This window comes from Candidatus Bathyarchaeota archaeon (assembly GCA_018396705.1).
GTDB lineage: Archaea > Thermoproteota > Bathyarchaeia > Bathyarchaeales > Bathycorpusculaceae > DRVP01.
In genome coordinates this window covers 1-57671 of record JAGTQZ010000002.1, presented here as the reverse complement: position 1 = coordinate 57671, position 57671 = coordinate 1, and the positions used below count along the sequence as shown (strand labels likewise).

Below are 57671 nucleotides of genomic sequence, written 5' to 3'. Positions count from 1 at the left end.
CTATAAGGCATGCATTAAATTTAAAGTTGACTATCAACTTTTCAATCGCAGTCTAATGTCTTATAAAGAAGAATTGGTTAAAACTAACATTCATAACATAAACCCTATAATGCATAGGTCTCAAAGTGGTGACGTTTGCGGGGAGAGTTCAGAAGTTTTGATTTAGCAGCCGCTGTCCGCGAATTAAAAGAATCCATTTTGAACTCTAGGGTAAACAATATTTACCAGCTAGATGAGGCGACGCTGCTTTTTAAACTGCGACGGGGCGAAAACGTTTTTAGACTTGTCTTTGAGGCTGGTAAACGCCTAAATTTAACATCTTATGCTATGGAGAAACCTCTCGTTCCACCAGCCTTCTGCATGGCATTAAGAAAGTATCTCCGAAACACTTTACTAAAAAATATTGAACAGTACAAGTTTGAACGCATAGCCATCCTATCTTTCACGGGCAAAACCGGCGAGTTTAGGCTTATCATCGAACTCTTCGGAGAAGGGAACATAATTCTAGTGAACAGCGAAAACAAGGTTGTGCAGGCTTTACGGTACAAGCGGATGCGAGACCGAAATATCCTTCGAGGCGAAAACTTTGTTTTCCCCCCTCCGAGCGGACAAAACCCCATGGAAATAACTCTGCAAACTTTCATAGAGGGCTTAAAGAATTTCGGAAAAACTGAGGTTGTTCGGGCTCTTGTCCGTTTTCTAGGCATAGGCGGCATATACGCCGAGGAGCTTCTCTTAAGACTTGGAATAGACAAAACCACGCCGTGCAGTAGCCTAAACGCTTCTCAAATGGAGGAAATCTACAATGGCCTTGTAGGGTTAATTCGTCAAGTTTTGGAGGGGAAGCTTGAACCATGCATAGTTTTCAACGAGGAAGGCGCATTTTGGGATGTGGTGCCTTTAAGGCTTAAACGCTACGAAGGGCTGAAACACCAGTTCTACAACAGCTTTAATGAAGCTCTAGACGAATTTTACACAAAAATTAAGACTCTAGAAAAAGTAGAACACAAAAAAGAAGATGAAGCGTTGAAACGAGAAATTGAACGCCTCGGAAGGGTTTTAGCCGAGCAGGAAAAAGCCTTACAGGATGCGGAGCAAAAAGCCGAAAGATACAGGCAAATCGGCGACTTGATATATACTTATTCCGGGGAACTCCAAACGTTGCTTAACAGACTTTGGGAAGAGAAAAAGTTTGGAGCAACCTGGGAAACTATAACCTCAAATATTCTAGCTGAGAAAAAAGCTGGCTTGAAATCGTCCAGGTTTTTCGAATCTCTTGACAAGCAACGACTTATTTTGAACGTCAGCATTGAAGGCATACCTTTCAGTTTAGACCTGCGGAGAGACTTGTTTGCCAACGCTGCTGAGTACTATGAAAGGGCTAAGACTGCAAAGCGTAAAGTAGAGGGTGCCAAGGCAGCCTTAGAAGAAACGAGAAGGAAATTTCTGGAGGCAGAGGCTAAACTTAAAGAGGCAGAGGAGGTGGCGCTGACGGCACCTTCCAAAGTTGAGAAAGAGCTTGCCAAACGCAAAATAAGACAGAAGCGCTGGTTTGAAAAGTTTAGGTGGTTCACGACATCTGACGGTTTTCTCGTGGTGGCAGGTAAAGATGCAGCAAGCAACGAAGCGCTAATAAAAAAGTACACTAATCCAGAAGACTTCGTTTTCCACGCAGATGTCGCTGGCGCCCCTTTTGTTGTTGTAAAGACTGAGGGGAAAACGCCGAGTGAACAGTGTCTCCGTGAAGCTGCAGAATTTGCAGCCGCCCACTCAAGGGGCTGGCGGGAAGGTTTCGCGTCCATAGACGTTTACTGGGTTAAACCAAGCCAGCTAAGCAAGACCGGCGCCTCTGGCGAATATGTGCCTCATGGAGCCTTCGTTGTTCTGGGAAGCAGAAACTGGATGCGAAACATTCCTACAAGAATAGCAGTAGGCGTTACATTCGACAAGGAAACAGGCGAGCCAACATTCATAGGCGGAGCCGTTGACGCCGTGAAAGCCAAAACGAACGTCTACACCATCATTATGCCAGGAGAAATAGAAGGAAAAATTCTGTTACATCAAGTTTTAAAAGCGTTAGCAGAGAAAACGCCGAAAGATAAGCGGGATAAATTGTTGAAGGCTAACTTAGAAGCTTTAAGGGAGCTTATTCCCTACGCTAAAGGCAGGATTCTTCAAGAATGAGGATGTAAAAGGTGGTCTAAGGGCTTGGCCATGTGGTCTCCGTCACCATTCTCCTCCAGCCGGCTTTTGGCCTCATGACATAGGAGGTGATCCGGCCGCAGGTTCCCCTACGGCCACCTTGTTACGACTTCTCCCCCCTCACGAAGCTTGGGTTCGACGCAGCCAACAGAGACCACGCCTCACCCAAGCCCCGCTCGGGTGGAGCGACGGGCGGTGTGTGCAAGGAGCAGGGACGTATTCACCGCGCGATGGTGACGCGCGATTACTAGGGATTCCATGTTCACGAGGGCGGGTTGCAGCCCTCGATCCCAACTACGGCAGGTTTTAGGGATTGCCTTCCCCTTTCGGGGTTGGAACCCATTGTACCTGCCATTGCAGCTCGCGTGTGGCCCGGGGGATTCGGGGCATACTGACCTGCCGTGGCCCGCTCCTTCCTCCGCCTTATCGGCGGCAGTCCCCCCAGTGTGCCCGGCGCAATGGCCGGTTGCAACAGGGGGCGCGGGTCTCGATCGTTGCCTGACTTAACAGGACACCTCACGGCACGAACTGGCGACGGCCATGCACCTCCTCTCAGCTTGTCTGGCAAGACCTTCAATCTGGCCTTCATCCTGCTGTCGCCCCCGGTAAGGTTCCCGGCGTTGACTCCAATTAAACCGCAAGCTTCACCCCTTGTGGTGCTCCCCCGCCAATTCCTTTAAGTTTCAGCCTTGCGGCCGTACTCCCCAGGCGGCGGGCTTAACGGCTTCCCTGCGGCACTGGCACGGCTCGTAGCCGTGCCAACACCTAGCCCGCATCGTTTACAGCTGGGACTACCCGGGTATCTAATCCGGTTCGCTCCCCCAGCTTTCATCCCTCACCGTCGGGCGCGTTCTAGCCGGCAGCCTTCGCCACTGGTGGTCCTCCCGGGATTATAAGATTTCACCCCTACCCCGGGAATACCGCCGGCCTCTCCCGCCCCCTAGCCGGACAGTATCCCCCGCAGTCCAGCGATTGAATCGCTGGATTTAACAGGGGACTTGTCCAGCCGGCTACGGATGCTTTAGGCCCAATAAGCGTCCCCACCACTCGGGGAGCGGGTATTACCGCGGCGGCTGACACCCGACTTGCCCTCCCCTTATTCCCCCAGCTGGCTACACTGGGGAAAAGCCGTCCTCAGCGGACGGCACTCGGGGTGACCCCGTCACGCTTTCGCGTATTGCGGAGGTTTCGCGACTGCTGCGCCCCGTAGGGCCTGGACCCTTGTCTCAGTGTCCATCTCCGGGCTCCCGCTCCCACGGCCCGTACCGGTTATAGGCTTGGTGAGCCGTTACCTCACCAACTACCTGATCGGCCGCGGCCCCATCCTTGGGCAGCGTCTAGAAGCATGGTCTAGACGCCCTTTCGGCGAGGACCCATTCCAGGCGTCCTCACCTATCGGGGATTAGCCCCAGTTTCCCGGGGTTATCCCCGTCCCAAGGGCAGGTTAGCCACGTGTTACTGAGCTGTGCGCCGCGCCTCCACCGTGGCTTGGAGGCGCACGACTAGCATGTCTTAGTCCCACCCCGATAGCAGTGGGGTCCGGCAGGATCAACCGGAGTTGTTCCGGCGACCAGCCGGATACGCTTATTGGCATACGGCCGCAAAGCCGACTGGATTTGGAGGGAGATCCACATAGCCAAAGCCCATTTCAGACCTAACATGGTTATTGTCAGGTCCACATTTTTGTGCCCGCAAGTGGAGGCCAACCATCCTCATCCCTTGGGCGCTTAACGCCTTTATGGTTGGGGTTGGGCCGCCGCCGGAAATGCGGGCAGCTTAATTTTCACCAAGATATTCTGGAAGACATGTCAGCAGATATAAACGTTTCCTTCGTCCCTAATATAAGTTGTTATTTGTCAACCAGTTTTTACGTTTCATGTTTTGCGCCAGCAGCCCCTATCACCCCTCAAGAATGCTATTAGGCTTCTAAGTCTTGCAAACACATTAATAATCCTTAATATTAAGTAAAGCGGAGTATAGACAAGAAGATGTTTATGGTTATATTGACCGTAGGAAAATTTTAGGGCGATGGCTTGATAGATTACCCCTACAAAAAAGGCGAAAAGGGTGTAAACTATTAAGTTTAGGAGAAAGAACATCTTATCCGGCGCAAACAATATAAAAATGGGCAGACTTAACATGGCTACGATTTCGATTAGGCTGCATCCATAACCCAATATTAAAGCGTCCCAAAGGAATAAACTTAGGAAACGTTTTTTGAAAAGCAAATCCTTGTGGATAGATAGAATATTGTGAATGCCGCCTGCGAACCATCGCAGCCGCTGATTCCAAAATGCCTTTAATGTTTTTGGCGCAACAGTCGCGCTTCTAGCACTACCGGTGTACCCTATGGGCAAATTTTTCTTTTGCATTTCTAAGGTTATTTCCATATCCTCAGCCACAGACTTCATGGTTTTTTCATTCAGTATTTCTATAAGCACATCTGCCCGATACAAGCCCATGGGACCTGGAATTACCAAAATGGAGTTTTTCAGTGCTTGGGCACTTCGATATACTCCCAATCCCTGACTGTATTCAAGCTGTTGAAGGGTTATGTATAGCCCTCTTTCGTCTTTTCCGTCGGTTGGATGAACATAACCGCTTATAGCATAGTAACCAGCTCCTTCTGCAGTTTTAACAAGTTCTTTTAAGGCGTTCGGTTCCCACCACGTGTCAGCATCCACGAGAGCTATGAATTCGCCTCGCGCCCTGTTAATTCCGGTTCTTATGGCTTCGGCTTTGCCGAGGTTTACGCAGTGCCTAACAACCTTGCATCTAACGTTAGGCCACTGTTTCTGACATTTTTGTATGGTTGCCCAGGCCATTTCATAGGTGTAATCGCTGCTTCCATCGTCTACAACTATGATCTCGCAGAAACCCGGATAGTTGGAGGCGTTAGCGAAGAGGCTTGTTATGCACCTCGTGATGTGTTTTTCCTCATTGTATGCTGGCACTACAAAGGTAACTGATGGGTATTGGGCACTATCGCCTGTATGTTTTTTCCTTTTGTGCATCCAAGCGGCAACGATTCTCATGCCGCCAAGGCCTATTGCCAGAAAAACGTAGAGAGTGAAAAAGGCATAGAGGGTTCCGTGCCAAAGCCAATGGGTTGGCTGAGTACTTGGAACATAGCCAAAAACATGAACCAAAAAAGCGTAAGCCACGACGGGAAAATACAACCAACATAAGACTGCTAAGAAAACCGGCAGGGCGAACAGTAAATAAAGTAATTTTGAACTTTTCTTTTTCGAAACTTTTTCAAGCATAAAAATCTGCCCTGCGCCTTCTCCTAAGCCATTTTCCAAAGATCATGCAAAATAAAACAGTATTCCCACAGGGAAATATTTCAAAAGCAAGCTAAAACCTAACAGACATTTATCAATACCTAAACCCTTCAGATTGCCTTTACTCTATTCTGTGTAGTATTGAGTCACGCTCTATGGGTCTGTTAGGGCTGGACTGCCAGAATGGCTAGTTAGCAATCTCCCCGATAACTGTTGGTAGTTCTTTTAGGCTTTTGATAATTTTGTCTGGTTTAACCCCCTTACTAGGCTGAGTTGGCCAATCAGTTGCAGATGTTCTTCTTATAATAAGTATGGCTTTCATTCCGACATTTTTAGCGCCTTCAATATCTACGCTGGGCGTGTCGCCAACAAAAACGGTTTTAGATGGTTCGGTTTTGATTGTTGTTAGGGCTTTTTTGAAAATTTCTGGGCTTGGCTTTCGTTTATTAATTTCACCGGAAATTACAATGGCTTCAAAGAATCTTTTCATTTTAAATTTCTCAAGCAGTTTTCTGGCACATTCTGGAAGGGCGAAGTTGGAAACTATACCCAGCTTGTATTTTCCGTATAGTTTTTCTAAAGCCGTTGGAGCTTCCTCGTCTATTTTAACATATTTGCTGAATTCTTCAGCGAATGCTTCCGTTGCTCCGGTTACGATAGAATCTGTGAGTGAGTAGTTGTAGCCAAGCTTCTGTAATGTTTGCCAGACTCGGACTTTAAAGTGTGGTTCCTCAAGACTATTAAGGGTTTCCATGTATAGACGGTCTCTTACCTCGAAATAGGCGTGTTTAAATTTTTCGAAAGATGCATTGACACCATTTTCAACTAGAAAACCATGAAGCCTCTTAAGGCAAGGTATGTAGAAGGTATTGCCGCCTTCTATCAGGAGTAAAGTATCAAACAAATCAAATAGTACAGCTTCGACTTTCAAGAGCGACCCTTAAACTATGTTTTAGACGCATTGCTGATTTGAAAAATTTTCTTGTTTTATGTAAAGAGTTTTCTTAGCGTTTCTGCTTTGCAGAGAACAGCCCTAGAATTAGATGTGGTCTTATTCTTTCTTTCAAAAGTTTCAACTATTTCCTTCAGCGCGTTTGGTTTCAAAATCGACTGAGAACCCACGATGAATATTAACGTTCCCAAAGCCTTGTTAACACCCGTTTTTATAGCTTGTTTTATGCCAAGTTTTGTTGAATGCCTTACTACCTTGCCACCAACATGAGGCCACCTCCTTCTGCATTTTTGTATGGTTGCCCAGGCCATTTCATAGGTGTAATCGCTGCTTCCATCGTCTACAACTATGATCTCGCAGAAACCCATGTAATGGACCGCGTTTTTGAATAAGCTTACTAGACATTGAGGAATCAGCCTTTCACAATTGTATGCCGGGACAATTATGGATACTGAAGGCTTGAAAATGCTTTTGGGATAAGCTTGCACCCTCATCCTTCCTCCACTAGAGACTGTTTCACTAAAGGCTGTTTCGACGCTAAAGATAAAGCAAGTATTCCCGTGGAAAAATATTTCATTAAGGGGAAGCTGCAGTGAATTTTGTGGCTGATATTGATTTTATGTTTAGAAGACTTAAATAGGCTTACAACAGTTTCTGAATTCTTAGGAAAGGCGGAGAAAACAGTCCATGGAAGATCTTTCACGATACTATGCCCTCCTCAAGGATCCGACTAGGCGCAGGATAATCGAGGTTTTGGGCAACCAAGAAAAGATTGGGTTTAAGGAACTTCGCGAAACACTGGGTGTAGGTGTAGGCACCGTTTATTATCATTTAGATATGCTTTCAGACTTTATTGAGCAGGATAAACAGCGCAAGTACCGGTTAAACGCAAAGGGACAAATGCTTTATAGAGTTTTAAAGGATGGAAGTGTTCCAGCCAGCCTCGAGATAAGTGAAACCCTAAGCCATCGGGCAGTTAAATGGCTTTTTCTGTCTCCAATATTCGCATTAACAGCTAAACCATACAAGTTTTTGCCGATCTCCGCTGCGGTACTGGTTCTGGGAGCTTTCGGCGCCTCTATTGCGAGACTTGAACCTGCACTACTCTTCTATTTTGAATATTCTACGCGTAGCCCTACAAGCATAGCCGTGCTTTTCATCTTCAATTGGATAGGCTTGTTCTTGTTCACGGAGGTTTTAGCCATAGCCATTTTTAAGCGGATTGGAAATGACTTGCAACTTTTCACGTGCGTCGGGCTGGCGGCGATTCCCTTAGCGGTTTACCCCTACATATATTTGAGTGCCCCTGCAGTTCTAGAGGCCCTAGCCATGTACAGTTGGCAATTCGCGAAAATCGTGAGGGACGTCGTACTAGTGATTTTGCAAGTTTGGAGCATACTGCTTGTTTCAGCTGCGGTCTGCCACGGAAAGGGCTTGAGACTAGATAAAGGCATAATCATAAGCCTGACAGCCACATACCTAAACATAGCCGTCCTATTCATACTTGGGAAATTTACCTAGCAACGACGCGGCATCAATTTTAATCATCACTCTAAAGAGGGGCTAGAGAAAATAAGCTTAGACGAGCGCCATTTTTGCTTTACGGGAAGGCAACCATGACGTGGCAGAAAGTTCTAGGTTTCTAGAACTTCTAATAGGCGAGGTTCGAGTTTTTTGGAAGCGGTTTTCTTAAAAGCCGGTTTAACATAGTCTTTTCCCGGTGAAAAACATGAAAAACACAAGAAAAACAATATTGGCTTTGAGCCTAGCCTTGCTTTTAGCCGCACCAGCGCTTGCCACTCTAAGCCCAGCAGCAAATGCAGATGACACCGTAGAGGACGCCCAAAGTCTACCGGTTACGGAAAGACTTTTTGGAAAAACATGGCGCGGGTTCGAGACTCCGTTGATAACGTTAATCTTCCCGGCAAAGGGCACAAAACCCATGTTCTTGTGGTGGTACACAAAAGACAACAGCACAATATATGTAGTCAAATTTAAGGGAGTCATCGAATACCTCGCCATCGACAAGCCATATTATAGGCATAGGTTCCACGCAGACAACGCTACTGTAAACGCGACATTATGGAAAGACCGCATCGAACCAGCTATACGGCAAAGGTATAAGTATGGCGAGAGGTACCGCCAAGCAATTGGCGAGTTCTACGAACTCTTGTTCAAATTGCACAGGGCTTACTTGCCCTTCAGCGCATGCAACTGGACACTATCCGGACCAATATTTGTGGAGGAGAAGGACTACTGGTCCTTCAACTTCACTTTAACAACAGTTTACGGCCATCCAAACTTGAAGTTCGCAGAAGGCAATATTGAAATTAGATGCCGATTCTACAACAACACAGTAACCGAAACACCGGACCCAGCTAATCCAAAATACAATTATACTGTTGCAGCTGGGCAGTTGAAATTCGACTTTGTTGTGAAGCATTGGGAATGGAACATAGACAAAATCAACGGCTTCCTTAGAAAATGGGGTCTAGAAATACCGGAAAGCAGAACAGGCTTAGCCTTATGGGTTAACATGGCGTCCATAAAGCTTGAAGACTTACAGTACGCCGAAAACGAAGTCCAAAATCAAGCAGAACACCGGGTTGAGACAAGGTCTCAAATGCGGGAAGCAATCGTTAATGGTGAACGCTACGCAGTTGACAAAAACGAAACAAGCCAAGACGAAAATCCGATACAAGCCACACTACAGCTCAGGGAAAGGTTTAGGGAACGGATAAGGCTGCACTTTGCCCGCGGCGAAAAGGATGTTCCAGTAGGCTTCTTAGAGTTTGTCCCGTGGGCTAGGCTGCTAAACCCAGACGGCACAACCTATAAATACGTAAATGTTACAGCGTCTTACATCGCTGCCGGCGGGCATCTAAGGCTGTTTATTTGCTATCCATACTTTGGAAACTACACGTTAGAGCATGACCCGACTATAGGCTTAACATCAGCCACAACAACAATCCCAGAGCTAATAACCACGAGGCTATTGTGGGTTCTTGTGGGCGCCACCGTCGTTATTGGCGTGGCTGTTACTGCGGTGAAGCTTCTTAAGAAGCCTGTTAACCTTTTAGTTGTAAAATAGCAGTTTCCACGACCCCCTTTTCTTTTTATTTTTGGCATATTCTGAATTGAAAGTAAAAGCTTATATCGTATATCACTACGTAATATTTTGGATACTCATGGATGCTGGAGTAGAAAACGACGAGATCCGCTGGCATGTGATAAAAGCCATGCTAGACGAATTCCCAACGTTAAGGGAGAAAGTTAAACGCTACCTGGAAAAACAGCAGAGAACAAAACATTCACAGCCATAAGTGGTTCCTAAACTTTTAAACATGATTTCTTTTTATTAGATGCGCTGGTGGAACCTTAACATGATTTCCGCCATTTTCAACTCCGGACTTAAGAAGATCAATCATCTCCTGGTAGCGTTGAAGAAACTCCAATCCCTTTGGCGTCGCCTTGTAAACTTCCCTATCGTTCTCAACAATTCTATCGATTAGGTTTATCTTCAACATAAACTTCAAATACTCATTGAGTTGCGTAAAGCTTAAGTTAGCCCGATACATAATCTGAGTTTTCAAAGCACCTTCTTGAGCTATTTCCAAAATTTCTGCAATTATATAGAGTTTATCCCGCCTTTTTTGCTGAGAATCAGGATCGTAAACATTCATTCCCAAGTTATTCCTCTCGACAACATCCGTAATTAAAGAGATGCCCATATTTTAAGCGGTGCTTCCACAAAAATACTATTACTATTCTCGTAATATCTTCTAGAAGAATCCTCTATCACCAAAACGGAATAGTATTCTCAAAAAGTAGAGCCCACCCCCTACTGGCGAACCAATACCGTGAAAACAAAATAACCCTAACTTATACAGTAATCGCCTCTCTTTAATCCATATGTTGTCCTAGTCTATCCAGAAAGTTTAGGAATAGCCTTATCTACAATTACAATAAATTTAGGACATAACCTAGAAGAGGTGAACATAAATGCTCGTGGGTTTGATGTCGGATACTCATGACTGCTTACCCATGGTGGAAAAAGCCATAAAAAGGCTCAATGAAGAAAATGTCGAACTCGTGCTCCACGCCGGAGACTACGTGGCACCATTTGTTATTCCAAGATTCAAGGAGTTAAAAGCAAAGCTGATAGGTGTTTTCGGCAACAACGATGGAGATCGCGAACTTTTGAAAAAGCGATTCAGCGAAAACGCCAAGTTTGAAATCCGCGGAAACTTCGCAGAAATAAACATTAACAACATCAAAATTGCATTGCTACATGGAAACGAAGAAGAGCTTTTGAAGGCTTTGATTGAAAGCGAAACATTCGACATTATAGCCTATGGTCACACTCATAAAGCGGAAGCCTACCGCAAAGGAGGAACCCTTATCGTGAATCCAGGCGAAGTTTGTGGTTATTTAACTGGAAAACCAACAATCGCCTTGTTAGACACAGAGAAACTTGAAGCAAAAATTGTCAGTTTAATCTAGGCAAGGCAATATGGTTGTCTACGCTTGTTAGCCAGCTTAAAAAGTTCGATCAACTCCTCGTCTGTTGCTCCATTACGCATCGGTGTTAAAACATCTACAGTGTTATCATTCCTCATGAGACATGGTTTAAGTTTTCCGTCACTTGTAACCCTCATGCGAGTGCAGTGCATACAGAAATCCGTGTTTTCAATCGGGTGAACAACCTCCACCTTTAAGTCTGGCAAATGGTAAACACGGCGATTCTGCATAGTTTTCCTATTCTCAATCTCCAAGGCTTTCTGCCTTAACATCTCCTCATACTCATCTAAAGGCTTATGGTAAGTCTCATAGTATTCACGGCTTATGTTAACAGGCTCAAGCTCAATAAGCTGCAGCACGGCGCCACTCTCCCTTGCAAAGTCAATCATCCCCTGCACATGCATGTCATTTACGCCTTTCAGAACTAGCATGTTAAACTTAACTGGGTTTAATCCCGCCTCTATAGCTGCCTTAACACCTCTTAAAACATTTTCCAGTTTTCCGCCGGTCAATTTACAATAGGTTTCACCGTCAATTGTTGGAAGGTTTATGTTTACACGTTTCAAACCATTCGCCTTCAACTCCTTAGCCAAGGGTTCAAGCAACGTCCCATTCGTCGTCATAGAAAGCTCCTCTAAACCAGTCAAGCTTGCTATGCCTCTAACTATTTGAGTTATGTCTTTACGCATCAAAGGCTCCCCGCCGGTTAGCTTGATTTTTGAAACGCCAAGGCTAACGGCTATCTTTGCTATTCGCACAATTTCCTCTGCAGTCATCTCACCAAGGTTTTCGGCATATTTATCTTCACCTTCAGCATGACAGAAACTGCAATGCAAATTGCATGGCCTAGTTAAGACCATCCGAAGGTTCAACAGTGGACGCCCATGGCTATCTACAAGCACCATCGTTATTCCCGCGCATGCCTAACGATGTGTGCAGCTTCCGGCAATATAAGCTTTTCAAAACAAAGCCTAACAGCATCGGGTGAGCCTGGAATACAGAAGAAAACTTTGCCTCTGGCTGTTCCGGCGAAGGCGCGAGACAAGACTGCGGCCGAGCCTATTTTTTCGTAACTCAAAAGTCTAAAAAGCTCCCCAAATCCAGGTAGAACTTTTTCCATGAAGGGCGAAACCGTCTCGATGGTTATATCTGTGGAAGTTATGCCCGTTCCACCGCAAAAAACGGCTACATCTACAGCATTTGATTCTAGGACATGTTTCACTCCTTTTTCAATTTCCGCTTTATCGTCTGGTATGAGTTTGCGGAAAATAACAGAGTAACCGTGATCTTTAACTAGTTTCTCCATTAGATCGCCGGATTCGTCCTCAACTGCTTCGCCTTTTTTTAATTGAGCATAACGGGATGTACTGCATACGAAAATGCCGAAGCCCAACTTTTTCGGAGCTTCAGCCTTATGCCTAAGCAGACTCCTGCTCATCTTGGATGTTCTTCCTTAACCTTTTTTACAACGCGAATACTCTCAATAACTGTTGATGGATACTGGCCTTCCGCGTCTTTCTCGTACTGTTTTACCATGTCCCAAATTGTTAGGAGGCTTATAGCCGTCGCCACTAGGGCTTCCATTTCAACACCTGTCTGTGCCTCAGTCTTAACCGTGGATGAGACTTTTATGGTAGTTTCGCCTAGCACTTCTACGTCAATTTTCACGTTTGTTAAGGGCAAGGGATGGCAGAGCGGGATTAGATTGCTTGTCTCCTTTGCAGCCAAGGTTCCTGCGATTTTCGCCGTGTAAACAGGGTCTCCCTTTTCAATTTTTCCCTTTTTTATCAGATTTATGGTTTCCGGCTTAAGCCTAATTATGCCGGTTGCCGTTGCCTCGCGGAAAACTTTCGGCTTCCCGGTTACATCCACCATTGTCATGTGAAATCCCACTTCAACCTTTATGCAAGCACATCTAAAGAGGGGGGTTGACTATTTAATGATTCCGTGAGGCATTAAAATTTTCAACAGTTTCCCAAGCTTCCATAAATTTTTTCAAGGCTCTGGCCCTTACAGAGCCTTCGTTAAGTCTATACAAGTGAATTCTCCCAAACTTCTTGTATTGGAGGAGGCCATTTTCTTTTAGAACCTCTAAATGTTCCTTGACTGTTTTATGGTTTGCACCGATTTTTCTAGCGATTTCAGAAACATTTAACTCTCCCATTTGGAATAGAACCTTCAAAATCTTTACACGCAGCCTGTTTCCAAGCACATCCTCTATGGCTATTTGCATGGGTGAATCTTGGCTTTCTAGGTATTTTAAGTTTGGTCTGGATACATGTTGTCTACGACTTTAATCCATCTTGTCGCCAAAATTTGATCGAAGTCTTCGCTTTTAGGGTCAAGGTCTGAAGCCACCAAGTGCCAATGGTTGTTTATGGATGCAAAAGTGCTATCTAAAATCACAAACTTTGGAGTATACTTGAATATCTCTCTACCTATTTGGGAAATAATTGTCAAGGCGCGTTCACAAGTCTCAAATGGTATTGTATGCTGGTGCTGCTTGTAGACGATCATGATGCGTTCTCTATGGCCTTTAAGCTTTTTTGTCCTTAAAACGATGAATGAATCATCTTGATAGAAGATTTTCTCCTTACTTAGATCCAACTTACAGAGTGGGCAATCCACCACTCCGCAGCCTCTCCAACATGCATTTTGATGGAAAAGACGCATATTTGCTTTATTAGTTTAAACGTTTTTGGCTATTTTTCTCCCTTTCAAGAAGATAGGCTAACTCCTTCTCCAGTTCGCAAGAAGATATTCCGGGAAGATAGATTAAAGTCGTCCTTCCCCGTTGACCAGCTGTTGAAACACTTTTTCTAATTATGCCCATTGTTGCCAACGTTTGAAGATATTTCCACAGCTGAGTATGAGTGTGAGGCTGAACATTAAACTCTTCACAGACAACAGCGTATGCTTGTTCAGCCTCAGTTAGGGTCACGTAGGCTCTGTCAATGTTTTCTTTAAAGAACCTTGCCATACCTAAAAGGAAGAGTTTCTCATGAAAATTTAAGGCGGCTAGATCGCTTTTCCTCGCAACAGCAAATATGCTTGAAACGGCTTTTCTGACGCACTCCGGTGTGACAATATCTAGACCTTCAGCATCCGCGTATTTTCCAGCTCTCCATAGAAGTTCAATGGCAAAACGAGCATTTCCGCCCTCAGATTCCGCAAGCTCAGCTATCAGGCCTATTGTATCCTCCAGCACTGCAGAGTGTTTGAAAGCCAGTTGAACTCGATCGTTTATTATATCTGCGAGCTGTTCCTTAGTATACCTTTCCAGCCTTATTATGTTAGATTGAAGTGTGCTTCGCGTGCTTGGATCTAAACTTTCAATAGCATTTAGACTTTTAAGGATACATATGAGTGAAAACCTCTGCGGTTTATCTATTCTTGTCTCTTGTAGGCGAGTAAGCTTGTAAACGGGTTCTGAGCCCTCCCTGTTAATTAGGCTTTCAAATTCATCTAGAGTCAAGAGTAGATAGACATTTTCTTCATCCAGAACTTGTATGAAAATGTTTAGGAGTTCTTCGGATGAAAACCCCCTTTTCGGAAAGTTGGGGTGAAAAGATGAAATGACATGGTGGAGTATAAGAAAAAGGCTTCCGCGGTACTGGCGGCAATTCACGTGAACGTAATGAACGTTTAAGCCCCGTTGTTTAGCCTGTTGGATTATGTCAGCGCCGAAACGCTGGGAGAGAGCTGTTTTGCCTGTGCCAACATCCCCCACTATTAGAACTCTTTGAGCCATCTTATCTGGGTGTGTTATTATGAAGCTGAAGAATTCATTAAGGAGGCGCATTTCTGTCTCTCTATGGAGAAGTGTCTTAGGCACATAGTTTAGGTCGAGTTTAGTTTCATCCTTGAAGACACTACGTCGCGCTGACACCCTCGAACCTCAAAAAAGTTATGTTTAAACTTCTGTTATGCTTTTCTCTCTAAGTTCTCAATGTAATTTCTAAACACAAAACTTTTAAGCTGGCCTTCATAATTTTGATGGCAAAATGATACCAAAATATTTCTTCCTAACAAAAGGTGTTGGAAAACACAAGGAACAGCTTCAATCCTTCGAGTTGGCCTTAAGAAACGCTGGCATACAACACTGCAATTTAGTGAACGTTTCAAGCATAATTCCGCCCGGATGTAAACTCATCCCTAAAGAGAAAGGCCTAAAAATGCTGAGGCCAGGCGAAATAACCTTCGTTGTATTGGCCAGAAACCAAACCAATGAGCCCCATAGGCTTATCGCCGCTTCAATAGGCGTGGCAATCCCCTCTGGTAAAAATAATTATGGCTATTTATCGGAACATCACTCTTTCGGTCAGACGGACGAGGTGGCTGGAGACTACGCTGAGGATTTAGCAGCGACGATGCTTGCAACAACCATGGGCATACCCTTTGACCCCCAAACTGCTTGGGATGAGCGTAAACAACAGTTCAGGGCAAGCGGACTTATAATCAAGACAACAAACATAACTCAATCGGCTACCGGTGACAAAAACGGTCTATGGACAACCGTCATCGCGGCGGCGGTCTTCGTTCCAGGTAGAAAAAAGGAATAGAAGCCGCCAAATCCCTTTCTTTATCCAAAAAAATATAGGTTACGTCAAAATTAGACATGCTAGGTGAAAACTTTGGCCTTAAAGTTACAGTTTCCTTTAATACTTGTAAACTTCAAAACTTATTTGGAGGCAACTGGTGAAAATGCTGTTAAGCTTGCAAAAATGGCGGAGAAAGTGAGTCGTGAAACACAAGTTTCTATATGTGTTGCTCCTCAATTCACAGATATTGCGGCGGTCGCCGAAGAAGTTGAAATTCCCGTTTTCGCCCAACATATAGATCCTATAGAACCCGGAAGCTACACTGGATATGTGCTTGCCAACGCCGTGAAAGAAGCTGGTGCCGTTGGAACCATAATTAATCATTCTGAAAGACAGCTTAGGCTTTCAGAAATAGATACCGCTATACGAATAGCCCGTAATAATGGGCTTGTTTCACTTGTCTGCGCCAGTAACCAAAGCATAAGCGCAGCTGTTGCAGCATTGAAGCCAGATATTGTAGCTGTTGAGCCTCCAGAACTTATAGGGACACGTGTATCGGTTTCGAAAGCCAAACCTGACGTTATAAAAGCCACCATACGCCTTGTCAGAGAGGTAAACCCTACAGTTGCAGTTTTATGCGGTGCAGGTGTGAGCAGTGGTGAAGATGTTGCGGCTGCTTTAAGACTTGGCACGCAAGGAGTTTTGGTGGCAAGTGCTGTTGTGAAGGCGAAAGATCAATATATGATTTTGCGGGATTTTGCTGAAAACGCAAAATCGAAAATTTAGGAGCGAAACACCTTTGAAAGTAGAAGCTGAGTGTGCAGCTTGTGTTATCGACAGGGCACTAGCTGAAGTGAAAATGGCAACAACGAACCCAGCCTTACGTTTTAGGGTTATGATGGAGCTTCTTCACATGCTAACCAAGGAGTTTAAGCCATCCGCTGTGCCCGCTGACTTGGGTACAAAGAGAGACCGATTGGTCAAAAGGGTAACCGGCAACAATGATCCATACAGATTAAGTAAGCGTTTATGTAATGAAAATGCTTTGAAGCTTTTGCCTTATGCGAGAAAACTTGTTGAGGAAGGTTACACGCAGTATGATAGATTTAAACGAGCTTGCTTGTGTGCCATGGTTGGTAACATTATGGAGTTTGACATTCCCGGCCACAACTTTACATTTAATACATTAAAGAAAAGTCTTAAAGATGCGGTAAAAGACCTTGTGGTTGACGATACCGGCAAAATCTATGAATTGGCAAAAAATTCAAGGGAAGTTCTGTATTTGACAGATAACGCTGGAGAAATTGTTTTCGACACGTTGCTTGTGGAGCAGCTTAAAAACATGGGATTAACTGTTATCGTAGCAGTTAAGGGTGGCCCGGTTCTTAACGATGCAACTTTAGAGGATGCGGAGACCTCCGGCATTAATAAAATCGCAGATAAAGTGATAACCACTGGCACGGATGCTGTTGGCTTAGTGCCAAAAGAGGCTTCAGCGGAATTTCTAAGCATTTATGAATCGGTGGATATGGTTTTTGCAAAGGGTATGGGCTACGCTGAAACTCTTACTGAATATAAGCTGAAAAAGCCCCACGCATTATTGTTTAGGACAAAATGTGAACCCGTCGCAAACTTTTTCGCAGTGCCTCGGAACAAGAATGTTGCGAAGTTGATGCCGTAAATGTTTAGGCTAACGCCGAAAATACGCATAGCTGGTGAAGAGCTCTCAAGGATCAACGACCTTCTCGGAAAAGAATGGCTTATACCTAACGGCTTAGGCGGGTACGCCTCTTCCACAGTGTTAGGTATAAACACGAGAAAGTATCATGGAATACTTGTAGCAGCCTTCCATCCGCCAAGAAAACGAATGGTCTGCATAACCAAACTTGACGAGGAACTAAGGCTTGAGAACACGTTTTATCCGCTTTTCACAAATGAGTTTCAAGGCGGAATTTATCCACAAGGATACCAGTTCATAGAAGAGTTCTCACTTTCACCCTTCCCGGAATATGTGTATAACTTGCAAAATGTAAAGATTTCAAAGACAATTTTTATGCCTTATGGAAAAAACGCAACAATAGCGTTATATGCCGTTGAGAACAAAAACTCCTCACCCGTTGAAGTTAACGTTTATCCAATTTTGGCCTGCAGACACTTCCACGCTGTTATAGACAGATGGTGGAGCCCTCCGAGATTTGCCCAAAAAATTCAAGGAAAAAGAGTAAAGGTAAACGTTGAGCCAGCCTCGACGACCGTGATCATCGAAGCGTCAAACGGTGCCTACCGCAAATCCGAAAAGTGGCTGGAGAAAATTTATTTTCGCGAGGAACATGCTCGGGGGGAAAGCTACTTCGACAACTGGTACCAGCCCGGATTATTTACGTTTGAAGTTAAAGGAAAAACTTGTGAAAAATTTGCATTGGTAGCTGTTGCAGGTCAGGAGGAAGCATACACTGAAAAAACTGCAGATGAAATGCCTGCAACTGTTTATGATGTTGAAGGCTTGTATGAGGGCGAAATCAAACGTTATGAAAAGCTTCTTCAAAAATTCTACACCAAACATCGCATGGAAACTAGGGATTGGCTCAGCTGGCTTTTATTGGCTGCAGACGCCTTCGTCGTTGAAGCTGCAACATCCAACAAAGACCATGCCGGGAGATCAATTATTGCCGGCTACCATTGGTTTGAAGACTGGGGCAGAGATGCTTTCATCGCTTTACCTGGACTCCTGCTTACAACTGGAAGATTTGAAGATGCAAAACAAATTCTCTTGACATTCGCCAAGAACTCTACTGAGGGTTTGATTCCAAACTTTATTTCAGACCTAGAAATGCGTCCAGACTATAAGTGTGTAGATGCCACTTTATGGTTCGTGAACGCTGTGCTTCAGTATTTAAAATACACTGACGACTTCGCCTTTGTGCAGGCAAACCTCTGGGAGAACATGAAAACTTTTGTGGAAAACATGGTTAAAGGCAAGTATACAGACATGCGATTAGACAATGATGGCCTTATCTTACATGGCCCACGGATGACTTGGATGGACACCATGGTGAATGGAAAGCCCACAACGCCTAGAGAGGGTAAAGCTGTCGAGGTTCAAGCATTATGGTACAATGCTCTCAAAATCTTCGAGCTTCTGGCCGAAAAATTTAGTGAGAAAAAAGAAGCTGAAAAGTTTGCAGTTTTAGCCGAAAAAGCCAAGGTAAGCTTCAACCAGAAATTCTGGAACTTGGATGAAAATTGCTTATTCGACGTTGTAGACAAGCATGGCAACGGAGACCCGTCGTTTAGGCCTAACCAGATCATTGCTGTTTCCCTAGACTTTACTATACTGGATAGGGCAAAAGCTAAAAAAGTTGTGAATGTTGTACATCGCGAACTTTTAACGCCCTACGGTTTGAGAACCCTCACCAAGCATGACCCGCGATACATTGGCGTTTATCGTGGCGATAGACGAAGCCGCGATTTGGCATACCATAACGGCACTGTCTGGCCTTGGCTTCTCGGGCCTTTCACAGCAGCCTACCTTAAGGTTGAAGGTTATAACGAGTACATGCGCGAGTACGCGTTCAAAAACTTCCTCGCCCCGCTCCTTACAGAGCAAGTTTTTAAAGCTGGACTTGGCTATGTAAGCGAAATCTTTGATGGTGACCCGCCACACACGCCGAGAGGCTGCGTAGCACAAGCGTGGAGTGTAGCCGAACCTTTAAGGGCGTACGTTGAGGACGTCATGCTTTTGAGACCGCAATTTGAAAATAAAATTCTTGGAACTAGTGGGAAATGGCGCTCCTAAGGCTTTCCGCAGCATTTTCCGGCGAAACGGTGTTTATGTATATTCCCGTGCTTTTTTCGAATCCGGCCCACACAGCCAATTTTGGGTAAACTTCCAAATGCCAGTGATAATGCGGCCGCGTCTCCTCGTCTAGGCTTATGTGGAAACCGAAATTATAGGGAGGATCATTCAATAAGTTTTTTAATGCGCTGAAACATGTCTTCAAGATTCTTGCAAAGCTTACTTTCTCGTTTTCCGTAATTTCAAGAGGATTTAGCATGTGCCTTTTCGGGAAGATCCAGAACTCCATGGGGTTAGCGCTTGCCCACGGTGCAAAAGCCACAAAGTCTTGGTTTTCAGTTATGAAGCGGGAGCTTTTCAGTTCTAGTTTGATAATGTTGCAAAATATGCATTCGCCTTTTTCCCGCCAAAATCTTTCGCTTGCACGCACTTCTTCATCAATAATTCTGGGAACAAGGGGGGTTGCGATTATTTGGCTGTGAGCGTGAGACATTGACGCACCAGCCTCTAAGCCGTGGTTGCGAAATATAGACACATACCGGATATATGGCTTCGACGCTAATTCGAAAAGCCTGTCTACATAAGCGTTCACGACATGCACAAGTTGTGGAACACTAGCCTCTGAGGGATGCTCATTATGATTTGGAGATTCAACCAAAACCTCATGATGCCCCACAGCTAAAGCCAAATCAGAGGCCTTTACAACTTCCTCTTTGCATAATTCTTCTTTTGGTGGAGTAAAAGCCGGGAAAAGGTTTGGAAAGCATCGGACAATCCAGTTCTTATGCCTGAAACCATCTTCATCCTTTACCTTTTCAATTTTCCCATTAGACTCTACATATGCAAGCATCGCTGGTGGGGTCATTCGCTCGTTTCCCGGACAGAAAGGGCAAACGCCAACTTTAGCTTGGAGTTTCTCTTTTCGGGCGAAATCCGTTGGACGGCGCCCCCGTTCAGTAGCGATTACCACCCAACGGTCAAGAAGATAATCCTTACGGAGTTCATTGTGAAACATACCAACAGCTCCGGTGAGCATTTAGAAATGTTCGCTTCGCTTTATAACATTTAGCATTTTCGAACATGGTCACTTATAACCTAGTTGCACGCAAGAGTTTGTACAGTGGATTTGCTTATATACCTCTTTTTAAATTCTGTTTCAGCTTAGACTGCAAATAATAGAATTTGGGCAGCGTGAAAGAATTGAAGGCATATATGGGTTTAACATGTAAGGTTGGTGCTTACGTAGAAGTCTTAAAAAGGCTCCTGAACTTGTGCATCCGTGAACGGGAGAGCACATGCTTTTCCGAGCAAGACATATTCCTGTTGTTCGGACCAATTGACATACTTATCCCATTCAGTGGTTTGAAAAGCCTAGATGAATTTATTGAAAAAGCTTTTAATCCCGTGAGAAACATTGGTGCTGAAGAAGATTTAATAACTAAAACACTTAGTCTCATTGTGATATCAGAAGGTCCGCCGCTTAGGGAAAAACCATTCGCCTTTTTATTCATAAACACTAAACCAAAGAGTTTAGAAGGTGTCCGAACAAAACTTCTAACGATTCCAAACATATTAACTGCGGACAGCGTGCTAGGACCATACGACATAATATGCGCTGTTAAGGCAAAAGACCATATAGAACTCGAACAAACAGTCTTAAACATCCAAAACATCCCAGGCGTAGAAAGTCTGATGACCTCAATAGTTGCTCCAATAAAGGTTCTGCCAGAATTGTAGTGAAACGTTGCTACATCTCACTTCCTTAACTTGACTTAGCCATGTTCACGCAATACCCAAGACTCGTTAAGCTTGCCGTTTTTCCCAGTTGAATTGCAGCTCAATAAGTGAAAAGTGTTATGGCAACGTTTTAGGTTAGGGAAGATAGGTATATATTTGTTAATCTGCAATTGAATCTGGGGGAGCTGGGCGGTGACCCGGCTGAGAGGACTGCTGAGCGCGGTCGACCCCTAGAACCTGACCCGGGTAATACCGGCGGAGGGAAATTGGAGTGAACGAAAGTGTCTTCAGGCCTTCTTAAACAACCAACCTCAATAAGGACCTGTAGTTATTGGGGGTTCTATTTTGACGACTCAGATCGAGGCAGCTAAGAGAGGACAGATAACAGAAGAAATGCGTATAGTCGCCGAGAATGAGGGCGAATCGCCGCAAGCAATTTGCCAGCGTATAGCAGAAGGCACTGTTATAATAACGCGTAATGTCCAACGAGAGAATGTTAACCCCGTGGGGATTGGCAAGGGACTTCGAACAAAGGTTAACGCTAACATTGGCACAAGTCAAGATCTATGCGACCTAAACGTGGAGATTGAGAAGGCTAAGGTTGCCGTCCAATACGGTGCAGACACGATTATGGATTTAAGCACGGCCGGTGACTTAGACAAGATAAGAAGGGCTTTAATTAAGGCTGTAAACGTACCCATCGGGACAGTTCCCATTTATCAAGCAGCTATAGAGGCAGCGGAAAAAAGAGGCGCAATAATACATATGACAGAAGACGACATATTCAACACGATTGAGAAACATGCAAAAGACGGCGTTGACTTTATGACGGTGCACTGTGGTGTGACACAGAACATTATAAAAAAACTGGCAAAATATCCGAGGCTAATGGGGATTGTGAGCCGTGGTGGAACATTCCTGGCGGCGTGGATACTTCACCATGACAAGGAAAACCCGTTATATGCAAACTACGACTACCTTCTCGAGATAGCCAAAAAATACGATTTCGTGCTAAGCCTTGGAGACGGTTTAAGGCCAGGCTGCATTTTCGACTCCACAGACTGGGCTCAAATTCAAGAACTGCTAACCATTGGAGAACTTGTGGAAAGGGCTAGGGCTGCACATGTTCAGGTTATGGTTGAGGGCCCAGGCCACTTGCCCTTAAACGACGTGGCCGCAAACGTTCAACTTGAGAAAGCCATATGTAAGGGCGCTCCGTTCTATGTGCTTGGCCCTGTTGTCACGGAAATAGCACCTGGATATGACCACATTGTTGGAGCCATAGGTGGAGCATTAGCGGGTCTGGCAGGAGCCGACTTCCTATGCTACTTGACGCCAGCAGAACATTTAGGCTTGCCAAGCATTGAAGACGTTAAGGAAGGAGTCATAGCCACAAAAATCGCTGCACACGCTGCGGACATTGCTAAGCTGGGAGTAAAAACCGCAGCACGCGACTTCGCCATGGCTAGGGCTAGGGCAAATCTCGACTGGAAAGGACAATTTGAGAACGCTATAGATCCTGAGAAGGCCAAGAGAATTCATGGGCGCATAAAGCAAAAAAATCCAGAGACATGTTCCATGTGCTCCAAATACTGCGCCTTAAAAGTTTTAAAGGAAGCCCTAAAATCGGAAGGACAGTGTCTATGAAGAGCCAAACTCCAATTGCGATAACTATTGCTGGAAGCGACTCTGGAGGCGGTGCCGGAATCCAGGCAGATCTAAAGACTTTTGCAGCTTTAGGTGTCCACGGAACCGTCGCCATCACATCGGTTACCGCCCAAAACACTCATTCCGTTAAGGCTGTGCAGGATTTGAGGCCGGAGATAGTTATCGAACAAATTAGGACTGTAGCTGAGGATTTTGGAATAGACGCTGGGAAAACCGGCATGCTTCATACCAAGGAAATTATAGAAGCTGTAGCCTCCGAAGTCTCCAAGTATAGTTTCCCATTAGTCGTGGATCCAGTTATGGTGTCAAAGTCTGGGGCTCCCTTGCTAGAGGCTGAAGCCATAGACGTCTTGAAAAAGCGCTTGCTTCCATTAGCAAAAGTGGTTACCCCCAACAGATTTGAAGCTGAAAGGCTTTCAGGCATCGAAATAAAAAGCTTAATGGATGTTGAAACTGCCGCCATGGAAATCTCCAAAATGGGTCCTGAAGCTGTTGTAATAAAAGGGGGACATTTTGAGGGTGAAGAAGTTACAGATTTCCTTTACTATGAAGGCAGGTTTTGGAAGTTCACAGCTCCTAGGCTAGACGTGAAAACTACGCATGGAACTGGATGCAGTTTTTCGGCAGCCATAGCGGCTGGACTTGCCAAGAAAATGGATGTCCCAGAGGCTGTGGAGAAAGCCAAAAATTTTGTTACCTTGAGCATAAAATTCGGCTTAAAAATTGGTAAGGGTTATGGTCCGGTTAATCCTATGGTTTATCTTTACCGTGAAACTTCAAAATATGAGGTTTTGTCAAGCCTAGAAGAAGCCAAAAACCTTTTGGAAAAACATCCGGAAGTCGCAGCGCTCGTCCCAGAAGTTGGCATGAACATCGCCATGGCGGTTAGATATGCCGAAAAAGTTAACGATATCGCCGCCATAGATGGAAGGATCGTTAAAACATCAAGCGGTGTTAGGGCTGGAAACCCGAGGTTTGGATGCTCACATCATTTAGCTAATTACTTGATTGAAGTTGTCAAACACGAGGAGGATAAAAGAGCGGCGGTAAACCTAAAGTTTTCAGAAGAAACATTGAAAGCGTTAGAAGATATTGGTTTAACTGTTTCTTTCTATGATCGCACAAAAGAACCGGAGGAAATTAAAATGGTTGAGGGAATGACGATACCTTGGGGTGTGAAGGAAGCTATAAAGAAGGTTGGAAATGTTCCAGACGTAATTTATCATAGAGGAGACATTGGAAAAGAGCCTATGATAGTTATATTTGGAAAAGACGCCTTGTCCCTAGCGAAACTGGTCGTAAAAATTGCTGAAGAGATAAAGAACAGATGAACAATTTGCGTTTAATGTTAAACGCAAATTGGGAAAATAGTTTAAAAGGGGGGTTAATAACTCCTAAACGCGTGGAGCGGATATGCCATGGTTGAACAAATTTGGGATGTTGAAGAAGAGGCCATAACAAAGGCGATAGTTCTAAAATCCTTGGAAGACTGGTTGAGCATAGCGGAAACAGATGTTGTCATTGTGGGCGCTGGGCCTTCCGGTTTGACTGCAGCAAGATACTTGGCTAAGGCTGGACTTAAAACCGTTGTTTTTGAAAGGAAGCTTTCTTTTGGCGGGGGAATAGGCGGTGGAGGCATGCAGTTCCATAAAGTTGTTGTGCAGTCACCTGCAGATAAGATTCTTCGGGAAGTGGGCTGTAGGCTTGAACCGTTGGAAAAGGGGCTTTTCATACTGGACGCAGCCGACATGATGGCTAAGCTGGCTTGCGGGGCAGTTGATGCTGGAGCAAAAATAATTTTGGGCGTAACCGTTGAAGACTTGATATACCGCGATTCGCCAACAAGGATTGCAGGTGTCGTAGTGCAGTGGACGTCTGTTATAATGGCTGGGCTTCATGTTGATCCGTTAGCCGTCAAATCTAAAGCCGTTGTGGACTGCACTGGTCACGACGCAGAAATTCTTGCAATCGCCTCAAGAAAAATTCCCCAGCTGGGAATAACTGTCAAAGGCGAAAAATCTATGTGGTCATCCCAAGCTGAAAAATTAACAATAAAAAACACGAGAGAGGTTTGCCCGGGACTTTTTGCGGCGGGCATGGCCGTAGCAGCCATAGAACAAACGCCACGCATGGGCCCAATATTCGGAGGTATGCTCCTAAGCGGTGCAAAAGTTGCAAAACTGGTTATAGAGAAGCTTATGGGTAAAAGCTTGAGCCCTCATGAACTTCTGTAATCTCTGTAAGAGAAAGTTGCAAGCTACAGACATGCTAAGGAAAGAGAATTCGTTCAGGAGCGTTATAAATTTTCATGTAGAAGCCGCGGACGAAGCCTATTAATGTTAGGTTTGCTTTTTGGGCGATTTCTATGCTAGAGTTTAAAGTTGCTGTTATAGAGGCGACTATGGGTATGCCAACTCTTGCGGCTTTAAGCACTATGTCTGCGGTTAATCTGCCGCTTGAGATTAAGAGGCATTCGTTAAAGGTTTCTCCTTTTAGGGCGCATTTGCCTATAACTTTGTCAACGGCATTGTGACGGCCCACATCTTCCGCAAAGGCTGAAAGCGTTTCATCTGATCTAAAAAGGGCGGCTGCGTGTACTCCATGGGTTTTCCGGTAAGTTTCGGACATGTTATTTAAGTTTTGGATGCAACGCTGAATTGTTTCAGCCTTCACAGTTAGTTTTGAGTCCACTTTTTTGACATGTTTCAGTGCCAGAGGCTGATATGGACCCCCGCATGCTGATGGAATTATACGGTAAAGCCGCTGGGCAAGTTTTAATCGAGATTCGATGTTCACGGTGGATTTTAGGCTTACATTGCATAAGCCATTTTCTTTAATGCTTATTTTCTCGATTTCCCCGATATTTTCTATGAGGCCTTCGGAAAGGATGTGCCCTGCAACCAGCTCTTTAAGGTCTTGCGGTGTGCAGAATATGGTGGCATAAGGTCTCTTGTTTATAAATACGTGAATATGTGTTTCCTCCGCTACTAAATCCTCGGTTTTCATGAGCTCTTGGGTTTTAATGTTAATTTTAACAATTTTCACTTTGATAAATTGGATACCTCCCCTCTATTTTTTCAATTCTGATAGCACAAAGCTTATTATTTCGTCTGCAATGTTGACACGGGCAATAGACTGCAAGCCCCGCCAGCCGGGTTGACTGTTAACCTCTATTATTAATGGGCCTCTTGGGCTTTCCAGAATGTCTACACCTGCAATTTTACACTTTATTAGCTGGGCGGATTTCACCGCCAACTCTTCAAGCTGGCCTTCAAGCCTTAACGGTTCTGGACGTGCGCCTTGGCTGTAGTTGGTTTTCCAGCTGGTTGCGACACGACGCATGGCTGCCGTCACACGATCACCTATAACGAAGGCGCGAACATCAGAACATCCATGGGGCACGAATTCTTGGAGGTATATTACGCCATGATAGAATGCTATTGCCCTAAAAACCGTGTAAGCTACCTCCGGATCATTTATACGTGTAGAGCCAATTCCACGGGAGCCGAAAATCGGCTTCACCACAACGTCTCCGCCAAGTTCGTGAAACGCCTTTAAGGCTTCATCCGGATCTTCTGTAACAGCTGTCCGAGGTACCGGTACACCATTATCTTCTAGAATAGCCAACAAATCATATTTGTCTACACAGTGTTCGATGGCTTCAGGCGGGTTAACTACATAAAAGCCTAAACGCTCAAGCCGATAAAGCAAGTCCATGCGAAAAACAATCTCTTCAAGCGAGCCACGTCCAATAGGTCGTATAATTAACGCATTTAAATCTTTTAGGACATCTATGCTTCGCACGTTTAAGTAGGGTCTGTAGCCAACACGGGCGACAAGCCATGGGAAACTGAAACAGACGTAGGGGATTCCACGTCTTTCTAACGCCTCGCGGAGTTGAGTTGAACTGTAGGCGTTTGGATTCCGTGTGACTATTCCAAACTTCAAGATTTAACCGCCTTGCTTGATGTTTAACCATGAGAAACGGTGTTTAGCTAAACTCTTAAAGTTTCCGTGTAACGCTTTGCATTATGTGTCTATGCGAAAATCCACAAACATTTTATGTAAAAGCTCACAATTTAAGGAGGCAGCCATGTTTAAAGGTAAGAAAAACCCAGTTTTATAACTCAGATATGCTGTTTTTTCTTTTTACTTTGACTCTACATAGGAAGCGGAGCTTACTAGAATTCGTGGATGTAGGGTTGCAGTTCCATGGCATTTTGCGGTTTTTCAGAAAGGCCCACCATTAAATATGCGCCGTGTTCGTTAAAGTATGGTGGCCCCTTTCTCGAGAACAGAGTTAAGATTTTTCCATTATGGTTTATTTTGTAGCCTTCCATGCATGGTTCGTGGCCTCGGATAAAAATTTTTACGCCGAAACGTTGCAAGGCAACATTCGTCACATTTTGTCCAAAAAGTTTTCCGGCACCGCGGGGCGAAGCACATGTTTCGCTTATGGTATCAATGGGGTCGCTCCACAATAAATCCTCCAATAAGCTTTCTTTGGGATGTCTCATATGGGCGTAAGCTAAGTCTTCAAGAGTTTTTGCTTCGGGTGGTGGACCGCCATGCACCATTAGGTAACGATCTTCAACAACTACCGCGTTGTATAGGTACTTGAAGAGTTCGCGTATGCGTGTGTAGGCTTCTTTCCATTCCACGCTGAACCGCGCTTCAAACTGCCAAGGTAAGTCGTGTGGTGAAGCCATAAGATCTTCTGGCCCCTCATGGTTCCCCCGTAGCAGAATTATTTGTCTTGGAAACTGAAGTTTAAGCTTTAAAACGATGTAGTAAACTTCCGCCGAATATGGGCCCCTATCCCCATAGTCACCAAGGAACATGATAACGGCGTCAGAGCTTTGACCCATTTTTTGAATAAATTGACTGCTGTTCAAGATGTCAATGAGGCTTTCGAGGTCGCCGTGCAAATCGCCTACAACCAGAGCCTCGCCTACTGGTTGAAGCTTTATAAGTCGTCCTATAACTTCAAAGTTTCCAATTTTCCCATTTTCGCCTTTAAGGAGGCTCGTAGCTTTTTCTACAAGTTGGCTGAACTCTCGACCTGAGGCATCGAGAGCCTCTTTAACTATTTGTTGAAGCTGCAAGCTTTTCAGCCCCATATGTTTATAGAGGCTTCACGTCCACTAAAGTCTAAAATGCTCTTTTCCACGAGGCTTTTGTAGCTATTTATTTTCCAAGGGTTTCTTGAATCTTTTTCTTTAAGCGAAGCCTTTGCACCTTCAAAAGCTCATAGGAATCTGCTGCGATCCATTATGAAAAAAGGGGAAATTCTTGGAAACCAATTCCGCACATCCGCATCCGTGACCGCATAAGCTTTCTGGACGATGCCCACAAACTCTTCAACATTCTTGAAAGAAACTTTTTTCTAGAACCTTGATTTGTTGCAGTTGCTCCAAAAACAGTTTAGCCAATTTGTTTAAGGCTTGAGCCCATTTAAAAGTGCGAGCATTGCGTTTATCGATTTCCTTTCGGCTACTTTCCATAAGCGTTTTACAAGCCTCAACTGGGTTTCTTTGGATTTTACGCATCTCCTCAAGAAGCTTTTCAGCTTTACCTTGGACTGGTGTGAGAATCGAGTAATTTTGGTTTTCAAGCCACTTTTTAAGCTCTGACAACGGGATTTCTAAGCGTGTGCACAAATCGTTTTCCCAACAATTGAATGGGCAGAAATTATATTTATTTCTTGAATACTCATTTTTGAGTAGTTACTCTTAAATAATTAGCGATTTAAAGCGATTGGACAGTGTGAGATAAATGAACAGTAGACAAATAACCTTCGCTACTCTCATGAGCGCTTTAGGCCTGCTCCTTTCAGTTATATCGTTGAATATTGCTCCAATTTTCGCAGCGGTAGGTCAAGGCGGCGCTGCTTTAGACTTTTCCCACATCGCAACATTCACCGCAGCTATATTCGGCGGCCCAGCCTTAGGTGTTATCGTTGGATTTATAAGCGGCATTTACGCCGGATACTATTTCGGCTATGTTATGGGCTCCCTCGGGCTTCTGTCGCTTATCGGAGTGCCTTCCGGAAAGGCTTTGACAGGCTTAACAGCCAGCCTCCTTTACAAAGCGTTACGCGTAAACAGCCGTTCCAAGTCCTCCACATTAACGATTCCAGTAATACTTGCTTCGTATATTCCAGAGTGTATCTTCACTATAACATATTTCCGCTATCTGGTGCCATATTTCTATGGCCGCGTTATGGAATTCATGATACCAATAGTTATTTCAAAAGCTTGGGTAGAAATATTTGTTATGAGCCTTTTAATGGGAGCTCTTAACGGAAACAATGGGTTCAAAGATTTCGTCTCAAGATTCCTCGGAGCGCAAAAAGCTGCCGCGAGTGTCTCCAAACATACTAATTAATGGTTGATTAGAAACCAAAAGATTCTTTCAAAGCGTTCAGGTTTATGTCTCCAGCCTTGAAAGTGTTTCCGGTTCTCAAGTTGTTAACAATCACAACTGCTGGCGCGAAAATATTTGGATCTATCCTATAGAAGTCGTAGCCTGCTGCCTTGAAAATTTCAAGAAATGGATGACCATAGTCCTCAGAGGCCTTTGATGGTGCCTTTTCCACAGTTTTCGCCAAGGCCTCCTCGTTTTCACAATCCACTACATAATAGGTTACTCCGCCATAAAGGATGGCATCATTAGTTCTCGCCATGGCTTTAATAAACTTTGGGTGAGTTGGCGGTATGGGAGCGTACCCCCAAGCGTGAAGAATCATTTTAGGGTCAAGGTCAAGCTTCTCAAGCTTGTGAATCCCAGTTTCAACAATTCTGCCAGCCACTTGAGTGGCGCCGGCGACACTTGCTGTCGGCGTCAATATTATAGCTAGATTTTTCTTTTCCACTTTGCAGTCGCGGGCTAAGCGCTCTATGAGCGTTTCCGGCGGGTATTTGTCGGTTTCCAAAACTACTATAGCTTTCTCGCATTCGTCCTTGTAGCCCAAACGCTCATAGATCTCCTTCGGTTTTTGGACTATGGCTCTAGCTGGTCCGGAGCCAATAGCAGAGTAATCGCCATTCTTGATGTTCCAACCCGCAAACTGTGAACCCAAAGTGGCTATAGCCGGATGATCTGTGTAAACAAATATTGTCGGAAGCTCAAGTTCGCCATATCGGCTACAGCTTATACGTGCTTTTCCGCATCCACCCATGCAGATTTCCGTTATTATTTTGCCAGCTTGAAAGCCGCCTCTAGCGTTTATGCCTGCGTCCACCACTATAGCGCCGTTTCTATTTTCAACTTTTACACCATAATATTCAGGGTTTTCACATAGCTTTTCTAAAAGTTTCCAAGCCAAACGATTTACACTTAAAACGGTTTTCGACAAGATTTGCCCTCTCTACTTAAAGAAATCTTTCATAATGGTTTAGATGAGGATTCGGTCCTTTGGCGACGAAAAGCCTTCCGTGACCATTTTCAGTCAAATCGCCTATGAAAAGGTAGAAGGGTGTCTCGACAACTTCGCTTTCCTCGATTTTGACTTTCTTCCTTAAACCTTCAATAGTGAAAGTGGGCATGACTGACTCTATGTGACCACCAACCACTATGGTACCATCCACCATACATGCACCGGCTCTCGCTTCGCAATCTTTCTGCACGTAGATTGTGCCGCCTCTCATGCGGAAGCCCACAAATTGTCCAGCACAACCATAGATTTTGATTATACCCTTTTTCATGTGGGCTCCGACTTCACGGCCGACGTTTCCATGCACTATTATTTTTCCGCCCTTCATTCCCTCAGTACTGCCCCTGTAAGGAGACCCCAAATAGTCGCCAGCGTTGCCGTAAATCTCTATTGTGCCGCCCTTCATCATGGAGCCAGCCCAGCCTAAAACGTTGCCGTAAACTGTTATTTTTCCGCCCCGCATTTCCTCGCCTAAATGCATACCAGCGTCGCCCTTAACAACGATTTCGCCGCTTTTCATGCCGGCGCCTATTCGCCTAACACGGCTAACATCGCCATGAACAGTTATCACAGGGGCTTCCTTGGCGCCTTCAACGTTTTCCCCTTCCACCTTGAAGAGTTCGCCTAGTCTTTTCTGTTTGTTTCCTTCCCAGACTTCTAGGGCTTCGACTTCTTTTAGGCTTTTACCTTTGAAAACGTCTGGGTTTATGCATTCTGCCACAATAGGTAGTTTGAACTCTTTTATGGGGTAGAGATTCACATTCATTACACATCAGCCTTCACGGGTATTGGACGGGAAATTGCCAAATAATCCTCTGAAACTGGATAATTCTCAAACTCTACAGTCCAGTATTCCTTAAAACGTCTTTTCATGTTTTCATTTAGCTCTATCTCACATGGCTCGCATAGTTGCACGTCAATCCACATGGTGGCGCCGTCTACATGCTTTAGGATTTCGCCGTCCTTAACAACCACTTGTCCACTCTTTATGGTGTAGGCAGCCCGCTTAAACGCGCGTCTAACAGCCTTATACTTCCTTGACGGATCCATGGTTTCCGGATTAAAATTGTATATGGCTATGTCCGCGTCTGCTCCCACACCGAGATGGCCCTTGCTTTTTAGGCCTAGGGCTTTGGCCTGCCCGGCGCGAGTTACTACGGCTATTTCGTAAAAGTCTAATTCACGTTTTATTGATGGTAAGAGGCTTCTACTCCTAGCTTTGGGGTTAATCTTTTTGAGGGTGGCTTCTCTGGCTTTTCGGCTCATTAGCCAAGCAACAATCCGCGGATAAGCAATGAAAGGCCCAGCGTTGGGGTGATCTGTCGTCATCAGGATTTTCCATGGATCCTTGATTAACAAGGCGAGTTCAAGGCCTATGGACCATTGTGTTGCATGGACATAGCTTTTCCGCTTATAATGGAAGGGAACTATTCCAGCGCTTGTCTCTGTTTCCACATCATGGTTTGTCCACTTGTTACCGCTAAGCATGTAAAGCGTGTACTGGAAGGGACCATCAGCCGTCATGGTTGTGGTGTCCGTGAAAATAATTTGCCCCATGTCCATCGTAACATGAGAGTGGGCATTAACGTAGTTGGCTATTTCTTCGGCTCCAGACTGGAAAGTTCGCCAATCGTCGCCCTTAAAGGCGCAGAACTGGCAGTGCGTTATATGGATGGCTGGTTTATCGTCCTCCGCCAAGTCCTCAACGCATTTCATTGTCTCTAAAGCAGTTATATAGTTGCCGGGTTTGCCTAAATTGTTGGTGTGAACGTGAATCGTGTGAGGCAAGTTTAGAAGTTTGTTAACCTTGCATAAGCCGCGGATAATTTCACGAGGCGTAATTCCGAAATGAGGAACTGGGTCGTCTATGCTTTCCACGTTGCGGCCGAAGCCCCAAGCCTCAAGCCCGCCTGGATTCACAAGTTTTATGGCATAGCCTTTCGTCGCTTTGATCATCCAAGCCACGTGGCGGGCGCACTCCTCGATTTTGCCGTCACGCAGATATTCAAGCACAAACCACCAGTCGCCCAGAAGCGGATAACTAGCCTTATCAATAATGGGGGTGTCACTGAGCTCTTCATGGGTATGTTTCGCCTCTAACGGCGGCATGGCCGGGTCCATAACAGTTGTCCAGCCCATCCTTGCATAACGGTAACCTGTTGTAAACGTGGATGGAATAGAATAGCCCACCCCAGACCTTGTGACAGCGGTTTTCCGTTCAACGTCCTTGAAGTGATCTTCTGGACGCAATAGCCTTCCAGCATTTACTTTTCCGCCAGCTATGTGGCTGTGAATGTCTATGCCGCCGGGCATGACGACCATGCCGGAGGCGTCTATTATTTTGGCTTCACGTTCATTAACTTTTTCCACTATTTTGCCGTCTTTTATGGCTATGTCCATTTTTTCGCCGTTAACACCATTAATTGGATCATAAACAAACCCGTTTTTTATTAAAAGCTCCATTTTAGGCCGCCTCCGCCTTTTCGCTCTTTATTTTTCTAACCTCCGCCAAAATTCTCGTCAAAATTTCTTCGTCAGGCAAAACTCCTTTTGGCGGGTCTACAACTTTTTTGAGTGGTATGGGCACGTGGTCCATACGGTAAGCTGTTCCAGAAGCCTCAACGCCTACAAGAGCAGATGGAATCACGACATCTGCCACTTGAGCTGTAACGTCCATGTGTGGGCCGATGTAGATAAGCGGATTCTTAACAAGATGTTCGGCGGCTTTTCTTGGAAAGTTAGAGACGGGGTCAGAAGCCACAATCAGGGCGGCGTCCGACTCGCCTCGCAGCAACACGTCAACAACCGATGTTTCGCCAGGGTTATACCTCGGATAGCCCAGTGAAAAGTCTACGGCGTATGGGTAGCCTGTCTGCCAAGTGAACACCGTGTTAGCGCCAGTTACATTGAAGTGGCCTCGCATGGGCATTATGATGAATTTTGTTCGCATGTTTAGATCGCGGACCAGCGAAAGTGCAGCGTCAATATTTCTTAGTTTGGCGCCGCTCATGGTTAAGCCTAGCCCAAAGAAAAGCGCGCCGAAGTCGCAGTTAACCATAGCATCGGCAACCTCCTCCAAATATTGGACGGGAACACCTGCGACGCTGTCGACTTCAAGCTCTTGGTCGCGAATTAGAGCCCTAAAAGCCTGCAGAAGCTCGTAGTCTTTGTTGGGCTCCACTTGGACGAAGAAGTCAGCCATCTCCGCTGTTTTTGTACGTCTAACGTCGATAACTATGAGTTTTCGGCCTTCCTTCATGATGGAGGGAATAAAAGTAGGCTCTAGTCGGGCTTTAATTTCCGGAGGTTTTTTTAAGACGAGCCTTTTAACAGTGCTTTGAATTTTCTTCCGACCCACGAGAGCTTTAATTTTGGCCACGTAGTTTCGCCATGCACTTTTCTCGAATCTGCCCTCAGAGAAGGCTGTGTAACGTTCAATATGTCTTGGATGGGCGCTCCATGGGTCGCATCCCCAATAAATGATTAAGTCGGCTCTATGACGGATTTGCCCTAGAGTGCACGATGATATGCCGACGTCTTGAACGCTTAAAAGTGATGGGCCGTGGCAGACAACTGCCGTGTTGTCTATGACGCCGCCAACTTCTTCGGCAAGTTCTATGCCTACACTTGTGGCTTCGCAGCTTGTGCTGCTCCAACCGTAAAGCACAGGATAATTGGCACCTGCAAGAATTTCTGCAGCCCGCTTAACAGCTTCTTCGAGAGTTGTCTCAACAAGTTCACCGTTCTTTCTAATCAGAGGCTTTAGTATACGATGCTCACCACGGTGGCCCAGGAATTTGGCTTCACACATGGCGCAGCCGTTTTTAACCTTAACAATCTGGCCGTTTTCTACGGTTAGCTCTATGTCGTCACATAAGCTTCCACAAACCGGACACGTTACGGCTTTGACAACCTGCACTTCTAACCCTTCCTAAACTGTTGTTTAAGGAGTTCTTCCAAGCCTAAAACAGGCTTGTCTGGGGCAGGCTCTACGGTGGCAGGCACACCTTTAAAAGAGGGCATGCCGATACCGTGAGTTTCAGGATTCACAATAGCGTTCGCCCAAGGCCCGTAGGGAATATATATAACGCTGGGGTGGGGCGCCCTCAAAGATTTTTTGGCTTTCACTACAACCGAACCAAAAGCCGTGGAAACTTGAATGTTTGTTCCATCTTTTACGCCGAGCTTTTTCATGTCTTCAGGATCCATATAGCATATGGAGACGCTTTCTGCATATTCTTTTGTAGCTTTTCCAAGCTCTTTTCCAACACCTTGCTCTATTGTGCGCCCCGTTAACAGTGTAACCTTCAGTTTAGGTTTTTCACCCATCGGCTAACCTCGAACCACTTATTCAGCTCTTGAAGACTACATACAGTTACCTTAATCCTAATTAATTTATCCCTTCACTAAGCCACGAGAAAACATTGTTTTTGCCGCTGAAGCGGCCAATAGAACCTAACCTATCTTGTATTGCAGGGCCTTTATGGCCTATAGCCGTTAAGGACTGCCAATGCAATAGCGGTGGCAATTATATCAGCCGTCGTGCCTGGGTTAAGGTTGTTGCCGTCCAACCGTAAAACAGCGTCAAACAGTCGCAGTTTCTCTTTTCCAACAGAGGTTTTTAAGCCGCCGTTTTCCAGAACTTCTTTAGCCATGGCTGAAACTTCACTGGCTTTCTGCATGCCAACTTTCCTGGCAATAAATGTATCAGGGTATGTTGCCAAAACCTCAAGAAAAGCATGAACCACAGCCTTCCCTATATCACCATCCTCTTTAAGCCACCGCACCAAGCTTGGATAGGCAAAGTCAAAGGTTACCTGGTAATTGTTAACCCACTCCGAGCAAACCATGTCATAGGATGCCGCTATTTGGAAAACCTTGTAAAGGGTAATTCGCTCATGAAGAATCCTCTCTATTGATGTGGGATCATTAACATCTAAGTCCGGCGCCTTTCCAAGCCCGCTGGGCTTAGCAATTTTAACCGCTTCATAGACGGCGACGGCATCTTCAGGCGTCGTTGCCTCTACAACTAATTTCAGGTTCCGCCTCAACTCTGGAATTTCAAATACACCTTTTTCCATCGGCGTCATGCCAGCGGCTGCAGCTAAAGGCACAAACAACAAAACAGTGCCGAGCAAAGTGTTTCCGCCACTTTGCCAACTACTTATTTCTGCAATACAATCGCGGATAATTGTTCCAACACCAACCTCGCTTAGGCTGATTTCGCCTCGAGAAGCACGCATTCCCCTTTCAGCAGCTAGCCTAAAAAGGGGAGCTGCCGCAACTGCTGAGGTCAAGAAATGCACATGATTAGTGCCTTCGAAGCCTACTACAAGGTTAACGTTTCCGGGTTTGTCGGCGCTAACCTCCAACAGTATGGCTAGTTCTAAACATTGGGCAATGCGTGTAGCCTTATCAGAGTCAAAGGTTTGCAATTAATGCACCTTTATAGTCATTTTGCACGGAAAGACTTATTAGTGTTGTGTAAAAAAATACACAGCAATTACCAAAAATACACAGGATGTCTCTAAATGAAAATTTCAACACGACACATTGCGTTGGTAGCCATTTTCGCAGCCCTTTACTACATCTTATCTCTAGTATCACCATATATTCCTGCAATAGGGCTCCCGGACCTAAAAATAAAACTTGAAGCATTAATCGCCTCAGTTTACGGAATAATTTTAGGTCCATATCTTGGCGCTTTTGCAGCTTTTCTAGGAGCATTTGTGTCTTGGATTTTACCCCCAAGCAGCGTAAGTCCGTTTGGTGCTCCTTTTCTTTTGTCTCCTCCCATAAATGCCCTAGTAGTCGGTTTAATTTATTACAGAAAGTGGCGCTGGGCTTTCGCCGTTTTCGGAGTGTTAATTTTAGTGTTCCTTCTTTCGCCTCCCTCACAACCATTAACTGGATATAGCCAAATTTTTGATCCATTTAGTCCTGAAAACGCCTATACAATACCAATTTACTATGTGCCAGCTGCGGTTCTCTGGGACAAAGTGATTGCATTGTTTCTAATTCTTCCAGTTGTGAAATTTGCTAAACGCCTTTCCAGCCCAAAGGGTCTCCCCGTCCTGTTTTTCCTACTCACCTTCATTGGAAATCAAGCAGACAACATGTGGGGATGCAATGCCTTCGCCCTTCCAATAGTTTACGAATACATTTTCAGTCTTCCTTTAGAGGCTGTCCGTTTCTACTTTCTCATAAGCCCGTTCATCTACCCGGCTATAAGACTGGCCCAAGCCATAGTTGCAACAATAATCGTGGTTCCACTTGTTAGAGCTTTAAAGAACACAGAATGGATCATAGCTGAAAAGTCTATAATAGAGGAAAATGCTAAAGAAGCTTTGAAGAAGGAAAATGCAGCCCATTGAAGGTTTTCTAATAGAATCAATTGAATCCATAATTTTCGACGTGAAAGGGCTGGTTCATCCATTAGACAAGATTGTGGCCTTTCCACGTTTCATACCAGACGCGAAGGGCCACCGTAAACTTGGAATACGTAAATACGAAAAAGTATATAGTCTATCAGAACGTTTTGTTTTTCTTGAAAAAAATTTTCCGGAATACCTTGTCTACGACCCAGTTTTCGACGAAAAGATCTGCGAAGTCTCCTTAAACAAAGTTAAAAGGGTTTACAATCCGATTAGTTTTTTGGAAAAACTTAGAAAGAAGCGAAATCTCGACGAGCTAGAGAGTGCGGCCCTCCATTGCGTTGAAATTTTGAAGGAAAGAGCAAACGTGCCATGGTGCAAAATTGGAGTCTCCGGTTCTGTCTTGGCTAGCTTACACACCGCAACATCAGATATTGACCCAATTGTCTATGGTGTGGAAAACTGTCGAAAAGTGCATGAAACCTTGAAAACACTCCTAAAAGAAAAGGACACCCCTTTCCAGTCTTATAGCCTCGAGGATTTGCGGAAGCTTTTCGATTTCCGTTCGAGAGACACCTTCATGAATTTCGAAGACTTCATAATGGTGGAATCCAGAAAAAGTTTTCAGGGAAAGTTTATGGGAAGGGACTTTTTCATCCGTTTCGTGAAGGATTTTGACGAAATAGATGAAAGATATGGAGATGTCCACTATAAGAACTGTGGCTACGCAAAGATTGAAGCCTTAGTTGTAGATGATTCAGAAGCCATTTTTACACCATGCACATATAAGATTGAAGCTGTCAAAATTATTGAAGGGCCAAAACTTCAACCAATAAATGAAATAGTTTCTTTTCGGGGCAGATTCTGTGAACAAGCCAGAAAAAGCGAAACAATTGTAGCGCAAGGCAAAATTGAACATGTGACAGACTGCAGAAGCAACAGTGAACATTTTAGGCTGCTAATTGGAAATAGGCCCTCAGACTTCATGGTTCTTAAGAGGTTAAATTCCTAACAAGTCCTTGACGGAATAGCGCATTAAGGTAAACGTGAAGGCATGGCTTACATCACTTATGCCAGACTTTTATCTGAAGCCTTTTTAATAACTTGCTCATAGTAACGTGGACCGTAGGTCAAGGTTATCTGGTGGAAGCAATCACCGTTTTGTGTTTCAACTTTTTCAAGGTTTCCCTCCACATAGACAGTTTCGCCCTTCCACGCCTGCATTCTAAACTCTTCAAGGTAGGAGACAACTCTTTCCAAGTTACCAACATGTGGTCCATCTAAGATTTGGATCGGCTCAACTTGGTAGACTGACGGCATGTAAGGGGCTTCTGAATCATCTTTTATCCGTAGGACTGCTTTAACCCAGCTCACCCACTCAATTTTTCTGGTTTCACTGTAATCGCCTTGAATTTCGCTCCAGCTTTTCACTGGTTCAAACTCGACTTTTATGCTGCGTCCAGAAGCCTCGTCGTGAAAAACTCCATAAATTAATTTGCGCTGTTGATGCCAAACAAATTCTTGGGGTGTCAGATTTTTGTAGCGCCAAACCTTTCCTTGAATGGCTGAGTTGTCGATAAACTCGTTGGAAAAACATGAGTCGCCATCACTGTACAGATCATGGAGAATTTTACGAATTTTCTTTAGATTTTCTCTGCCATAAACTACTATATCTATATCTGAAAACTTCGGATGGTAAAAACCATGAAGCAGTGAGCCGAAAACCCCGAAATCATCCAAGCAAAGCCCAAGAGAAAAAACGGTGGCATCTAAAACCTTCTGCAATGCCATAAGCAACTCGTCTCTTGGCTTCCTTTCCGCTAACCTTTTTAGTGCATGTTCCGGCTTGCGGATTTCAATGATGTCTTCTTTATTGATGCCTACAACCTTTTTGCCCAGCGGCTTGTAGAGAACCATGTGTTGTGGAAAACGTTTTTGGATAAAATGCCAGCCCTCATCTTCGTAAAACTTGTAGAAGACATGTCTGCCATCTGTCCGGTAGGCTTTTGGGTTAGTGGACTTAAAGAGAGATGCGGGCGCATACTCTAAGTCACAAATGTAGCTTTCCGATGGATGCACGTAGCCGAAAACACGGAAGATCAGGCCTTCCCGTGTGACTATAGCATCGCGGTCTCTAAGCCTTAATTCAGCTGGATTGGCCAAATATATTCTTCCTCGCTTTCCGCAGAGCCGACAACAACTTGATAAGTGACCTTGCCGGTCGTTATGTTCTCCACGCATTCAAGCATTCCGGAAACTTCTATGCACTGTCCTTTTTTAGCAACGTTTCTGTAGCATCCAATCATAGATACAACAACTTCGGGAGCCATTTCCCTTGAAAGCGTGAAGCCATCAAGCAGTGAAACACCCTCAATTTTGTAGACGGCTGGACGGAACATGGCTTCGCTGTCGTCTTTAACCTTGCACTTTAATTTTACCGGAGTTATAGGCATATACCGGAATTCTCCGTATTTGGCTGTGACTTCTTCTGGATTGCGGACAGCGTTATACATGAAAATCTTGTTTTTGAATCGTCCCTTAAACCGCCTTGCAGCATCTAAACGATTGTTAAAAATGTAGGTTAATACGCCTTCTTGGACAAGTTTCTCGATAGCTGTTTCGACACGACGGAAGTTTCGGCTTCCGTAAACCACTATGTCTATGTCTGATTCTACTGAATGCATGTTTAGAGCTATAGAACCATGAACCCCAAAATCTTCAAGCGGTACTTTAGCCTCGTCGGAGACAAGGCGGACAAACTCGAGGGTTAACTCTTGCAATTCATCTTTTTCCCTGGCTTCCATTAAGGCTTTTAAGCGATCTCTTGGAACAAAAACCTCAACAACATGATCCAGAGGAGCGCTGATGACCTCTTTTCGCCTAAAAGGGCAGTAGTAAACGTATTCTGAAAAATTTTTTCGGAAAACTTCAAGGAAGGTCTGATAGTTTTTGGCCGTGTAAAGTTTTTCAGCCCGAAAAAGCTCCGCGCCACCAAGCCGCCAAGTTCTCTCTAACATGCGAACATGGAAAAGCTCTTTGAAACGGGATGGAATATATTTCAGGAAAGCAAAAACACGGTTTTCTGGATGCTCATACCCAAAAACGTTTAAGATGAAGCCTTCCCGCGTTATGAAAGTGTCGCCGTCTAAAGGTTTCCAGTCAGCCGTTTCTGAACACCTTTGATACACTTTTAACAGGCTGTTTAAAAGTCTAGCGATGAGGAAAAGCAATATTAGACGACTAATCCCAAATGATTTTAGAGGGAGTACAGTTTGGATTTTCATTCAGAATCTCATCCATACGTTGTTTTCCTACCAGCAGAACAGAAAGACAAAATTTTAAGCGCGATTTTCGGTTCAAAGGCCTCCCTCGAAATTTTAAGATTCTTTCTTAGACAAGGGATAGCCAACAAAATTTACCAGAAAGACCTTGTTAAGAGGTTAGCCTACTCCAACAAAACAATAATAGAGAATCTTAAAACTTTGACAGAGCTTGGTGTTTTAGCAGAAAGCATGGAGAAAGCTGAGCATGAAGGGCGAACAGTATGGGTTAAAGCCTACAGACTGTCGGATATTGGCAAATGGTTCGCCCTATTAATAGCTGAGGAGAAAGAGCTTTCAGACAAGGAGAAAGTGGAAATCCTTCAAAACATTTTCAGAAGCTATATAAGGTGGGTTAAGAACCTCTCAGAAAAGCTACATCTAAGCAAGGAAACCTTCAAAGCAATATTCGACGAGGAGATGATTAAGTAAAACCTCCACACATCTTTTGTTGTCTGCGACAGCCGAAGAGTTTATAAGAAAAAGAGAGGAGGTTAGGCTGAACTTATTTAAAGAGCGCCCTTCCAACATTTGTGGGGTTTGGAGATTCCGTAGGGGGAGAAGGGGAGAAAGGAGAGCTTGCAAAAAATAGAGAAGAGCCAAAGTTCTCCAAACCTTTCCACTTGAAGGACGCTCCTTTTAAAGGGCTTTGAAGGCTTCGAACCAGCGGTTGTAAAGAGTTAACATATCAAGGGAAACACTTGGCTTCCGCTCTTCCAAGATTTGCCTGAAATCACTCATTCTTAAAGCTCTAGGTTTTGCAAGCTTATTGGCAGCTTGTCCAGACTCAAAGAATTCGCCTATAACCTTTAAGTGAGCTGCTTGGCAGACGTCTTTTATGTCGCTTCCAGAAAAGCCTTCGGAAAGTCTTGCCAACTCGTGGAGATCCACGTCTGGAGCCAAAGTTAGATGGCTTGTGTAATGTTTAAACATCATTAAGCGGGCATGATGATCCGGAAGGGGCACGAGAATACGTTTCTGGAAGCGTCTAATGAACGGCCAATCCAAGTCCCAAGGCTTGTTTGTTGCACCGATAACATAGACGTGGAGGTTCTTGCCCTTATCAATTATGCCATCCATTTCCTTCAAGAACTGGTTTCTTACACGAACTTCACCGCCAACTTCATTGGAGTGTTTACCCATGAGAGAGTCCAGCTCATCTATGAAAATTATGGCAGGCTTCTTATCTTCTAAAGCAGATTTCCGTGCGGATTCGAAGAGACGAGCGACATTCTGCTCCGCTTCACCCAACCACTTAGACATTATAGAAGCAGCGTCCACTGAAATAAATACAGCGTCAATTTCAGTAGCGGCTGCAGCAGCTAACAAAGTTTTTCCACAACCAGGTGGACCGAAAAGCAATATGCCCCTAGGCCAGCCTAGGGGGAACAAGTCGGGTCTTTGAACCGGATAGATTATAGCTTCTTTAATCGCCTTTTTTGCAGTGTCAAGACCTATCACTTCCTCCCATCGAACGTTCGGCTTCTCCTTAATGATCAAGTCTTCGTAGCTGGCCTTTTTTTCTTCACCTAGTTTTGCTCCTTCAACACTTTTTGACTCTATTTGCGGTCCAGAAGGGGCAATGGCTCCCTGTAACACTTTTATCCTCTCTTGGTAGGCTATAGCTCTTTGAATGTAAACTTTGTTTAGGCTGTAGTCGGGGTATAATTGCACAAGCTTCAATAGTGTTTCTATGGCTTTCTGGTACATGGTTATAGCCATACCCTTCGCACCTTGCTTGTCAAGACGAACAGCCTCCATAGCGTAGTTTGTAGCTGACCTTTCAAGTTCCTGTGAAGCTTCCATTGGCTTCACCTTTTAACTTCAATTTTCACCTTACCTTTGGCTCCCAAACTTTGAAGAGCCCTCTCCACCTCTTCATAAGAAACCCCCAAATCGCGGGAACAGCGAATTAGGTCTATTTCGCCGCCACTTTGCCTAACATAGTCTAAGAGGGCTTCTTCAAGAGAAGAATTGCCAACCTTTAGACTGATTTCCTGAATCTCCGCCTTCCTAATGGAGATCAGATTTTCGGAGCTGTGTTCACCCTCCTCAATTGTTTCGTTATCTACAGCTTGGGAGCAAGAAGTTGCTATGGCTACCATCTGCTTGATTTCAGCTTTAGCTTCTTTAAGCTTGCGCGCTTCCAACGTAGCGGGCGGTTCTGGAAGTTTTTCAGCAACCTTTCTTTCAAGTAGGGTTGCAACCTCGTTTAGGATCTGCTCTCCAGCGGGTGTGACCCTATCTACGGGTATTACAACTTCTTCCGTGGAAAGCTTGGTTGAATAGATTGTTTCGCCTATAACATTGTTGATTTCGCTTATTTCAGAGGAAACTTCAGGCAGTATTGCAGATAGTTGTCTAGAAACGCTTTGAAGAGTTTTCAATGCGGGTTTTAGGTCTATGACTATTTCGCTTAATTCTCGCACTGTTTCTAGGCGTAGAATAACCCTTTCAAGGGCAAGTTCAACTTGCTGAAGAAAACTTATTAATCTGCGGACTTCCGCCAATTCGTTGGCGCATATGGTGGCTTTTTCACGATTGTTTGCTTTTAAAGCGTTTACACATATCTGGAAAAGGGTTTTATCTCTTTCCTTAAGCCTTAAAGAAGCCTGGACAACTTTTTGCTGTTGAACCCGCAGCTTATACACTGACCGAGTTAAGACTTCTCGTAGTGGTGGAGGGGATGTCACAAAAGGATTCTTGATTTCAGTTCCCTCCGCCCGCTACGTTGGAAGTCTAGATGCTCGATTCGCCTGCTTCCTTCACATAAACTATGACAGGGGGTTCTGGAAGACTTGGTGTGACAGGAGCTGGGGCCTCAGCTGTTTCTTTAGCTAAAGGCTCATGAACAGTCTCGCCTAAAAGAATGTTTGAGAGCTTACTTCTCAAACCTTCAAGGTCAGCCTTTTCCGAGTTAGCCCGTTTCAAACATTCTTGTATTGTTGAAAAGGCAGCATGATAAGAGGACTCATCTATTTCGCCTATTTCATGCTCCACTTCTAAATGGACTAAGGCGTAGTTAAGCTCTTTAATTTCATTATCGCATCTTTCAATTTCTTTGTCTATCTTTACTAGGAGGTTTTGGGCTTCTGTTTTAAGCTGGTTTAGGGCGCCTTCAAAACTGCTATGTAGGTCTTCGTAAACTTCCGGTGAAATTTTCTTTTTCGCATAAAGCTCTTTCAAGGCTTGGTCTTTACGCCATATGAGTGGGATTTGATTGCAAAAGACGGTTGTTTCGGCTTTTATGTCTGAGAGATAGATTACTTCTGAACCATCAAATTTTATATTTGAGGCAGGATATTTAACGAAGTTTCCGTCGCTGCGCCTTATATAAACGTGCTCAACCCCGCCGTTAGGCTTAACAGCAAAGGAGGCGATTTCTCCAATCAAACGGCCGTACTCGTCTTTAACGGGTTTTCCAAGGGATAAAAAAATGTTGGGATTTTGCAGCATAGGTACTCCTCCATTTTATTAGGATGTTTCTGTTGGGGATTTTTCAGGCAGTGGCACTTGCGGTATTCCGGCTGGAAGTTCTGGAAACTTCTCCTTGATTCTCTGTTCAGCAACTGCAGCCGCTTCCGTGAGAATTTTCTGAGCGTCCTCGTTGGCTGTTTCAAAGTTTATGGATAATCCTGTACTTTGTCCGGCCTCCACTATTATTCCGCTGAGCAGGTTGCCGATCAGCCCCAGCTCCCTCTCGGCTTCTGGGAAGATGTTAGCCATTCCAGTTTTCACGGCTCTTAATACGCTGACAGCCGGGCCTAAAGTTGAAACAACGTCTCCAAGTTCCGATACAGTTCGTAACCTTAAGACGATTTGTTCAAGGGCAAGCCTAGCCTGCATTATCATTTTTTCCATTTTCCTTATTTCTGCAAGTTCGTTGGCGAAAACGTTGGCCCTTGCCATATCATGCTTTGTGTAGGCGTCTACGATCCTAGCAAATATGGACTTGTCTCTCTGACTGAACCTTTCGCTAGCTTGATCCAGCTTCTGGATCTGGAGCTCTATGCGACGGATGGCCATGTCAAGTCTCGGCTTTAAAGGGCCGGGAGGCCTCACAGCCTCCTTAATGCGCTCTGTAAGCGGTTGCTCGTCACGTCTTTCATCCCATCGTTTACTAAATCTTTCAGACAATCTGGATTCCTCCGAGCGAAGGCTAAGGGCTTATGGAAATCTTATACCTTGTTAATATGCCAGAAATATTCACGTATATATGTAGAGATATACATGTAGACTGAAACAGTTTTGAGCTTTAATTTTCTAGTGAAAAGAACTATTTGCTGTTTTCGACGGAATAAACAAAAACTTGTAAGTTAGACTAAAAAGAGCCTTATAAATCAATTCTAGGCTAGGTGGAACGAATGGGTGAAAGATTAAAGATTTTCGTGTTCGTTGGGCTTCTTGGATTCTTTGCAGGTATCATAGCTGATATAACAGCCACCTACGTGATTCCGGCGCTTATTGCACTATTACCGTCACTGGGTGTGCTTACAAGGTACATGCTTTCAGGGCTTGCAGGTGCATTCCTAACACTAGTTTTAGTAAGTATATGGGCGTATGTCACTGGACCGTCGGAAACCTAATGCTATCCACCCCCTTTTTACCTCTTAGAAACAAGTAATAATAATTAACATCTATGATCATTTGCCTCCCTCTTACTCAGAAGCGGAAAAACCAATCACCATTCAGCGTACCTCGATATCATCATCGTACAACAAAAAGTTAACAGCAAAACTTAAAACTTTTTTGGATCCTAACTTAAAAGCCCGTCAGAGCCTTACTTTTCAAACAGATACAATAGCGACATTTCATTTGTGGTTATGATGAAAAAATTTTAAAATTTTGGTTGAACTTTATATAGAAAACGCGTTATTTTAGCCCTTGAAAACCAAAAAGAGGCTAAAACATTAGGAGGTTATAAGAGCGCCGGGAGTGGGATTCGAACCCACGCGGCCCCGAAAGGCCACAGGCTCTCAAGGCCTGCGCGTTATCCACTCCGCCATCCCGGCAAATAGTCTCCTATCACATACAGATTGAAACTTTAAATATTTACCTTCTTCTGATTTTAAATAAACGATCAACAAACAAACACACTACTAATTTTCTAAAACCGTGAAAACCGAAAGCTCTAAATTTTTTAATCGACTTTCTTTTCAGAGAGAAAGTTGGGCCGGTAGTCTAGCTCGGTTAGGACATCCGCTTGACGTGCGGAAGGTCACCGGTTCAAATCCGGTCCGGCCCACTTAAATTTTTAAGTGAATCCTTAAATATTGGAACATACCTTTCCATAATTGATGGAGTATGAAGGCTAAGTACGCGCATTTGCTTGGGGATGCGGATGTTAGGCGCTGGTTCGATAATTTGGCAGCCAAATCCATCGTGACCGCCACGGTGTACCTTAGAACGCTTGGATTTTACTGTGAGCTGAATAAGACTGACCCTAAAGCGATTCTTAAGGTTGCTAGGACTAAGGCTTTCAGGGACGACTTTACCGATTTTATTAGGCGTTTGGAGCGTGATGGTAAGGCTGGCTCCTATTTGTCAAGGTTTAAGAAGGTTCTTAACAGCTGGCTTTCTTACAACGGAATCAATGTTAAGCTTAAGGTCAACATCAGGGGCGAATCTGATACACCGAGAATAGCTAATGAGCGTGTGCCAAACAAGGAAGAGCTGGACAGAATCCTCAGAATGGCTACTCCTAGAGGAAGGGTTTCAATCGCCCTTCTGGCTTTCAGCGGGTTAAGGCCGGAATCAATCGGAAATTATGATGGAAGCGACGGCTTGAAGCTTGGAGACTTTGTTGAAGCGGAAATCCACAAAGACGGCATAGAATTCAACAAAATTCCATCAATGCTCGTAATAAGGAAAAGCCTCAGCAAGGCAAGACATCAATACTTCACATTTATTCCGCAACAAACTATAACCTACATTAAGGAGTATTTGGAGGAGAGGGTTAAGCAAGATGAAGAGTTGAGTAAGGATTCTCCGTTGCTGGGATTTGATCCTAGAGGGGTTAAAAAGAACAGGTTTTTGAGGACAACCTTAGTGACGAGGGATATTCGCGAAGCCATTTTGAGGGCCGGCTTCAAGTGGAGGCCTTATGTGCTGAGGGCTTACTGCGACACAAACATGATAATAGCCGAGTCAAAGGGAAAAATAAGCCATCCCTACCTCCAGTTTATAATGGGGCATAAGGGCGACATAGAAGCCAGATACAGCACAAACAAAGGCGTACTGCCGCCAGACATGATCGAGGACATGCGCAAAGCCTACAAAGAATGCGAGCCCTTCCTAAGCACGGCAACCCAGCCCCTAGAACAGTCAAGCATAATTAAGGAAGCCAAGATCGAAGCTTTGAAAAGCATGGCTAAAAGCCTACTGGGAATAGACTTGCTTGACGTTAAGGTTGCAAAGGAAAGGCAGATTGGAAGAGAACTAAGCAAGGATGAGGAACTCGAGCTCTACGAAAAAGAACTGAAAAAGCTTAGAGAAGGAAAACATAACCCCCAAAGGATAATACACGAGAAGGAGCTTGAGAAGTACTTAGCGGAAGGGTGGCAGTTCGTAAGTGTACTACCTTCACGAAAAATCCTGATAAAAAAGCATTGAGGGAGAATTGTGAAGTTGTTTTGGAAGTGTATTTCTAATAATTATTTAGGAATAAGCTTTACGTTAAGTTTGAACATGCTTTCTATGGTTAACAGCATGGCGATGCCCATTGTCGATGGAAGATTGGATGCATAGGAAAGCTGAGGAAAACGCCCACAACGAGATATTAGCCTTTCTAATGACTATTTTGGGAGTGAACCTCTTAGTTGGTGGCTTAATTGTGGTAATCCTTGTTGCAAAGGAGCCTAACTGGCTCCTTATATTTCCATACACCGCGCAAGGATCCTCAGCCTATATAGGGTTAATCTTAACCATCGCTGGCTTTTTCACCCTATCAGCAGGCTTCACATTAATCATACACTATGACAGAAAGAGAAGATGGTACATAAAGGAGATAGAAAAATCTTCTCTGCCTAAAAGATGGAAAAAAGACTACAAAACAGTAAATCAAATACTGGAAGAATACGTAGGGAAGAGAAAGAAGGAGTCAAACTGACACCATCCTACGCAAACTTTTCTGTTATCTGCAACTAATCGAAAATGTTGGTTTACAATTTGATGTATTATGTCCCAACGTTCATGATGGAATCTTTGAATTAGGTTGCTATTGATAAATCTTTTTTCTGGTGTCTATTTTGGCGACGACTATTATTTTTTCTTGCTCGTAGACCTTGAATAGTGCTCGGTATTTTCCTACGCGTAGCCTGAAGGTGTTTGCCTCGCCTGCAATTTTAACTATGTCAAGTTTGACGGCTGGGAAATCCTCCAGCTGTCTGAGCTTGTCAACTATGTGTTGTTTGTCTTCGAGGGTAATTCTCTTTAAAAACTCATCTGCCTTTTTATGGAGGAGAACTCTAAACTTCATCGAGAGATTTCAACTCGTTAAAACGCTTCTTCTTGATTATCTCATCAACCTCTTTAAGCAACACGCACTCCTCAGCAGTTAGAAAAACATCCTCAAGAAAATCCCTTAACTCATCAAGCTTCCTACCTATTTCCTCAACCTTCTCCAAAACCGTTTCACCCAAAAAACCACCCAAATAAACGAATACAAACACATCCTAATAACACTTACTTCTCCTATCAGAATAGTTCCGTTATCGATGATTAACAGAATATTTTTGAATAACTCAAGTCTGCATTTTTAGTTCTAGATTTCTTTGGTGAGTGAGTATCTTTACGTCCCCTTAACTATTTCAATTAATCGCTCTATTAGATTTTGCATTTTGCCCGAAACGCTTTTTATCCCTTCTATGCCGTTGAATTGTATCACTTTGAGAAAGTTGGGGCTTGTTCCCCTTTTTACTTGTAGGCCTAACGTTTTTCCTAGCTCGTAGACTTTCTCATATAATGATGGATTATAAACCCATACGCCGTGGTCGCGTTCAGGATCACTATTTATAGCCACCTGAATTTGTTTCTCTCCAATATCCAGCACTATGGAAGTGGGATAAGGCTTTACTTGCACCGCCTCATCCTGTTCTTCCATTCTTTCAAAAATTCTTCGAATCTCAAGGATTTCAGCCTCTAACCCTTTTTCTCTGTATTTTTTGATTACTTCATCGAAATTTATTTGTGGCTTCCTTGGCCTTTGTGGTCGTGGCATATCTGGTGGAGGAACCACAACAGGCACGAAAACTTCGCCTCCGCCTTCAACACAATATCTGTTGAGCTCAATTCCAAATATATCCATCTCCCAATCTCTGTTCAAGTGAATGATCGTATCCTTTAACCTTGGTTCGATATTATCCATCGCAACTACGAGAACAAAATTCTTCTCCGCTAAGTTTTGCTTCACCCTATCCAAAATTTCGACACTTTCTCCAAGGTCTCCTAAAATTTCATCTAGGTTTTTCCCAGTTCTCTCTTTAATTTTACTTTGAAAGGCGTCAAATGATTCCTTTCCCATCTGAGCTGCATAATCTAGGAGCTGCGCTATGACCGTCCTTCTATCAGAATTTTTCTGCAACTTAGTTTCAACAATATAAATCCTTCCATCATCATCTATGCACAAAATATCAACGTTTCCCACTGAGGTTGGATATTCGTCAGTTAACGTGAATATCCTTTCAGAAAAAATGCTGGGAAGCAATGTTGGATAATCTTTAATCAAACGCTGAAGCAAACCCTCTTCATCATATTCGGAAGGCATAATCTTCTTCATCTCTCCATCATTTTGCTTAAAAATTATATATTCGCCCATATTCCTCAGCCAGAATAACAAATGAAATTTTCTATTTTAATCTTGCTGCCCTAATTAATTCCTAGAATTTAAAGCGAGTTTAACAAACCATCTGAGTGCGTAAAGTATCCAGTTAGCAACGGTTTGGAGAAAATGCTGCAGACTTTTAATGGCTAATTTAAACACAAAAACGACTATCAAAAATAAGAGCATTAAAGCACATTTAGAAAGCGAAGCTTACCTCCTAATCCAACTATGTTCTCCGCGAGAATTTCGTGGACAAGGGCCTCCAGCCTTTTTATCCGGAGGAAATGCGCTAGACGTAGTAATAATCATCCTACAACGTGTGCACTCCCACTTATACTCCACCACATTAATCCCACAGCGGTAGTTCGTCGACAAGAAATATAAAATTTATGCAAAAATATCCTACAGTTTTATTTTTAGTTTTCTGTTAGGAGACACTAAAAGAATAGAATGGCAAACTTCCAATTTAACTCTATTAATTTATTTCGTAACTTCTGATTTCATACTTTCTAAAATGTCCATCATGATGATATTTTGTGATAAATCTCATTCTTCTTTTCTTTCCAAGCGTCCTTGAATCCTACTTTCTAAAGTATCTGAGTTCTTTCGCGAGACTGAAAGCTTCAGCTTAACCATTAACCAGTTTCTAAAACTTAAAATGGCTACTCCTAGAACTGACCGCCAACTTGTGGGCTAGTTGCCTTAAATGGATTGAGCACAAGTTTCCAGCGGGGCTGGTTTAGCGTGTAAACCACAGCCTATAAATATCTTGTTAGAGGCTTATTCATAACGTAAAGCTTCAACAGGGTTCAGTTTTGCAGCTTTTCTTGCTGGATACAGGCCAAAAACTATGCAGATAGTTATGGCGAATAAAATGGCAGTTACCATCCAGGCGGGCGAGAATGCTGGAGTCATTCCTATTCGTTGGGTGTCTGGTCGTTCCATTACCCCAATACCGGCAGGCTGCAAGAAGCTGTTCAATGCTAGAGCTAAACCGTATGAAAAAAGGTATCCTGTGAATTCCCCGATCAAGCCTCCAATAATACCTATCAATAGAGCCTCCGCCAGAAACATACCTAACACGGTGCGATTTTTGGCTCCCACAGCCTTTAATATTCCAATTTCACGGGTTCTCTCCATGACAGCCACCGTCATAATGTTCATTATACCGACTCCAGCCACGAGAAGCGAGATGGATCCTATGGCAACAAGAAACATTTGAACCAGATTTAATATGCTGTCAACTTGCCGTGCAAAAGCTACAGGAACAAAAACAGTAACAGAGTAAGGTGGGAAATGTTTCTCAATCTCCTTTGCAACATTTTCCGCTTTCTGAACGCTGGAAACCTTCACTAGGATTATTTGGTATGGCTTATCCTTATTATGAACTATTTTACGGGCATCCTCAATGGAAATGAATGCCCAATAGTCAAAGTTTGTTATGCTGGAGGTGCCTCCTTTTGCAAGAACCCCTGAAACCGCAAAATTTAATTGTAAAGTTCCAGAGGCCATAATTAGTGATACATTATCGCCCACACCTGCAATCACTGTTTCGTTCACGATGCCTGCCTTGTAGCCCAGAACAATCTTTCCCGTCTCATTCTCCGCAGGGAAGTTTCCATTCATCAGTTTGAATCTCTGTGGAAGCATTTCCCTCATCTCCGTGAAGTTTACACCGCCAACTGTGAAGGCACCTAGTTTGACGCCTGTCTCATTGCACAGTTTTATGTCTTCTGTTAAGGGTATGGTTATGAGGGGGGTTGCAAAAGTTACATTTTCTATCCCCTTTACATAATCGATGTCTGCTTGACTGAAGCCCTCCCGCAGTCCAGCTGCAAAGCTTCCAGGGAAAACTATTAGGACGTCGAGTTCGAAGCCTTGCTCCATTCTTTGTCTAATTTCTCCCCTGAAGCCTTCGCCCAGGGAAGCTACAGCTATAATCGTTGTGATACCTATCACAACACTTAGAGTGGTGAGGGCTGTCCTCAGTTTTCTCTGTTTCAGGTTTAGCCAAGCCATGCTTAACATCTTGCTCGGCTTCAACGTTTTCTCACCTTAAGACGCTTTTTACTCCTTCAATCAGGCCGTCTCTAAGGTAGATTATTCTATCCGCAACCTCTGCTATTTGAGGGTCATGGGTAACCACAATAAACGTTTGCTTCATCTCCTCGTTCAATCTTCTCATCAAATTAACTATTTCCCAGCCTGACTTAGTATCCAAATTGCCAGTTGGCTCGTCAGCCAAAACCAATTTTGGATTGTTAACCAAAGCTCTGGCGATGGCCACCCTTTGCTGTTCTCCACCACTCAACTCTGAAGGCCTATGATTTAGACGTTCTCCAAGCCCCACCAGTTCCAAAAGTTCTTTAGCTTTCTCATAAGACTCCTTTTCGGAGGCTCCAGCCAGCACCAGTGGCAGTTTAACATTCTCGAAAGCTGTTAATCTAGGCAGCAAGTTGAAAAACTGAAAAACAAAACCTATCTTTTTGAGGCGAAGGTCGGCTAATTCGTCATCACTTAGTTTAAGGACGTTTCTCCCCTCAATTATAATTTCTCCATCATCAGGCCGATCCAAACATCCAATAAGATGCAAAAGAGTAGATTTCCCACTGCCAGAAGGGCCTAAAACGGCCAGAAACTCGCCCTCCCCAACACAGAAACTGACGCCTCTCAAAGCTTGAACGGTAACCTTACCAATGCGATAACTCTTTTTAACCTCACATACATCAAGAATCACCGCCAAACAAACCCCTTCCAAGAATAATCCATAAAAGAAACATAATAACTATTAAAAATTGCTGCTGCATATGCAGCTCATCCAACTAAAGAAGATATGGAGATGCCTTGGTGATTGTATGGACCTTACAGGTTTCTATGGGCTTGTAAGCTCATTGGGCTTTATTGGAATATTTGTGTTCACGTTTGCTGTTAGTTTAGTCCCATTTGCTTCGCCGTCAAATGCTCTAGAGGCAATGCTCATTGCCATAAGTTTTCCAGAGATGGATAGGTTGGCTATAGGATTAGCTGTTGCAATCGGTGCGACATCAGCTAAAACAGTGCACTTCGTAGCCTCTTACGGCTTAGGCAGAATCGTTGATAGAAAAAGACGCGTTAAAAGAAACATAGGAAAGTATGGCAGGTTAGCCATGTATATTATGAACATTGTTGCGGCTGCAACGCCAATACCTGACGAATGGGTTGTTATACCTATGGGGTTAAGCGGAGCAAACGTCGTATGGTTCGCCATAACTTACTTCATAGGTAAACTGGTGATAACTGTGCCCTCAGCATTCATAGGCTACGCGATAGCCCCCTTCGCCGCAGAGGCTTTTGGGAGAAACACGTGGATATTTTCAGCGACTGTAGGCATTGTTGTAACGGCAATCTTCATACTGGTGGATGTTGAAAAGGCAACATTGAAAATGCTTAGAAAACTGGGGATAATTCATGAAGAACAATTAAAGCAGCGAGAAAACAAGAGCTAACGGTAAAACGATGGCTCTTACAGAAAAGAATTTTGCGATAGGCTTATTATTGGGTAAGATTGATCCTATCATTAGTCTTGCTTAATCCGCCTAACCTAGGAAGTGGTTTATTTGGTTTCCAACATTTTAAATTTGGTTTTCTGGGCTGCAGTCACCTTTGTGACGCCTCTTACGATAGCGCTACTTCCATTATTTAAGGTCCAGATAAATGAGCGTGTACTGCATCTGATGTTGGGCTTCAGCGCTGGCATACTGGGGGCTGTTACTTTCGTAGACATACTTCCTGAAGCGTTTGATGCTGCAAGGGAAATGTCGTTGCCCTCATTATATGTGAGTTTCGGCGTTGCCCTTGGCTTCTTCATCCTACTTTTTGTTGAGAGATATCTTTTGGCCACGGAGGAGATTCATGGTGGCCACTTTCACATACACGGCAAACCGATTGATCCAAACCATGGCCTAATAGGTGTGAGCGCTCTAACGTTTCACGGTTTTATGGATGGTTTCGTAATTCCAGTAAGCTTCTCAGCAGGGGCCGAAGTCGGAACTATCATCACGTTTGCAATTGCGATACACCAGATTCCAGATTCTTTCGCCGCCCTCTCACTAGCCCTGAGTTCAATGGAAAGCAAGAAGCAAGCGATTCTTTCTGTTTTTGCTACGGCAGTCGACACGCCACTTGGAATCTTTGCGAGTCTCTTTTTAATAAATTTGGGCAACATCCTGATCCCGCTAGGTTTAGGACTCAGCGCCGGAACTTTCATCTATGTTTCAGCTGTTGATCTTGTCCCTGAACTTCAACATAAGTCTAGAAGCCTACTAGTCGTCGCGTCCATGATCATGGGATTCCTACTCGTTGTAGCTCTTTCATTGCTTCTGCCTCACATATAGAACGGTAGTTTCTGCAATTCTAAACTTTTCTGAAACTTTAATTTAAAAAGAAGGGAAAATGGGAGTGTTAAGGCAAAGTTGCTGTAACAGTGTAGGATTGGAATCCTTCACCCATTAGTCTTATCGTGTATTCATTGCCGATTATGGGAGTTACTGTAAACAGTGGATATTTATCATGCTTCCAGCAGGTGTAGAGTGCAATAACACCTGTGAAATTCAACTTGACAGTTTCTCCGGGTTCTATGGTTAATGACGAAAACGGCTTGACAAGTTCACCTTTCTCAGGGAAGTTTCCGTAAAGCGGAATTAGTGATGTATCGTTCACTTTGAAAGGAATGGTTTGAGGGAAAACCCCTGTCTTGCACCTACACTGCCAACCATGCCCAAAACCATTGAAGCACCACTTCATCGTTGTGTTAAATATGCCATGTAAAGTAAGCCCGAAAATTCTGAAGGCAATATTTCCTTCATTCTTTAATGTTACCGAAAGACTCGTAACGTTACCGTCCACTGTGAGTGAAGCCGAAACAATTGTGAGGTTTCTTGAAAAGTCCTCTATAACACGCACAAGTCGTACTTTATTGTTTTCGCCAATCTCGATAATAGTTCCAACTTTAAGGTGGGCTGCAGTTAACTCATGTACAATGATAGCCTTTGCGCTTGGTACAAGCACATAATAGTACACTGTTGTATCGTTTTCGTCTAACGCTTGTATCTGAACAAGTGTCGGGTTAAAGTCAATTAGCACTCCTAAAAGAGTTTGGTTGACTTTACCATTCAAGATCTTGACGACAAAAGTGTCAGACAGGGATGTAACATTGTAAGTTTGTTCGTTGATTACTGCCTTGACATTCTCAATGTTAAATTTAACTTTGTCCACTGTTGAATTTACTGGTATAGTTATGGTGGCAAGGGTCTGCGTCATGTTGACGAGCGAAAACAGGTTCACTGTGCCTGAAGCGCTAACCGGAACCCATTCGTCACTGCCATTAGGATAGATAACGTGGAGCGAGACATCTGTGTAGGTCAAATTGAGTTGAGTTGTTCCCGCAGGAACCGTCGGCGGATCAGTCAGCAAAACAGCAAGAGTGGCTCCTTCAACTTTTGGAATATAAGGCATGTTGGGCAAGTTCGCAAACAAAGACAAAGCAATAACGATAACAGCAGCTATTATTGCGGCTGAACCGTACTTAAAAGTCCATCTTCGATACATGCACTTTCCTTCCTTCTGCATGGGAATAAAATAGCGACAAATTAAAACCTACATTTTTTAAAGTTTTTTAAAAACGTTTGAAAGCAATTTTAAAAGGTTTTTAAACATAGAAGTATGCAAAAGTAACTTGTTAAACCGCCAGCCGCCGCCAAAGCCTAATTGTCTCAAACCACAAAACAGCAACCATCGCAAAACTTACGCCAATCAAGTAAGGAACAAAATTTAACCCGCTCCAAGTTGTAGCCGAGAAGAAAACCACGAGAATGGTGAAGAATAAAGAGAAGAAAAACAGCTGCGGCACTACAGCAGGCCCAATTTTCGAGTAGCCTTCAAGAATCCTTTCAGACGCCTCCTTAACCGCATAATATCTCCCATACTCATCTTGACCAGCCAGCCCAAATTCCAAAAGTTTACCCAAATGATATGAAGCAAGAGACGCTGAAGAAAAGTCAAGCCCACGCTGAACATCTCTAAGTTCACATGGCCCATGCTTAAGCAAATACAAGTAAACCTTCAACGTTTTGCCTCTAATTTCCTTATTTCCTGACATTTCAAAGAACAAAAGTGCAATCATATTACTTAATTTTACGATTCATCAAGAAAACTGACGCTTCGAAACAAAAATCACAAAATTCCCTCACTAAATCTCATAAAGCTTTCCCTTTGTGACAGCATTAAATTATTAACTATATCAAAGGAAAGGTTGGTTGATTGAGATTTTAAAGCTTAGGTCCTCATGCAAGAAAAGTAATTTCACAAATCGCGCTGGTCCTCTTTATTCTTGGAACCACTGCCTCATAGACCTAAAATTCTGTTAAGAGACATTAAACGTTTATAATGCAACTGTCGCTTACTGATTCCAGGGAATATGGCTAGCAAGATAAAGAGTACATCGGACTTTAAGCATGTTTCCATCGAAGAAACGTTCAAATTGTTAGAGGCATCTGTGCATGGGCTTACAGAGGCTGAAGCAAAAAATCGATTAGAAAAGTTTGGATATAATGAGATAACGGAAGAAAAGAAAAATCCCTTTATAGATTTTTTTAAGCGTTATTGGGGTCCCATGCCTTGGCTACTGGAACTAGCCATAATCCTCTCATGTGTTCTCGGTCATTACCTTGAAGCAGTCATAATTTTTGTTTTACTTACCATAAATGTTGTCATAGGCTTCATACATTCGCATCGCTCGCAAAAAGTGCTGGAGTTTTTGAAAAAGAGGCTAGCAGTAAAAGCGAAGGTGTTGCGTGAAGGAAAATGGATAGTGAAAGACGCTAAAGAAATTGTTCCAGGAGACATTATACTGGTAGGACTTGGCGATCTGGTGCCCGCAGATGCCAAAATAGTGAGCGGCGAACTTTATGTTGACCAATCAGCTTTGACAGGAGAATCTTTACCAGTTAATTTGAACCCTTCCGACATCGTCTACTCGAGTTCCATAGTGACGAGAGGCGAAGCTAAATGTGTTGTGGTTAATACTGGGATGAATACATATTTTGGAAGAACTGCTGAGTTGGTCAAAACAGCAAAACCGAAATCTCATCAAGAAGAAATAATGATGTCTATTACCAAATATATGATGTATGTTGGCATAGTGGCGTTGATTTTAACTTCAGTATATGCTTTGATGTTAAACATGGGCGTTCTATCAATGTTGACGTTCGCGGTGATCTTTCTAATGGGTGCTATTCCTGTTGCGTTACCAGCTGTGCTCACTATAGTTCAAGCGGTTGGCGCTATGGAACTCGCAAAGGAAGGAGTCTTGGTTACTCGTCTCGACTCCATTGAGGATGCAGCTTCCATAGATGTGGTTTGTTTGGATAAAACAGGCACAATAACTCAGAATAAGCTTTCAGTTGCTGAGGTTATACCATTTTTCAAGTATACAAAAGAAGATGTAGTGTTAATAGCATGTTTGGCTTCCGAAGAGGAAAGCAAAGATCCAATAGATTTAGCGGTTATAAATTACGCAAATTCTTTGGGCATTGATTTTAGCTCATACAAACGGGTTTCCTTCACGCCTTTTAACCCGACCATTAAAAGATCCGAAGCCGTTGTGGAGGGCAAAGGAATACGTTTTAAAGCCGTTAAAGGCGCACCCCAAATAATTTTAGACTTATGCAAAAATGCAAGTGAAATCCGACAAGAAGTAGGCAAAGTGTTAGAGGAGTTATCACACAAGGGATATAGAACTTTAGCGGTGGCGAGATCGGAAGGAGAAGATTTTGATAGGCTCATGTTTATGGGGCTCTTAGCTTTGGCTGACCCTATAAGACCAGATTCAAAAATAATGGTGGAGAAGATTAAAGCGCTTGGCATAAAGCCCATGATGCTTACAGGCGATAATATCAGCATTGCTAAAGAGATAGCTTCTCAAGCCTCAATCGGCAATAGGATCATTCCAATAGCTGAACTTAAAGCCTTAAATGAGGCGGAGAGAGCAAAAATTGTCGAGAAGTATGATGGCTTCGCCGAAGTATATCCTGAAGATAAATATGAAATAGTGAAGCTTTTGCAGTCAAATGGACACATGGTTGGAATGACTGGTGACGGAGTTAACGATGCGCCTGCGCTTAAGCAGGCGGAAATGGGAACAGCGGTAAGCAACTCAACAGATGTGGCGAAAGCCTCAGCCAGCGTAGTTTTAACCGAACAAGGGCTGAAAGTCATTGTTAATGCAATAAAAATAAGCAGGCAGATATATCAGCGAATGCTAACGTGGGTTATAAATAAGGTTGCTAAAGTGATAGAATTTGTCACTTTATTGACGCTTGGATTTTTCTGGTTACATGACATTGTTCTCAGCCTATTAGGTATGACGCTGCTAATTTTTGCAAACGATTTTTCAACAATGTCATTAGCAACAGATAGCGTAAAATACACAAGTAACCCAAACAAATGGAACGTTAAAAACATTACATTAGCATCTCTTGTAGTTGGCTTACTCTTGGTTGTTGAAAGCGTCATTGCAATGATAATAGGAAAGAATTATTTCCGACTGGAGTGGGAAAGACTACGCACTTTTATAATGCTGGTGCTTGTCTTTAATAGCCAATTTAGAGTTTTCATCGTAAGAGAAAGAAGACACTTCTGGTCTTCAAAACCCGGCAAAGGATTGATTGCATCTATTACAGCCATAATAATTGGATTCACACTGCTAGGCATATACGGCATAATAATCCCTTCACTTTCACCAGATCAAGTTCTTTTTGCCCTGGGCTTTTCAGCGTTAATCACAGTTAGAATCGTGGAGTCCTTTAAATACTTAGTCTTTAAAAAATTCGAGATTAGGTAAAGAAAAATGTGAGATGTGTAGAATTTAATTTGGGACAATTTTTAACTGTTAGAATAGGGACATGTTCTTTGTTTTCTTCTGCATTTTAGAGCTGGAATGGATGTTATGACGTTTGTTAATACTATCAAGTTTGTGCTGATGC

57 protein-coding genes, 2 tRNA genes, 1 rRNA gene and 1 riboswitch are annotated in these 57671 nt (G+C 43.8%); of the genes, 24 read left to right on the top strand and 36 right to left on the bottom strand.

Going from position 1 to position 57671, the window contains the following annotated elements:
• Positions 1-135: 135 nt before the first annotated feature.
• Positions 136-2184 (top strand): NFACT family protein, encoded by a 2049-nt coding sequence (locus KEJ24_01085; GenBank protein MBS7646420.1) that lies wholly within the window; start codon positions 136-138, stop codon positions 2182-2184.
• Positions 2185-2265: 81 nt separating this feature from the next.
• On the opposite strand, the gene KEJ24_01080 is transcribed toward KEJ24_01085, so the two are convergent.
• The 4 genes from KEJ24_01080 to KEJ24_01065 form a co-directional block, all read right to left on the bottom strand.
• Positions 2266-3761, bottom strand: a 16S ribosomal RNA gene (locus tag KEJ24_01080).
• 315 nt (positions 3762-4076) lie between these two features.
• On the bottom strand, positions 4077-5351 hold the full coding sequence (locus KEJ24_01075; protein ID MBS7646419.1) for a glycosyltransferase family 2 protein: 1275 nt from the start codon (positions 5349-5351) through the stop codon (positions 4077-4079).
• A 322-nt stretch (positions 5352-5673) separates the two neighbouring features.
• Complete coding sequence (locus KEJ24_01070; GenBank protein MBS7646418.1) at positions 5674-6417, bottom strand: HAD family hydrolase; 744 nt, start codon at positions 6415-6417, stop codon at positions 5674-5676.
• Between the two features lie 56 nt (positions 6418-6473).
• Positions 6474-6932: a glycosyltransferase family 2 protein gene (locus tag KEJ24_01065; protein MBS7646417.1), complete on the bottom strand. Its 459-nt coding sequence runs from the start codon at positions 6930-6932 to the stop codon at positions 6474-6476.
• A gap of 193 nt (positions 6933-7125) precedes the next feature.
• Here KEJ24_01065 and KEJ24_01060 point away from each other — a divergent pair, with 193 nt between their 5' ends.
• The 3 genes from KEJ24_01060 (at position 7126) to KEJ24_01050 (ending at position 9761) form a co-directional block, all read left to right on the top strand.
• Positions 7126-7959 (top strand): helix-turn-helix transcriptional regulator, encoded by an 834-nt coding sequence (locus KEJ24_01060; protein ID MBS7646416.1) that lies wholly within the window; start codon positions 7126-7128, stop codon positions 7957-7959.
• Between the two features lie 208 nt (positions 7960-8167).
• Positions 8168-9529 (top strand): hypothetical protein, encoded by a 1362-nt coding sequence (locus KEJ24_01055; protein MBS7646415.1) that lies wholly within the window; start codon positions 8168-8170, stop codon positions 9527-9529.
• 46 nt (positions 9530-9575) lie between these two features.
• On the top strand, positions 9576-9761 hold the full coding sequence (locus tag KEJ24_01050) for a hypothetical protein (GenBank protein ID MBS7646414.1): 186 nt from the start codon (positions 9576-9578) through the stop codon (positions 9759-9761).
• Between the two features lie 15 nt (positions 9762-9776).
• Here the strand turns inward: KEJ24_01050 and KEJ24_01045 are convergent, their stop codons facing one another.
• Positions 9777-10127: a hypothetical protein gene (locus KEJ24_01045; GenBank protein ID MBS7646413.1), complete on the bottom strand. Its 351-nt coding sequence runs from the start codon at positions 10125-10127 to the stop codon at positions 9777-9779.
• A 313-nt stretch (positions 10128-10440) separates the two neighbouring features.
• Between KEJ24_01045 and KEJ24_01040 the strand changes: the two genes are divergently transcribed.
• Positions 10441-10941 carry a metallophosphoesterase gene (locus tag KEJ24_01040; protein ID MBS7646412.1) on the top strand — a complete coding sequence of 167 codons (501 nt, stop codon included), beginning with the start codon at positions 10441-10443 and terminating at the stop codon, positions 10939-10941.
• On the opposite strand, the gene moaA is transcribed toward KEJ24_01040, so the two are convergent.
• The 6 genes from moaA to KEJ24_01010 all read right to left on the bottom strand — a co-directional run bounded on the left by moaA (position 10938) and on the right by KEJ24_01010 (position 14848).
• Positions 10938-11864, bottom strand: coding sequence for a GTP 3',8-cyclase MoaA (moaA, locus tag KEJ24_01035; GenBank protein ID MBS7646411.1), 927 nt, complete (start codon positions 11862-11864; stop codon positions 10938-10940). The two genes, KEJ24_01040 and moaA, sit on opposite strands and share 4 nt — an antisense overlap.
• A 2-nt stretch (positions 11865-11866) precedes the next feature.
• Positions 11867-12397, bottom strand: a complete 531-nt coding sequence (locus KEJ24_01030) for a molybdenum cofactor biosynthesis protein MoaB (protein ID MBS7646410.1) — start codon at positions 12395-12397, stop codon at positions 11867-11869.
• Positions 12394-12834, bottom strand: a complete 441-nt coding sequence (moaC, locus tag KEJ24_01025) for a cyclic pyranopterin monophosphate synthase MoaC (GenBank protein ID MBS7646409.1) — start codon at positions 12832-12834, stop codon at positions 12394-12396. Before moaC ends, KEJ24_01030 begins: the two co-directional genes overlap by 4 nt.
• Before the next feature lie 61 nt (positions 12835-12895).
• On the bottom strand, positions 12896-13192 hold the full coding sequence (locus tag KEJ24_01020; protein MBS7646408.1) for a winged helix-turn-helix transcriptional regulator: 297 nt from the start codon (positions 13190-13192) through the stop codon (positions 12896-12898).
• A 26-nt stretch (positions 13193-13218) separates the two neighbouring features.
• Positions 13219-13590, bottom strand: coding sequence for a hypothetical protein (locus KEJ24_01015; GenBank protein ID MBS7646407.1), 372 nt, complete (start codon positions 13588-13590; stop codon positions 13219-13221).
• Positions 13591-13642: 52 nt separating this feature from the next.
• Complete coding sequence (locus KEJ24_01010; protein MBS7646406.1) at positions 13643-14848, bottom strand: ORC1-type DNA replication protein; 1206 nt, start codon at positions 14846-14848, stop codon at positions 13643-13645.
• A 115-nt stretch (positions 14849-14963) separates the two neighbouring features.
• On the opposite strand from KEJ24_01010, the gene KEJ24_01005 reads away from it, so the two are divergent.
• The 4 genes from KEJ24_01005 to KEJ24_00990 all read left to right on the top strand — a co-directional run bounded on the left by KEJ24_01005 (position 14964) and on the right by KEJ24_00990 (position 19296).
• On the top strand, positions 14964-15521 hold the full coding sequence (locus KEJ24_01005; protein ID MBS7646405.1) for an arginine decarboxylase, pyruvoyl-dependent: 558 nt from the start codon (positions 14964-14966) through the stop codon (positions 15519-15521).
• Positions 15522-15593: 72 nt separating this feature from the next.
• Positions 15594-16286 (top strand): triose-phosphate isomerase, encoded by a 693-nt coding sequence (gene tpiA / locus KEJ24_01000; GenBank protein ID MBS7646404.1) that lies wholly within the window; start codon positions 15594-15596, stop codon positions 16284-16286.
• A gap of 13 nt (positions 16287-16299) precedes the next feature.
• A complete protein-coding gene (locus KEJ24_00995; protein MBS7646403.1) occupies positions 16300-17181 on the top strand; it encodes a DUF89 family protein in 882 nt (293 codons plus the stop codon).
• On the top strand, positions 17182-19296 hold the full coding sequence (locus KEJ24_00990) for a glycogen debranching enzyme family protein (protein MBS7646402.1): 2115 nt from the start codon (positions 17182-17184) through the stop codon (positions 19294-19296).
• Here the strand turns inward: KEJ24_00990 and galT are convergent.
• Complete coding sequence (gene galT / locus KEJ24_00985) at positions 19274-20311, bottom strand: galactose-1-phosphate uridylyltransferase (protein MBS7646401.1); 1038 nt, start codon at positions 20309-20311, stop codon at positions 19274-19276. The genes KEJ24_00990 and galT overlap by 23 nt on opposite strands.
• 185 nt (positions 20312-20496) lie before the next feature.
• On the opposite strand from galT, the gene KEJ24_00980 reads away from it, so the two are divergent.
• The 4 genes from KEJ24_00980 (at position 20497) to KEJ24_00965 (ending at position 24935) form a co-directional block, all read left to right on the top strand.
• Positions 20497-21033, top strand: a complete 537-nt coding sequence (locus KEJ24_00980; protein MBS7646400.1) for an Lrp/AsnC ligand binding domain-containing protein — start codon at positions 20497-20499, stop codon at positions 21031-21033.
• Positions 21034-21201: 168 nt separating this feature from the next.
• Positions 21202-21314: riboswitch (TPP riboswitch) on the top strand.
• Between the two features lie 61 nt (positions 21315-21375).
• Entirely contained in the window at positions 21376-22680 is a 1305-nt protein-coding gene (gene thiC / locus KEJ24_00975; protein ID MBS7646399.1) for a phosphomethylpyrimidine synthase ThiC, read from the top strand.
• Positions 22677-24032 carry a bifunctional hydroxymethylpyrimidine kinase/phosphomethylpyrimidine kinase gene (locus KEJ24_00970; protein MBS7646398.1) on the top strand — a complete coding sequence of 452 codons (1356 nt, stop codon included), beginning with the start codon at positions 22677-22679 and terminating at the stop codon, positions 24030-24032. The genes thiC and KEJ24_00970 overlap by 4 nt, the downstream gene beginning before the upstream one ends.
• Positions 24033-24119: 87 nt before the next feature.
• Positions 24120-24935 (top strand): sulfide-dependent adenosine diphosphate thiazole synthase, encoded by an 816-nt coding sequence (locus tag KEJ24_00965; GenBank protein ID MBS7646397.1) that lies wholly within the window; start codon positions 24120-24122, stop codon positions 24933-24935.
• 34 nt (positions 24936-24969) lie between these two features.
• Here KEJ24_00965 and fdhD read toward each other — a convergent pair whose 3' ends face one another.
• From fdhD to KEJ24_00945, 4 genes are all read right to left on the bottom strand, one after another.
• On the bottom strand, positions 24970-25746 hold the full coding sequence (gene fdhD, locus KEJ24_00960) for a formate dehydrogenase accessory sulfurtransferase FdhD (protein ID MBS7646396.1): 777 nt from the start codon (positions 25744-25746) through the stop codon (positions 24970-24972).
• 24 nt (positions 25747-25770) lie between these two features.
• On the bottom strand, positions 25771-26649 hold the full coding sequence (locus tag KEJ24_00955; protein ID MBS7646395.1) for a RimK family alpha-L-glutamate ligase: 879 nt from the start codon (positions 26647-26649) through the stop codon (positions 25771-25773).
• Between the two features lie 233 nt (positions 26650-26882).
• Entirely contained in the window at positions 26883-27806 is a 924-nt protein-coding gene (locus KEJ24_00950) for a serine/threonine protein phosphatase (protein MBS7646394.1), read from the bottom strand.
• 255 nt (positions 27807-28061) lie between these two features.
• Entirely contained in the window at positions 28062-28361 is a 300-nt protein-coding gene (locus tag KEJ24_00945; protein MBS7646393.1) for a hypothetical protein, read from the bottom strand.
• A 115-nt stretch (positions 28362-28476) separates the two neighbouring features.
• On the opposite strand from KEJ24_00945, the gene KEJ24_00940 reads away from it, so the two are divergent.
• On the top strand, positions 28477-29088 hold the full coding sequence (locus KEJ24_00940) for a hypothetical protein (protein ID MBS7646392.1): 612 nt from the start codon (positions 28477-28479) through the stop codon (positions 29086-29088).
• A 7-nt stretch (positions 29089-29095) separates the two neighbouring features.
• On the opposite strand, the gene KEJ24_00935 is transcribed toward KEJ24_00940, so the two are convergent.
• The 6 genes from KEJ24_00935 to KEJ24_00910 all read right to left on the bottom strand — a co-directional run bounded on the left by KEJ24_00935 (position 29096) and on the right by KEJ24_00910 (position 35571).
• Entirely contained in the window at positions 29096-30058 is a 963-nt protein-coding gene (locus KEJ24_00935; protein ID MBS7646391.1) for a methenyltetrahydromethanopterin cyclohydrolase, read from the bottom strand.
• A gap of 16 nt (positions 30059-30074) precedes the next feature.
• Positions 30075-30902 (bottom strand): formylmethanofuran dehydrogenase subunit C, encoded by an 828-nt coding sequence (locus KEJ24_00930; protein MBS7646390.1) that lies wholly within the window; start codon positions 30900-30902, stop codon positions 30075-30077.
• Positions 30902-32599, bottom strand: coding sequence for a formylmethanofuran dehydrogenase subunit A (locus KEJ24_00925; GenBank protein MBS7646389.1), 1698 nt, complete (start codon positions 32597-32599; stop codon positions 30902-30904). The genes KEJ24_00930 and KEJ24_00925 overlap by 1 nt, the downstream gene beginning before the upstream one ends.
• A gap of 1 nt (position 32600) precedes the next feature.
• Positions 32601-34055, bottom strand: a complete 1455-nt coding sequence (locus KEJ24_00920) for a molybdopterin-dependent oxidoreductase (GenBank protein MBS7646388.1) — start codon at positions 34053-34055, stop codon at positions 32601-32603.
• Positions 34056-34057: 2 nt separating this feature from the next.
• Positions 34058-34465, bottom strand: coding sequence for a molybdopterin dinucleotide-binding protein (locus tag KEJ24_00915; protein ID MBS7646387.1), 408 nt, complete (start codon positions 34463-34465; stop codon positions 34058-34060).
• Positions 34466-34617: 152 nt separating this feature from the next.
• Positions 34618-35571, bottom strand: a complete 954-nt coding sequence (locus KEJ24_00910; GenBank protein MBS7646386.1) for a triphosphoribosyl-dephospho-CoA synthase — start codon at positions 35569-35571, stop codon at positions 34618-34620.
• Positions 35572-35667: 96 nt separating this feature from the next.
• On the opposite strand from KEJ24_00910, the gene KEJ24_00905 reads away from it, so the two are divergent.
• Complete coding sequence (locus KEJ24_00905) at positions 35668-36510, top strand: ECF transporter S component (GenBank protein ID MBS7646385.1); 843 nt, start codon at positions 35668-35670, stop codon at positions 36508-36510.
• Positions 36497-37522: a hypothetical protein gene (locus KEJ24_00900; protein ID MBS7646384.1), complete on the top strand. Its 1026-nt coding sequence runs from the start codon at positions 36497-36499 to the stop codon at positions 37520-37522. Before KEJ24_00905 ends, KEJ24_00900 begins: the two co-directional genes overlap by 14 nt.
• A gap of 56 nt (positions 37523-37578) precedes the next feature.
• Here KEJ24_00900 and KEJ24_00895 read toward each other — a convergent pair whose 3' ends face one another.
• Positions 37579-38673 (bottom strand): nucleotidyltransferase domain-containing protein, encoded by a 1095-nt coding sequence (locus KEJ24_00895; protein ID MBS7646383.1) that lies wholly within the window; start codon positions 38671-38673, stop codon positions 37579-37581.
• Entirely contained in the window at positions 38652-39794 is a 1143-nt protein-coding gene (locus KEJ24_00890) for a nucleotidyltransferase domain-containing protein (protein ID MBS7646382.1), read from the bottom strand. The genes KEJ24_00895 and KEJ24_00890 overlap by 22 nt, the downstream gene beginning before the upstream one ends.
• Here KEJ24_00890 and KEJ24_00885 point away from each other — a divergent pair.
• Positions 39783-40262, top strand: a complete 480-nt coding sequence (locus KEJ24_00885; protein ID MBS7646381.1) for a hypothetical protein — start codon at positions 39783-39785, stop codon at positions 40260-40262. The genes KEJ24_00890 and KEJ24_00885 overlap by 12 nt on opposite strands.
• Positions 40263-40469: 207 nt before the next feature.
• Here KEJ24_00885 and KEJ24_00880 read toward each other — a convergent pair whose 3' ends face one another.
• Genes KEJ24_00880 through KEJ24_00865 form a run of 4 tightly spaced genes read right to left on the bottom strand, consistent with a single transcriptional unit; the run spans position 40470 to position 43967 of the window.
• The gene (locus KEJ24_00880) at positions 40470-41636 is read right to left on the bottom strand and encodes an AAA family ATPase (GenBank protein ID MBS7646380.1); all 1167 of its coding nucleotides are present in this window, start codon (positions 41634-41636) and stop codon (positions 40470-40472) included.
• A 5-nt stretch (positions 41637-41641) separates the two neighbouring features.
• Positions 41642-42523 (bottom strand): Snf7 family protein, encoded by an 882-nt coding sequence (locus KEJ24_00875; GenBank protein ID MBS7646379.1) that lies wholly within the window; start codon positions 42521-42523, stop codon positions 41642-41644.
• Between the two features lie 46 nt (positions 42524-42569).
• Entirely contained in the window at positions 42570-43286 is a 717-nt protein-coding gene (locus KEJ24_00870; protein MBS7646378.1) for a CdvA-like protein, read from the bottom strand.
• 18 nt (positions 43287-43304) lie between these two features.
• Entirely contained in the window at positions 43305-43967 is a 663-nt protein-coding gene (locus tag KEJ24_00865) for a Snf7 family protein (GenBank protein MBS7646377.1), read from the bottom strand.
• Positions 43968-44194: 227 nt separating this feature from the next.
• Between KEJ24_00865 and KEJ24_00860 the strand changes: the two genes are divergently transcribed.
• Positions 44195-44416, top strand: a complete 222-nt coding sequence (locus tag KEJ24_00860; GenBank protein MBS7646376.1) for a hypothetical protein — start codon at positions 44195-44197, stop codon at positions 44414-44416.
• Between the two features lie 341 nt (positions 44417-44757).
• On the opposite strand, the gene KEJ24_00855 is transcribed toward KEJ24_00860, so the two are convergent.
• Positions 44758-44842: transfer RNA gene (locus tag KEJ24_00855), tRNA-Ser, on the bottom strand.
• Positions 44843-45000: 158 nt separating this feature from the next.
• Between KEJ24_00855 and KEJ24_00850 the strand changes: the two genes are divergently transcribed.
• The 3 genes from KEJ24_00850 to KEJ24_00840 all read left to right on the top strand — a co-directional run bounded on the left by KEJ24_00850 (position 45001) and on the right by KEJ24_00840 (position 46938).
• Positions 45001-45075 (top strand) — tRNA-Val (locus tag KEJ24_00850).
• 59 nt (positions 45076-45134) lie between these two features.
• On the top strand, positions 45135-46442 hold the full coding sequence (locus tag KEJ24_00845; protein MBS7646375.1) for a site-specific integrase: 1308 nt from the start codon (positions 45135-45137) through the stop codon (positions 46440-46442).
• A 109-nt stretch (positions 46443-46551) separates the two neighbouring features.
• Positions 46552-46938, top strand: coding sequence for a hypothetical protein (locus KEJ24_00840; protein ID MBS7646374.1), 387 nt, complete (start codon positions 46552-46554; stop codon positions 46936-46938).
• 108 nt (positions 46939-47046) lie between these two features.
• Here KEJ24_00840 and KEJ24_00835 read toward each other — a convergent pair whose 3' ends face one another.
• From KEJ24_00835 to KEJ24_00815, 5 genes are all read right to left on the bottom strand, one after another.
• Positions 47047-47307, bottom strand: coding sequence for a type II toxin-antitoxin system RelE/ParE family toxin (locus KEJ24_00835; protein ID MBS7646373.1), 261 nt, complete (start codon positions 47305-47307; stop codon positions 47047-47049).
• Positions 47297-47470: a hypothetical protein gene (locus KEJ24_00830; protein ID MBS7646372.1), complete on the bottom strand. Its 174-nt coding sequence runs from the start codon at positions 47468-47470 to the stop codon at positions 47297-47299. Before KEJ24_00830 ends, KEJ24_00835 begins: the two co-directional genes overlap by 11 nt.
• Positions 47471-47619: 149 nt before the next feature.
• Positions 47620-48645, bottom strand: coding sequence for a hypothetical protein (locus KEJ24_00825; protein ID MBS7646371.1), 1026 nt, complete (start codon positions 48643-48645; stop codon positions 47620-47622).
• Between the two features lie 786 nt (positions 48646-49431).
• Positions 49432-50694 carry an ABC transporter permease gene (locus KEJ24_00820; GenBank protein MBS7646370.1) on the bottom strand — a complete coding sequence of 421 codons (1263 nt, stop codon included), beginning with the start codon at positions 50692-50694 and terminating at the stop codon, positions 49432-49434.
• 7 nt (positions 50695-50701) lie between these two features.
• Positions 50702-51385, bottom strand: coding sequence for an ABC transporter ATP-binding protein (locus KEJ24_00815; GenBank protein ID MBS7646369.1), 684 nt, complete (start codon positions 51383-51385; stop codon positions 50702-50704).
• A 121-nt stretch (positions 51386-51506) separates the two neighbouring features.
• Between KEJ24_00815 and KEJ24_00810 the strand changes: the two genes are divergently transcribed.
• Positions 51507-52136: a hypothetical protein gene (locus KEJ24_00810; protein MBS7646368.1), complete on the top strand. Its 630-nt coding sequence runs from the start codon at positions 51507-51509 to the stop codon at positions 52134-52136.
• 111 nt (positions 52137-52247) lie between these two features.
• Positions 52248-53024: a ZIP family metal transporter gene (locus KEJ24_00805; GenBank protein MBS7646367.1), complete on the top strand. Its 777-nt coding sequence runs from the start codon at positions 52248-52250 to the stop codon at positions 53022-53024.
• Between the two features lie 67 nt (positions 53025-53091).
• Here the strand turns inward: KEJ24_00805 and KEJ24_00800 are convergent, their stop codons facing one another.
• Together KEJ24_00800 and KEJ24_00795 are read right to left on the bottom strand one after the other, a co-directional pair.
• Positions 53092-54258 (bottom strand): hypothetical protein, encoded by a 1167-nt coding sequence (locus tag KEJ24_00800; GenBank protein MBS7646366.1) that lies wholly within the window; start codon positions 54256-54258, stop codon positions 53092-53094.
• 109 nt (positions 54259-54367) lie between these two features.
• Entirely contained in the window at positions 54368-54787 is a 420-nt protein-coding gene (locus KEJ24_00795; GenBank protein MBS7646365.1) for a hypothetical protein, read from the bottom strand.
• 318 nt (positions 54788-55105) lie between these two features.
• On the opposite strand from KEJ24_00795, the gene KEJ24_00790 reads away from it, so the two are divergent.
• Positions 55106-57529 carry a plasma-membrane proton-efflux P-type ATPase gene (locus KEJ24_00790; protein ID MBS7646364.1) on the top strand — a complete coding sequence of 808 codons (2424 nt, stop codon included), beginning with the start codon at positions 55106-55108 and terminating at the stop codon, positions 57527-57529.
• Positions 57530-57671: the final 142 nt, after the last annotated feature.

Bases quoted from the DNA above. Each gene is read 5' to 3' on its own strand.
- KEJ24_01065 (MBS7646417.1), bottom strand. From the start codon at position 6,932: ATGAGGGTGCAAGCTTATCCCAAAAGCATTTTCAAGCCTTCAGTATCC.
- KEJ24_01060 (MBS7646416.1), top strand. From the start codon at position 7,126: ATGGAAGATCTTTCACGATACTATGCCCTCCTCAAGGATCCGACTAGG.
- KEJ24_01055 (MBS7646415.1), top strand. From the start codon at position 8,168: ATGAAAAACACAAGAAAAACAATATTGGCTTTGAGCCTAGCCTTGCTT.
- KEJ24_01040 (MBS7646412.1), top strand. From the start codon at position 10,441: ATGCTCGTGGGTTTGATGTCGGATACTCATGACTGCTTACCCATGGTG.
- moaA (MBS7646411.1), bottom strand. From the start codon at position 11,864: ATGGTGCTTGTAGATAGCCATGGGCGTCCACTGTTGAACCTTCGGATG.
- KEJ24_01030 (MBS7646410.1), bottom strand. From the start codon at position 12,397: ATGAGCAGGAGTCTGCTTAGGCATAAGGCTGAAGCTCCGAAAAAGTTG.
- moaC (MBS7646409.1), bottom strand. From the start codon at position 12,834: ATGGTGGATGTAACCGGGAAGCCGAAAGTTTTCCGCGAGGCAACGGCA.
- KEJ24_01020 (MBS7646408.1), bottom strand. From the start codon at position 13,192: ATGCAAATAGCCATAGAGGATGTGCTTGGAAACAGGCTGCGTGTAAAG.
- KEJ24_01005 (MBS7646405.1), top strand. From the start codon at position 14,964: ATGATACCAAAATATTTCTTCCTAACAAAAGGTGTTGGAAAACACAAG.
- KEJ24_00990 (MBS7646402.1), top strand. From the start codon at position 17,182: ATGTTTAGGCTAACGCCGAAAATACGCATAGCTGGTGAAGAGCTCTCA.
- galT (MBS7646401.1), bottom strand. From the start codon at position 20,311: ATGTTTCACAATGAACTCCGTAAGGATTATCTTCTTGACCGTTGGGTG.
- KEJ24_00970 (MBS7646398.1), top strand. From the start codon at position 22,677: ATGAAGAGCCAAACTCCAATTGCGATAACTATTGCTGGAAGCGACTCT.
- KEJ24_00965 (MBS7646397.1), top strand. From the start codon at position 24,120: ATGGTTGAACAAATTTGGGATGTTGAAGAAGAGGCCATAACAAAGGCG.
- KEJ24_00940 (MBS7646392.1), top strand. From the start codon at position 28,477: ATGAACAGTAGACAAATAACCTTCGCTACTCTCATGAGCGCTTTAGGC.
- KEJ24_00930 (MBS7646390.1), bottom strand. From the start codon at position 30,902: ATGAATGTGAATCTCTACCCCATAAAAGAGTTCAAACTACCTATTGTG.
- KEJ24_00925 (MBS7646389.1), bottom strand. From the start codon at position 32,599: ATGGAGCTTTTAATAAAAAACGGGTTTGTTTATGATCCAATTAATGGT.
- KEJ24_00915 (MBS7646387.1), bottom strand. From the start codon at position 34,465: ATGGGTGAAAAACCTAAACTGAAGGTTACACTGTTAACGGGGCGCACA.
- KEJ24_00905 (MBS7646385.1), top strand. From the start codon at position 35,668: ATGAAAATTTCAACACGACACATTGCGTTGGTAGCCATTTTCGCAGCC.
- KEJ24_00900 (MBS7646384.1), top strand. From the start codon at position 36,497: ATGCAGCCCATTGAAGGTTTTCTAATAGAATCAATTGAATCCATAATT.
- KEJ24_00890 (MBS7646382.1), bottom strand. From the start codon at position 39,794: ATGAAAATCCAAACTGTACTCCCTCTAAAATCATTTGGGATTAGTCGT.
- KEJ24_00880 (MBS7646380.1), bottom strand. From the start codon at position 41,636: ATGGAAGCTTCACAGGAACTTGAAAGGTCAGCTACAAACTACGCTATG.
- KEJ24_00870 (MBS7646378.1), bottom strand. From the start codon at position 43,286: ATGCTGCAAAATCCCAACATTTTTTTATCCCTTGGAAAACCCGTTAAA.
- KEJ24_00860 (MBS7646376.1), top strand. From the start codon at position 44,195: ATGGGTGAAAGATTAAAGATTTTCGTGTTCGTTGGGCTTCTTGGATTC.
- KEJ24_00845 (MBS7646375.1), top strand. From the start codon at position 45,135: ATGAAGGCTAAGTACGCGCATTTGCTTGGGGATGCGGATGTTAGGCGC.
- KEJ24_00835 (MBS7646373.1), bottom strand. From the start codon at position 47,307: ATGAAGTTTAGAGTTCTCCTCCATAAAAAGGCAGATGAGTTTTTAAAG.
- KEJ24_00825 (MBS7646371.1), bottom strand. From the start codon at position 48,645: ATGGGCGAATATATAATTTTTAAGCAAAATGATGGAGAGATGAAGAAG.
- KEJ24_00810 (MBS7646368.1), top strand. From the start codon at position 51,507: ATGGACCTTACAGGTTTCTATGGGCTTGTAAGCTCATTGGGCTTTATT.
- KEJ24_00800 (MBS7646366.1), bottom strand. From the start codon at position 54,258: ATGCAGAAGGAAGGAAAGTGCATGTATCGAAGATGGACTTTTAAGTAC.
- KEJ24_00795 (MBS7646365.1), bottom strand. From the start codon at position 54,787: ATGTCAGGAAATAAGGAAATTAGAGGCAAAACGTTGAAGGTTTACTTG.
- KEJ24_00790 (MBS7646364.1), top strand. From the start codon at position 55,106: ATGGCTAGCAAGATAAAGAGTACATCGGACTTTAAGCATGTTTCCATC.